General features: G+C 62.1%; 51 protein-coding genes and 1 pseudogene (1 of these 52 running past the window's edge). 29 read left to right on the forward strand and 23 right to left on the reverse strand.

The genetic code is table 11. The annotated features are described in order from the left end of the window. Nucleotides 1–47 precede the first annotated feature (47 nt). The 5 genes from AC1RQK_RS29260 to AC1RQK_RS29280 all read left to right on the forward strand — a co-directional run bounded on the left by AC1RQK_RS29260 (nt 48) and on the right by AC1RQK_RS29280 (nt 5415). Entirely contained in the window at nt 48–980 is a 933-nt protein-coding gene (locus tag AC1RQK_RS29260) for a hypothetical protein (RefSeq protein WP_492812734.1), read from the forward strand. 276 nt (nt 981–1256) lie between these two features. Beyond that, entirely contained in the window at nt 1257–1826 is a 570-nt protein-coding gene (locus tag AC1RQK_RS29265) for a hypothetical protein (protein ID WP_492812736.1), read from the forward strand. 358 nt (nt 1827–2184) lie between these two features. Beyond that, entirely contained in the window at nt 2185–2346 is a 162-nt protein-coding gene (locus AC1RQK_RS29270) for a hypothetical protein (protein WP_492812738.1), read from the forward strand. Between the two features lie 188 nt (nt 2347–2534). Then, the gene (gene fusA, locus AC1RQK_RS29275; RefSeq protein ID WP_492812740.1) at nt 2535–4583 is read left to right on the forward strand and encodes an elongation factor G; all 2049 of its coding nucleotides are present in this window, start codon (nt 2535–2537) and stop codon (nt 4581–4583) included. A 28-nt stretch (nt 4584–4611) separates the two neighbouring features. Beyond that, on the forward strand, nt 4612–5415 hold the full coding sequence (locus AC1RQK_RS29280) for an alpha/beta hydrolase (protein ID WP_492812810.1): 804 nt from the start codon (nt 4612–4614) through the stop codon (nt 5413–5415). Here AC1RQK_RS29280 and AC1RQK_RS29285 read toward each other — a convergent pair. The 3 genes from AC1RQK_RS29285 to AC1RQK_RS29295 form a co-directional block, all read right to left on the reverse strand. Next, nucleotides 5412–8330, reverse strand: coding sequence for a bifunctional diguanylate cyclase/phosphodiesterase (locus tag AC1RQK_RS29285; protein ID WP_492373809.1), 2919 nt, complete (start codon nt 8328–8330; stop codon nt 5412–5414). The genes AC1RQK_RS29280 and AC1RQK_RS29285 overlap by 4 nt on opposite strands. Then, complete coding sequence (locus AC1RQK_RS29290) at nt 8327–9562, reverse strand: ABC transporter substrate-binding protein (RefSeq protein WP_492373868.1); 1236 nt, start codon at nt 9560–9562, stop codon at nt 8327–8329. Before AC1RQK_RS29290 ends, AC1RQK_RS29285 begins: the two co-directional genes overlap by 4 nt. A gap of 477 nt (nt 9563–10039) precedes the next feature. Continuing rightward, nucleotides 10040–10960: a LysR family transcriptional regulator gene (locus AC1RQK_RS29295; protein WP_492373810.1), complete on the reverse strand. Its 921-nt coding sequence runs from the start codon at nt 10958–10960 to the stop codon at nt 10040–10042. Between the two features lie 214 nt (nt 10961–11174). Here AC1RQK_RS29295 and AC1RQK_RS29300 point away from each other — a divergent pair, with 214 nt between their 5' ends. Further along, entirely contained in the window at nt 11175–12311 is a 1137-nt protein-coding gene (locus AC1RQK_RS29300) for an MFS transporter (RefSeq protein ID WP_492812813.1), read from the forward strand. A 162-nt stretch (nt 12312–12473) separates the two neighbouring features. Here AC1RQK_RS29300 and AC1RQK_RS29305 read toward each other — a convergent pair whose 3' ends face one another. From AC1RQK_RS29305 to AC1RQK_RS29315, 3 genes are all read right to left on the reverse strand, one after another. Further along, the gene (locus AC1RQK_RS29305; protein WP_492812743.1) at nt 12474–13838 is read right to left on the reverse strand and encodes a gallate dioxygenase; all 1365 of its coding nucleotides are present in this window, start codon (nt 13836–13838) and stop codon (nt 12474–12476) included. Between the two features lie 9 nt (nt 13839–13847). After that, entirely contained in the window at nt 13848–15176 is a 1329-nt protein-coding gene (locus tag AC1RQK_RS29310) for an MFS transporter (RefSeq protein WP_492812745.1), read from the reverse strand. 215 nt (nt 15177–15391) lie between these two features. Continuing rightward, entirely contained in the window at nt 15392–16603 is a 1212-nt protein-coding gene (locus AC1RQK_RS29315) for a LysR family transcriptional regulator (protein ID WP_492812747.1), read from the reverse strand. Between the two features lie 178 nt (nt 16604–16781). On the opposite strand from AC1RQK_RS29315, the gene AC1RQK_RS29320 reads away from it, so the two are divergent. The 5 genes from AC1RQK_RS29320 (at nt 16782) to AC1RQK_RS29340 (ending at nt 21463) form a co-directional block, all read left to right on the forward strand. Further along, nucleotides 16782–17921, forward strand: coding sequence for a 4-oxalomesaconate tautomerase (locus tag AC1RQK_RS29320; RefSeq protein WP_492812749.1), 1140 nt, complete (start codon nt 16782–16784; stop codon nt 17919–17921). A gap of 47 nt (nt 17922–17968) precedes the next feature. Continuing rightward, nucleotides 17969–18997: an amidohydrolase family protein gene (locus AC1RQK_RS29325; RefSeq protein WP_492812751.1), complete on the forward strand. Its 1029-nt coding sequence runs from the start codon at nt 17969–17971 to the stop codon at nt 18995–18997. Between the two features lie 23 nt (nt 18998–19020). Further along, nucleotides 19021–19716 carry a 4-carboxy-4-hydroxy-2-oxoadipate aldolase/oxaloacetate decarboxylase gene (gene ligK / locus AC1RQK_RS29330; RefSeq protein WP_492812753.1) on the forward strand — a complete coding sequence of 232 codons (696 nt, stop codon included), beginning with the start codon at nt 19021–19023 and terminating at the stop codon, nt 19714–19716. Nucleotides 19717–19767: 51 nt separating this feature from the next. Next, nucleotides 19768–20862: a porin gene (locus tag AC1RQK_RS29335; RefSeq protein WP_492812755.1), complete on the forward strand. Its 1095-nt coding sequence runs from the start codon at nt 19768–19770 to the stop codon at nt 20860–20862. Nucleotides 20863–21079: 217 nt separating this feature from the next. After that, the gene (locus AC1RQK_RS29340; protein ID WP_492812757.1) at nt 21080–21463 is read left to right on the forward strand and encodes a hypothetical protein; all 384 of its coding nucleotides are present in this window, start codon (nt 21080–21082) and stop codon (nt 21461–21463) included. 61 nt (nt 21464–21524) lie between these two features. On the opposite strand, the gene gcvA is transcribed toward AC1RQK_RS29340, so the two are convergent. After that, on the reverse strand, nt 21525–22487 hold the full coding sequence (gcvA, locus tag AC1RQK_RS29345) for a transcriptional regulator GcvA (RefSeq protein WP_492812759.1): 963 nt from the start codon (nt 22485–22487) through the stop codon (nt 21525–21527). A 152-nt stretch (nt 22488–22639) separates the two neighbouring features. On the opposite strand from gcvA, the gene AC1RQK_RS29350 reads away from it, so the two are divergent. Both AC1RQK_RS29350 and AC1RQK_RS29355 read left to right on the forward strand, forming a co-directional pair. Beyond that, nucleotides 22640–23461, forward strand: a complete 822-nt coding sequence (locus tag AC1RQK_RS29350; protein ID WP_492812761.1) for an aminotransferase class IV family protein — start codon at nt 22640–22642, stop codon at nt 23459–23461. Nucleotides 23462–23572: 111 nt separating this feature from the next. Then, nucleotides 23573–24265 (forward strand): cytochrome b/b6 domain-containing protein, encoded by a 693-nt coding sequence (locus AC1RQK_RS29355; RefSeq protein ID WP_492812763.1) that lies wholly within the window; start codon nt 23573–23575, stop codon nt 24263–24265. 29 nt (nt 24266–24294) lie between these two features. Here the strand turns inward: AC1RQK_RS29355 and AC1RQK_RS29360 are convergent, their stop codons facing one another. The 4 genes from AC1RQK_RS29360 to AC1RQK_RS29375 form a co-directional block, all read right to left on the reverse strand. Beyond that, complete coding sequence (locus AC1RQK_RS29360; protein WP_492373814.1) at nt 24295–24753, reverse strand: CHRD domain-containing protein; 459 nt, start codon at nt 24751–24753, stop codon at nt 24295–24297. Between the two features lie 288 nt (nt 24754–25041). Then, on the reverse strand, nt 25042–26064 hold the full coding sequence (locus AC1RQK_RS29365; protein WP_492812765.1) for a class I fructose-bisphosphate aldolase: 1023 nt from the start codon (nt 26062–26064) through the stop codon (nt 25042–25044). A 167-nt stretch (nt 26065–26231) separates the two neighbouring features. Beyond that, nucleotides 26232–27929, reverse strand: a complete 1698-nt coding sequence (locus AC1RQK_RS29370) for an adenylate/guanylate cyclase domain-containing protein (RefSeq protein ID WP_492812767.1) — start codon at nt 27927–27929, stop codon at nt 26232–26234. Between the two features lie 320 nt (nt 27930–28249). Next, entirely contained in the window at nt 28250–28468 is a 219-nt protein-coding gene (locus AC1RQK_RS29375; protein WP_492373817.1) for a hypothetical protein, read from the reverse strand. 376 nt (nt 28469–28844) lie between these two features. Between AC1RQK_RS29375 and AC1RQK_RS29380 the strand changes: the two genes are divergently transcribed. From AC1RQK_RS29380 to AC1RQK_RS29405, 6 genes are all read left to right on the forward strand, one after another. Next, nucleotides 28845–29189 (forward strand): DUF4148 domain-containing protein, encoded by a 345-nt coding sequence (locus AC1RQK_RS29380; protein WP_492373818.1) that lies wholly within the window; start codon nt 28845–28847, stop codon nt 29187–29189. A 550-nt stretch (nt 29190–29739) separates the two neighbouring features. Beyond that, nucleotides 29740–30279, forward strand: coding sequence for a sigma-70 family RNA polymerase sigma factor (locus tag AC1RQK_RS29385; protein ID WP_492812770.1), 540 nt, complete (start codon nt 29740–29742; stop codon nt 30277–30279). Next, on the forward strand, nt 30279–31064 hold the full coding sequence (locus AC1RQK_RS29390) for an anti-sigma factor family protein (protein WP_492812772.1): 786 nt from the start codon (nt 30279–30281) through the stop codon (nt 31062–31064). Before AC1RQK_RS29385 ends, AC1RQK_RS29390 begins: the two co-directional genes overlap by 1 nt. Before the next feature lie 126 nt (nt 31065–31190). Continuing rightward, the gene (locus tag AC1RQK_RS29395) at nt 31191–32135 is read left to right on the forward strand and encodes a metallophosphoesterase family protein (RefSeq protein ID WP_492812774.1); all 945 of its coding nucleotides are present in this window, start codon (nt 31191–31193) and stop codon (nt 32133–32135) included. Nucleotides 32136–32171: 36 nt separating this feature from the next. Next, nucleotides 32172–32519: a cupredoxin domain-containing protein gene (locus tag AC1RQK_RS29400; protein WP_492373822.1), complete on the forward strand. Its 348-nt coding sequence runs from the start codon at nt 32172–32174 to the stop codon at nt 32517–32519. A gap of 236 nt (nt 32520–32755) precedes the next feature. Then, nucleotides 32756–34966 (forward strand): penicillin-binding protein 1A, encoded by a 2211-nt coding sequence (locus AC1RQK_RS29405; RefSeq protein WP_492812776.1) that lies wholly within the window; start codon nt 32756–32758, stop codon nt 34964–34966. 129 nt (nt 34967–35095) lie between these two features. Here the strand turns inward: AC1RQK_RS29405 and AC1RQK_RS29410 are convergent, their stop codons facing one another. After that, entirely contained in the window at nt 35096–35560 is a 465-nt protein-coding gene (locus tag AC1RQK_RS29410; RefSeq protein ID WP_492812778.1) for an aminoacyl-tRNA deacylase, read from the reverse strand. 283 nt (nt 35561–35843) lie between these two features. On the opposite strand from AC1RQK_RS29410, the gene katG reads away from it, so the two are divergent. Together katG and AC1RQK_RS29420 are read left to right on the forward strand one after the other, a co-directional pair. After that, a complete protein-coding gene (gene katG / locus AC1RQK_RS29415) occupies nt 35844–38099 on the forward strand; it encodes a catalase/peroxidase HPI (RefSeq protein ID WP_492812779.1) in 2256 nt (751 codons plus the stop codon). 177 nt (nt 38100–38276) lie between these two features. Further along, nucleotides 38277–38879 carry a cysteine hydrolase family protein gene (locus tag AC1RQK_RS29420; RefSeq protein ID WP_492373825.1) on the forward strand — a complete coding sequence of 201 codons (603 nt, stop codon included), beginning with the start codon at nt 38277–38279 and terminating at the stop codon, nt 38877–38879. A gap of 278 nt (nt 38880–39157) precedes the next feature. On the opposite strand, the gene AC1RQK_RS29425 is transcribed toward AC1RQK_RS29420, so the two are convergent. After that, the gene (locus AC1RQK_RS29425) at nt 39158–40132 is read right to left on the reverse strand and encodes an alpha/beta fold hydrolase (protein WP_492373826.1); all 975 of its coding nucleotides are present in this window, start codon (nt 40130–40132) and stop codon (nt 39158–39160) included. An 82-nt stretch (nt 40133–40214) separates the two neighbouring features. Here AC1RQK_RS29425 and AC1RQK_RS29430 point away from each other — a divergent pair, with 82 nt between their 5' ends. Continuing rightward, the gene (locus AC1RQK_RS29430) at nt 40215–40652 is read left to right on the forward strand and encodes an Rrf2 family transcriptional regulator (protein WP_492812815.1); all 438 of its coding nucleotides are present in this window, start codon (nt 40215–40217) and stop codon (nt 40650–40652) included. A gap of 281 nt (nt 40653–40933) precedes the next feature. After that, nucleotides 40934–41332 carry a VOC family protein gene (locus AC1RQK_RS29435; protein ID WP_492373827.1) on the forward strand — a complete coding sequence of 133 codons (399 nt, stop codon included), beginning with the start codon at nt 40934–40936 and terminating at the stop codon, nt 41330–41332. A 275-nt stretch (nt 41333–41607) separates the two neighbouring features. Here AC1RQK_RS29435 and AC1RQK_RS29440 read toward each other — a convergent pair whose 3' ends face one another. From AC1RQK_RS29440 to AC1RQK_RS29450, 3 genes are all read right to left on the reverse strand, one after another. Further along, the gene (locus AC1RQK_RS29440; RefSeq protein WP_492812781.1) at nt 41608–43272 is read right to left on the reverse strand and encodes an ABC-F family ATP-binding cassette domain-containing protein; all 1665 of its coding nucleotides are present in this window, start codon (nt 43270–43272) and stop codon (nt 41608–41610) included. Between the two features lie 272 nt (nt 43273–43544). Beyond that, complete coding sequence (locus AC1RQK_RS29445; protein ID WP_043354195.1) at nt 43545–45125, reverse strand: isocitrate lyase; 1581 nt, start codon at nt 45123–45125, stop codon at nt 43545–43547. 562 nt (nt 45126–45687) lie between these two features. Beyond that, entirely contained in the window at nt 45688–46611 is a 924-nt protein-coding gene (locus AC1RQK_RS29450) for a LysR family transcriptional regulator (protein ID WP_492373830.1), read from the reverse strand. 100 nt (nt 46612–46711) lie between these two features. On the opposite strand from AC1RQK_RS29450, the gene AC1RQK_RS29455 reads away from it, so the two are divergent. Next, nucleotides 46712–48133 carry an aldehyde dehydrogenase family protein gene (locus tag AC1RQK_RS29455; protein WP_492812784.1) on the forward strand — a complete coding sequence of 474 codons (1422 nt, stop codon included), beginning with the start codon at nt 46712–46714 and terminating at the stop codon, nt 48131–48133. 465 nt (nt 48134–48598) lie between these two features. On the opposite strand, the gene AC1RQK_RS29460 is transcribed toward AC1RQK_RS29455, so the two are convergent. Beyond that, nucleotides 48599–48961 (reverse strand): winged helix-turn-helix transcriptional regulator, encoded by a 363-nt coding sequence (locus AC1RQK_RS29460; protein ID WP_492812786.1) that lies wholly within the window; start codon nt 48959–48961, stop codon nt 48599–48601. Nucleotides 48962–49050: 89 nt separating this feature from the next. Here AC1RQK_RS29460 and AC1RQK_RS29465 point away from each other — a divergent pair, with 89 nt between their 5' ends. Together AC1RQK_RS29465 and AC1RQK_RS29470 are read left to right on the forward strand one after the other, a co-directional pair. Next, nucleotides 49051–49377 carry a nuclear transport factor 2 family protein gene (locus AC1RQK_RS29465; RefSeq protein ID WP_492373833.1) on the forward strand — a complete coding sequence of 109 codons (327 nt, stop codon included), beginning with the start codon at nt 49051–49053 and terminating at the stop codon, nt 49375–49377. Further along, complete coding sequence (locus tag AC1RQK_RS29470; RefSeq protein WP_492373834.1) at nt 49377–50156, forward strand: SDR family oxidoreductase; 780 nt, start codon at nt 49377–49379, stop codon at nt 50154–50156. Before AC1RQK_RS29465 ends, AC1RQK_RS29470 begins: the two co-directional genes overlap by 1 nt. A gap of 379 nt (nt 50157–50535) precedes the next feature. Here AC1RQK_RS29470 and AC1RQK_RS29475 read toward each other — a convergent pair whose 3' ends face one another. Next, on the reverse strand, nt 50536–51300 hold the full coding sequence (locus tag AC1RQK_RS29475) for a hypothetical protein (protein ID WP_492812788.1): 765 nt from the start codon (nt 51298–51300) through the stop codon (nt 50536–50538). A 502-nt stretch (nt 51301–51802) separates the two neighbouring features. Between AC1RQK_RS29475 and AC1RQK_RS29480 the strand changes: the two genes are divergently transcribed. Further along, nucleotides 51803–52372, forward strand: coding sequence for a YdeI/OmpD-associated family protein (locus AC1RQK_RS29480; RefSeq protein ID WP_492812790.1), 570 nt, complete (start codon nt 51803–51805; stop codon nt 52370–52372). Nucleotides 52373–52648: 276 nt separating this feature from the next. Here the strand turns inward: AC1RQK_RS29480 and AC1RQK_RS29485 are convergent, their stop codons facing one another. Next, nucleotides 52649–53014: a tautomerase family protein gene (locus AC1RQK_RS29485; RefSeq protein ID WP_492812817.1), complete on the reverse strand. Its 366-nt coding sequence runs from the start codon at nt 53012–53014 to the stop codon at nt 52649–52651. Between AC1RQK_RS29485 and AC1RQK_RS29490 the strand changes: the two are divergent. Then, nucleotides 52990–53613: pseudogene (locus AC1RQK_RS29490) on the forward strand (LysR substrate-binding domain-containing protein); the annotation flags it as partial. The gene AC1RQK_RS29485 and the pseudogene AC1RQK_RS29490 overlap by 25 nt on opposite strands. A 44-nt stretch (nt 53614–53657) precedes the next feature. On the opposite strand, the gene yfcF reads toward AC1RQK_RS29490, so the two are convergent. Then, the gene (gene yfcF / locus AC1RQK_RS29495; protein ID WP_492373837.1) at nt 53658–54290 is read right to left on the reverse strand and encodes a glutathione transferase; all 633 of its coding nucleotides are present in this window, start codon (nt 54288–54290) and stop codon (nt 53658–53660) included. A 162-nt stretch (nt 54291–54452) separates the two neighbouring features. After that, nucleotides 54453–55337 (reverse strand): LysR family transcriptional regulator, encoded by an 885-nt coding sequence (locus AC1RQK_RS29500; RefSeq protein WP_492373838.1) that lies wholly within the window; start codon nt 55335–55337, stop codon nt 54453–54455. A 129-nt stretch (nt 55338–55466) separates the two neighbouring features. Between AC1RQK_RS29500 and argC the strand changes: the two genes are divergently transcribed. After that, on the forward strand, nt 55467–56396 hold the full coding sequence (gene argC, locus AC1RQK_RS29505; protein WP_492812793.1) for an N-acetyl-gamma-glutamyl-phosphate reductase: 930 nt from the start codon (nt 55467–55469) through the stop codon (nt 56394–56396). A gap of 87 nt (nt 56397–56483) precedes the next feature. Here argC and AC1RQK_RS29510 read toward each other — a convergent pair whose 3' ends face one another. Then, nucleotides 56484–57233 carry a carbon-nitrogen hydrolase family protein gene (locus AC1RQK_RS29510; RefSeq protein WP_492812795.1) on the reverse strand — a complete coding sequence of 250 codons (750 nt, stop codon included), beginning with the start codon at nt 57231–57233 and terminating at the stop codon, nt 56484–56486. Nucleotides 57234–57454: 221 nt separating this feature from the next. Next, nucleotides 57455–57671 carry the final stretch of an enoyl-CoA hydratase-related protein gene (locus AC1RQK_RS29515; protein ID WP_492812797.1) on the reverse strand. 650 nt of this gene lie beyond the right edge of the window, so the window shows 217 of its 867 coding nt (coding positions 651–867); its start codon lies off the right edge, out of view; the stop codon is at nt 57455–57457.

Genomic DNA, 57671 nt, shown 5'->3' on the forward strand with positions numbered 1-57671 from the left:
GGATGACTGCGCATCAATTGCATCAAGTATATTAAAACAGGAATACGATGAGTTCATCCGAAATTTCACGGATCAAAGAGCGCTCGAAGAGCAGAAAGAAAATAAACGAAATCTATGATGATTCGATCAATGCCTATCTGGTCCACTATTCATGCGAGTCGTTTTATTCTGCTCCTGGGCAGCCGGCTATAGGTGGGTCCACTCGGGTGACCTCAATCGCAGTTCGTAATCTTAAGTCTGCTCAGACAAAAACGTGGTCGATACATAAATCCGCGGAGTTAAAAGGCCAATTAGCAAATCTGGCGGCGATTCTCCCTTCGGTGGTCCCGGCGACGGGGCAAATCGCCGCGCCGACGGCCAGCCCTGCAACGGTGGTTCTTTCAGCAACTCTGGACCCACTGGAGCGAGATATGCTTGATGGATATTTCGCCTTCCTCTCGACGCACACTGATAGTGTATTTATTCACTGGAATATGCGAGACGACAATTACGGATTCTCGGCGCTTGAACATCGACACCGAGTCCTTGGGGGACAACCGATCGTTCTACAAGATCACCGCAAGTTTGATTTGGCGCGCGAACTTGTTACTTTGTACGGGCTGAAATATGCACCCCACAAATCGGCGAGAGGTAGAAAAGGCCGGTTAATGAGCATTGTTGAAATGAATCATATATCGGATATAGATGCATTGCAGGGCGCAGAGGAAGCAGCAGCCTTTGTAAATGGCGAGTACATGAAACTACATCAATCCACATTAAGAAAAGTGGACGTTCTTTCCAACATATTCGACCGAACTCACGACAAAAGCATTAAAACAAATTCCAGCTTCACAGACAAATACGGAATTCACCCCATTGCTATAATTGAGTTAACCAAGAACAACCCGATCGTTTCTTCTCTTATATTCATTTCCACTGCCGGAGTCTCAGTATTGAATTACGAAAAAATTATTTCCGGACTCAAAAATTGGTTTTTATAATTCTGATTTCTAATCAAAAAATAGGCCTAGCGAGCGGGCCACCATGCCTTGGAGAGCGAACGCTTGCTAACGGTTATTCCCCGCCCGGTCGAAGATCACTACTTTGGCGAATGGGAGGACCTTTTCGACTAACGCGCCACATCGAGCCTCTCGGATTTCAACCCATCCAAACCTGAGATCGGTTGCTTAAGCGTATCGCGGGCTAATTGCAATTAATGTGCCTTATATTAAACGGACCCTACGATTTTTAACGATACGCTTCCCGGGAAATTGAAAATGAATATCGCTCACGCAATTGGAGTACTTCGCCAAGTGGCTACGCTGCCAGTTTTCGCGCAGATGAACCGGTCCACCGTTAAGGGATTTCTTGGTGAGCTACTTGTCAAGGAGTGGCTAGAGCGAGAGGGAGTGGAGGCAAAGCATCTCGGCAACCAATCAGGATACGATTTAGAATTTACCCATAAAGGTCGCACGATCAAGGCTGACGTCAAGATGTCCATGCCAAAAGATGAATTCCGATGGGGATTCGATTATTGGGGCTGGGCTCTAATGCATGCAAACAAGAAGAATGGAATTTCTGCCACCCACCTTATATGTATCGGATGCGACCACGGAGCAAACATTGTGGAGGCCTTTATTGTGCCAGCCCGGCAGGTGACCAATTTTCCGGCCGGTTTTGGGCAATTCAGCAAGGTTCTACATGGCTTTGTGGTTCCCTCTGAACAACTACCAAGTGGACTTGTTCCGCCGGACCTCGCGTTGTATGTCAAGAGTCAAAGGCTGCTAAACGAATCCTCAATCGTGCGAATTGGGGTTAGTGAGCGCCTATCCGATGCGTTCGCGTAATTAGCGTACATGCATGCCCAACCGCTGTCGGCAATTTATCGCTCTACGCGATCCTCCCGACGCCGTTTCTATGCCAGCCTAGCGTTGTAGATAGGTCCGCTATTCATCGATAAAATCAGAATAATTTCCGATATAGCGCTCAACACGGTCAAATGGCTGAGGCACCGTCAATACAACACGGGGTTGTACCTTGGGCATGTGGATCTCGTGACTGAAATCGCCCCGCCAGCCACCCTTCGGCAAGAATGAGTTCGCCACCACCTCCGAAGGCGTGAAGAACGGCCAGATCGACGGCACCTATGACATTCAGTAAGTCCCGGTCCTTGGTAACTGGGCGTATCTGAGCAACCATATCCGCATGACCGTCACGCCGCCTGACGGCAGCCCTGCCATCCACCGCTCCGGCTACACGCTCACCATCCTGAGCAAAGACCCCGACGGACGCTGGCGGCTCACCCGCGACGCAAACCTGCTGGCACGGAAACCGCAGCGCCCCCGTGACAACGGCATCGCGAAGTGAATCTCAGGAACGAATCAGCCATTGCGCAGCGCACCATAAAAAGAAACTCCTGCTCACAGACCCCTTCCACCCATTCCCACCAAGTACATCGCCGCCGCCCCGCCCCAAGATCAGCATTCACCCCACATGGCGTTCCCACCCCATATCGCCAATAATGATCTCACTGCCATTGCCGGACGAGGGCGACCATGCTTTATAGTCCCGATGCAATTCGTACCGTCGCCCTGCTGGGGCACGCGGGGTGCGGCAAGACCTCCCTGGTGGAGGCGCTGCTGCACAAGGGAGGTGCGCTGCACATGCCCGGCAGCGTGGAGCGCGGCACCACGGTCTGCGATTTTGATCCGCTGGAGCGCAAGTACCACCACTCGCTCACCACCGCGGTGGCCCACCTCCACTATCGCGACACCCGCATCTACCTGCTGGACACGCCCGGCTACCCGGATTTCTCCGGGCTGTCGATGAGCGCCCTGGCGGCGGTGGAGACGGCCGCCATCGTCATCAACGCGCAGACGGGCATCGAGATGACGACCCGGCGCATGATGGCCTGGGCGCAGGCGCGCAAGTTGTGCCGGATGATCGTGGTCAACGGCATCGACAAGGAGAAGGTGGATCTGCCCAAGCTGCTGGCCGATATCCAGGAGGCGTTTGGCAAGGAGTGCTTGCCGATCAACCTGCCGGCGGGGCGCGGCGGCGAGGTGGTGGATTGTTTCTTTAACCCGGCTGGCGAGGCGGATTTCCTGTCGGTGGCGTCGGCGCACGAGGCGCTGGTGGATCAGGTGGTGGAGATCGATCCGAAGCTGATGGAGTTGTATCTGGAGCAGGGCGAGCAGATTGCGCCTGAGCAGTTGCATGCGCCGTTCGAGCGGGCGCTGCGCGAGGGTCACCTGGTGCCGATCTGCTTTACCTCGGCGGCCAGCGGGGCTGGTGTCACGGAGTTGCTGGATGTGTTTGTGCGGCTGCTGCCGAACCCGGCCGAGGGCAATCCGCCGTTGTTTTACCGTGATGCGGGCGAGCGCCGGGTGGCGATTCGCGCGGAGCCGGTGCCGGACAAGCATGTGCTGGCGCATGTCTTCAAGATCACGATGGACCCGTATCTGGGCAAGATGGCTGTGTTCCGCATCCACCAGGGCACGGTCACGCGCGACAGCCTGCTGTTTATCGGCGATGCGCGCCAGCCGTTCAAGGTGGCGCATCTGCTGATGCTGCAGGGCAAGGAGCGCGTTGAGGTGCCGCAGGCCGGGCCGGGCGATATCTGCGCCGTGGCCAAGATCGACGAGATCGCCTTTGATGCCGTGCTGCATGATGCCAGCGAGGACGGCAACATCCATCTGGCCCCGCTTGACTTCCCCACCCCGATCTATGGCCTGGCGATCGAGCCGGCGCGCCGCGGCAATGAGCAGCGTTTGTCGGAGGTCCTGCAGAAGCTTGGCGCGGAAGACCCCTGCCTGCGCATCGAGCATCCGGCGGGCACCAATGAGACGGTGATGCTTGGCCTGGGCGAGCTGCAACTGCGCTGCGCGCTGGAGCGCCTGACCGGCCAGTACAAGCTGGAGGTGGTGACGCGGCCGCCGAAGATCGCTTATCGCGAAACCATCGGCGGCAAAGCCGAGGGGCATCATCGCCACAAGAAGCAGACGGGCGGTGCCGGCCAGTTTGGCGAGGTGCAGCTGCGCGTGGAGCCGCTGCCACGCGGCGCGGGCTTCGAGTTTGTGGATGCGGTCAAGGGGGGTGCGATTCCGGGCCAGTTCATCCCCGCTGTGGAAAAGGGGATCCGCCAGGTGCTTGAGTGCGGGCCGCTGGCGGGCTTTCCGATGCAGGACGTGCGCGTTACCGTGTTCGATGGCAAGAGCCATTCGGTGGATTCGAAGGAGGTGGCGTTTGCGGCGGCGGGGCGCAAGGCCTTTATCGATGCTGTGCTCAAGGCGCGGCCGAGCGTGCTGGAGCCGATCGTGGATATCGAGGTGACGATGCCCGAGGCGGCAATGGGCGACATCATCAGCGACCTCTCCGCCAAGCGCGGCCAGGTGCGTGGCACGCGCACCGCGGCAGGCAACAGCGTTCTGGTGGCGGGACAGGTGCCATTGTCGGAGTTGAACGACTATCAGTCGCGCCTGAACAGCATCACAGGCGGCCACGGCAACTACACGATCCAGCTTAGTCACTACGAAGCCGTGCCACCCGCCCAGCAGCAGGTGATGGCCTCGCAGCACAAGGCGCATGGCAACGGCGTGGACTGAGGGGCGGCCGCAATGCCGCGATGCCGGGATGGGCATCGCGGTGAAGACTGCCGGGCTTGCGCTATGGCTCGGCTGTCTTCTGCCGTGCCCTGCCCTTGCGGCGCTGCAAGACCAGTTCCTGTATTTTCCGGCCAAGGCGGCGTTGCCGGAGTTGCTTGCTGGCGGGCTGAAGGCGTGGCCGTCTTCGCAAGACTTCAAGGGCTTGGTGGCCGAGCCCACCGGGCCGGTGCGCGCCACCGCGATTGTGTTCCATGGCAATGCCGGACATGCCGGCCACCGTCGAGCCTACGCCGCAGCGCTGGCGCCCCAGGGCGTGCGCGTGATTCTTGCCGAGTACCCGGGCTACGGACCGCGCCCGGGGCCGTTGGGCGAAGCCAGCCTGGTGGCCGATGCCGAGCAGATCATTGCGCAGGCCTATCGCCAATACGGCGCCCCGCTGCTGGTGATCGGCGAATCGCTGGGGGCTGGCGTTGCCGCCGCGGCCGCGGCGCGCCAGCGGGACAAGACAGCAGGCCTGATGCTGATCACGCCGTGGGATACGCTGCAACATGTTGCCGGCTACCACTATCCCTGGCTGCCGGTGTCGTGGCTGCTGCGAGACCGCTATGACAGCGCGGCCAACCTGGCGCGGTTCGACCGGCCGGTTGTGGTGGTGGTTGCGGAGCGCGACAGCATCGTCCCGGCGCGCTTTGGCGTGGCATTGCACAAGGGGCTGATAGCGCCTCGGCTATTGTGCGTACTGCCTGATGCCGAGCACAACGATTGGTTTGGGCGGGTGGACGGTGGCTGGTGGCGCGATGCCGTTCGATTTTTGCTCGGGGGTTCAGATTAAATCGTTTCCTCGACATTCGGCCATACCCGCATCTCAAACCGATCGGGCGGAACCGGCTCCGAATACAAATAGCCTTGGGCAAAATCACAACCCACGGCGACGAGGAAATCGCGCTGCTCTGTCGTCTCCACGCCCTCGGCAATGACCTTCAATCCCAGCTTGTGAGCCAGCATGACCATGGCCTCGCAAAGCGCCTGATTGTCGCCGTCGGAGCCGAGGTTCTGCACGAATGAGCGGTCGATCTTGAGGTAATCGATGTCGAAGCGCTTGAGATAGGCCAGGGACGAGTAACCGGTGCCGAAGTCGTCGATCGAGACGCCGATTCCCGCATCGCGGAAGGTCAGCAGCTTCTTGTTCAGTTCAGCGTCCAGCAGCAGGCCCTCCGTGATTTCAACCACCATGCTCTGCCCCGGCATCCCTTCCCGCATGAGATAGTCGGACCATTGCGCACAAACCTGGCTGTCTTGCCGAATCTGCATCGGCGACATGTTGACGCTGATCTGGAAAGACGGATGGAATCGGTTGCGCCATTGACGGGCCTGATGCACGGCCTGCTTGAACACCCAATCCCCGATCGGCACGATGAGCCCCGTGTCTTCGGCCAGCGCAATGAAATCCAGCGGACTGATCGTGCCGCGCTCAGGGTGCAACCAGCGGATCAGGGCCTCGGCTTTGCGGATTTCCCCTGTCGCCAGGTCAACGATGGGCTGGTAGTAGACCTGGAACTGCCCGCCAGGCAGGGCGGCGCGCAGATCGCTGGTGAGACGCAGGCGCTTTTCTGCCGCTACGCGCAAGTCGGGCGTGAAGTAGTTGAAACGATTGCGCCCGGCGTTCTTGGCCGCGTACATGGCCTGGTCGGCATTCTTGAACAGGACGTCCAGCTCGCTGGTGTCGTCGGGGTAAAGCGTGACGCCGACGCTGGCGGAAATGAAAGCCTCATCCGCGCCGAGCGCGAAGGGCTCGGCCAGCTTGTGGATGATGGCCTTTGCGATGCGTTCAATGCTTTCGGTATCGCCCGTGTTGGGCAGAATGACGGTGAACTCGTCACCGCCAAGGCGAGCGACGATGTCCGATTCGCGCACGCACGAAATGATGCGCCTGGCCGCCTCGATCAGCAGGATGTCTCCTGTGTCGTGTCCCAGGGAGTCATTGACCTCCTTGAAGCGATCCAGGTCAATCAGCATCAGGGCCATGCGCTGCTCGGAGCGATGCGCCAGGCTGGCTTCGTGCTCGAGCCGGCTGTGAAACATCTGGCGATTCGGAAGATGGGTCAGCGCATCGAAATTGGCCTGTTTCCAGATCGTCGCCTCGAATGCCATCCGGTCCGACAGATCACGCCCCACGGCCAGCACAGAGTTCACCTTGCCCGAGCGGTCGATCTCTGGCGTCAGGCGGATATGGGTGCAATGTTCCTGTCCATCCCTGCTGACCCATCTCAGCTCCATTTGCCCACTTTTTCCGCTTGCAATGGTTTCGGCTATCTTCTGCTCGTAGATCAGCGCATTGGCGCCGCCGGGGACTTCCGATGGCCGCTTGCCGAGCGACTCGGCTAGGCTGCACCCTGCCGATTTACAGAAGGCGGGATTGGCGTAAGTGCGGCGGAGATCTCGGTCGTAGCGGGTAATGGTGTCCGGCGAGTTCTCGATCAACGTTCGCGACTCCTGCTCCTTGGTGACGAGCTCCGCGGTTCGCTGGTCGACGGTCTGCTCCAGGGAGGCGTTGATCTCGTTGATCTTCTGGATCTTCTGCTTGATGGCCCCACTCATTCTTTCAAAACGCTGCGCGAGCCGGCCTAGTTCATCCCTGCCGCCAGCATCGGTGCGCGCTGGCGCCGGCGCCTCGGCGCCCGTATCGTTGCCGGTGTCGTGCATCTTTCGCACCAGCTCTCTGAGCGGTGCCGAAATGCTGTGGGAAATAAAGTAGGCCAGGAAGATGGAAAGCAGGAAACCCGAGATGCCAACCAGCACGATCTGATTGCGCACGGACTGTGCCTCCGCCGTCAGTTTCTTTTCCGGGATTGTGCTGACCACGATCCATGTCGTGCCGGGAATGCCTGTGTACGCGGCAAGGTAGCGCCCCTCGCGCTTGTCCTCGAAGTCGACGAAGCCACTGGACTCCCCGTTTAGCCCGTTGCTCGCGATCTTCCTGATCAGGTCGGGCTCGGCCGTCCCGTCGGTGTTCGTGGAGATGCCGTCGGTGCGGACAACCAGCTTGTTGCTGCGGGCATCGAGCACGTAGATCTCCGTTCCGCTCCCCAAGGCGACGTCATTGAAGATGGTCGAGAACTGTTCGGGGCGAATGACCAGGACCAGCGTGCCGATCCGCCGATTGTTGCTCTTGCCGATGATGGCACGCACCATCCCGAGGTTTTGTTGCCCAACACCGTTGTCGTAGCTGCCCCAGTAAGGCCGGCCATTCCGATCGGGCGCCTGCTTGACCAGACGCATCACGCCCCGCGTCAGTTGCGCGAACGCCTGGGTGTCCAGGATCCGGTTGTTCTTGTCGAGCAGGTACTTCTGGTTGATGAAGTCAACCGACCCGTAGTGCTGCAGGAGCAGCCGGGTCATATCCTGGCGTGCCTCGTTCTGCTCCTCTGCGCTGCCATTGACCACGTTTGTCAGCGCATTTTGAACGCGATCGGACAGGACAAGAAGGCTGCTCTCCGTCTCGACCTGCTCCATGCGCAGCGCGATGTTCTTGGAGACCTGCTTGACCATCTCCTTGGAGAATACCTCGGCCTTCTGCTTGATCGCGGCGGTCGACTCTACATACGATATGTAGCCCGAGATCAGTATCGGTATCAGCGACAGCAGGATGAATGCGGTCATCAGCCGGTAGCGAATCTCGACACGGCGCAGCAGGTCCAGCGAGAGATAGGCGAAGGCGCTTCGCAGCGAACCTAGGATTGAGCTCATTTGTAATGCATCTTTGCTTCATTCTTGACGGACGCGTCGAGAAGTTTGGCGGCCTGTCTGGGCGTGATCTTTCTGGTCAGCACTTCCTGCATCAAGTGATGAAGCTGCTCGATCGAGTTGGAGGGTAGAACCGAATAGTATGGGCTGGCGGTCACCGGATAGCGGCTGACCATGTTTGTGTAGTCGACCATCTTCTGATCGCTCACGAGCGTGCCCGCGGCTTGCTTGAATGGGGGGATGTTCTGGCGTTTTCTTTGGAGAATGGAGAAGCCTTTCCCGGCAATGAATTCGAGAAAACGCATGGCTGCGGCCTTGTTGGGCGTGTCACACACCGCAAACCCGGTTTCGCTGCCGATCACAGGCACCACACGCTTGCCGGGCGCGTTCCAGGGTGGAATAAACACGCCAACCTCGAAAGGGTTGCCGTGCAGCAAATGGCCAGCCGCCCAACTGCCGTGAAAAGCCATCGCGACCTTGCCCTCCTTGAACAACCGTATGCCCTCATCGTAATCCGTCGCCATGAAGGCGTCTTGCACGTAGCCGCGTTGCGGCATCAGCGCAATACTGGCAAAGATATCGGCTACCTGAGGCGTGTTCAGGTCCAGCGTGCCATCGCCGATTTTCTGCTTCCAGGCTGGCTCGCGCGCCACCACGTTGTTGGCAAAGCCAAAGCTGAAGGGGCCGTTGCCGAGCATGTTCGGGAAGCCGCCGCTCCACATGATGGGTGTGAAGCCCGCAAGCTTGAGCTGCTCGCAAACCATCAGGAACTCGTGGAAATTGGTTGGCAGTTCCTTGATCCCAGCTTTCGCGAACAGTGCCTTGTTGTAGTAGATCAGCGTTGTCGCCACGCCGCCGGATATGCCAAAGCGCTTGGATTGGCGACTGGTCCAGTCCCCCTTGAGCGGGCTGAGCATGTTGTTCCATGCCGATGTGGTGCTCACATCTGTCAGGATGCCTTGATCGGCCAATTCAGCCGCATAGGCGTTCGGGTTGACACTCACCAGATCCGGCAAGTTGCCAGAGGCGATCCGGGGCTTGATATTCTCCTCGACCGAATTGCCAATCATGAACTGCACATCCACGCGGACGTCTGGATTGAGCTTGCTGAATTCAGCCGCAATCTGGAGCATCTCCTCCGGCCAGTCTGGCGCCCATATCAACGCGGTAATGGCGGTCCTGGCGGGCACGGCCGCGCCTGGCGAAGCGTTGTCTTGCTGTTGGCAACCGGGCAAGAACAATAAAAGAAGGCTGACCAGGCCCGTTAGCAGGGCGGCAAACCCAATGCGTCGCGCTTGGTGATTCACTTTGCGGATTCGGGATGGATTAGCCGTGCTTCAGCAGGCACTTTTGACGCAGTGGAAAGCGAACCGCTGGAACTTGCATCGCGAAGGAACCGATGGCGAGGCATGGTGGCGTCCGGGCTGCGATGGCTTGCAACGACATCGACAAGCGTGAATGCGCAGCCAACCCACATCGGGAAACGCTTACGACGGCTGGGATGCGTATGTTTGACCATGACAGCAGATCGGGCGAATTGAGGGGGGCGGTGCCTACACTGCATATCGACAACGAGCGCGAATACTGTACCGGGACAAACCCGAATTTCCTCGCCATGACGCGTAGTTGCCGGTATCGCCAGAGCCAGCATCATAGCCGAATGAGCGCGCCTGACTGGGGATTCAACCGGCGGATTGCTGATTGCTGATTGCTCAATGCCTTGTCCCACTTGTCGCACCAGGGCCAACGATGCGCAGCGTTTGGACCACCAGCGAAAACGCCGGCGAGGGCTGGCGCCTGCTGGGGTAGTACAGGTGGTAGCCCTCGAATTTCGGGCACCAGTCCTCCAGCACGCGCACTAGCTGGCCTGCCTCGATATGCTGCATCAACTCATCTTCGGGCAGCAGGGTGATACCCAGCCCGGCCAGCGCCGCGTCCACCTGGGGCTGTGCGGTGTTGAAGATCAGCTGACCATCGACGCGTACGTTCACCCGGCGGCCTCGGCGCTCGAAATCCCAAACGTACAACCCGCCGGATGTGGCCATACGCTGATTGATGCAGCGGTGCGCCGTCAGGTCATTTGGCGTCCTGGGGATGGGGTGAGCAGCAAGATATTCCGGCGAAGCCACCACCGCCAGACGCAACGGTGGGCCGATAGGCACGGCAATCATGTCTTTGTCGATGGTGTTACCCAGGCGTACGCCGGCATCGAACCGGTCAGCCACGATGTCACGGAAGCCGTAATTCACGTCGAACTCCAGCTTGATGTCCGGATACTCGCGCAGCAGCGGCGTGAGCTTGGGCAGCAAAATGCTGTGTAGCACGTTGTCACCGCAGGTGATGCGCACGGTGCCGGCGGGCTTCTCGCGCAATTCGGTCAAGGCATCGAGCTCCGCCTCGATCTCGTCGAAGCGATGGCCGATGGCCTGCATCAGCCGTTCGCCCGCTACGGTTGGTGAAACGCTGCGCGTGGTGCGCGTGAGCAGCCGGATCTGCAATCGCTCCTCCAATCCGCGAATGGTCTGGCTCAGGGCCGATTGCGTCACACCCAGCGCAGCAGCGGCACGGGTGAAGCTGCCTTCGCGCGCCACGGTGACGAAGGCCAAGAGATCGTTGAGGTTGCGTCTGGCCACGGCGCAGTCTCCCAAGGCATATTCAGTAGCCTAGCTTATATCCCATTTAAGTATTCATTAGCTAGTCACGGTGGCTTGCGTTCGCGAAGATACAGGGCATGAGAAAGTCAATTTCAATGTCATGACAACGAACGTTTGTACCGCCCCTGCGGGCGAAACCTCCACCCAACGAGAGGCTGGGGAGCAGCCGGCGTTCTGGAGCGGCGTCTTTGCGATGACGCTGTGCGTCTTTGCGCTGATCGCCTCGGAATTCATGCCCGTCAGCCTGCTGACGCCCATGGCTGCGGATCTCCATGTCACCGAGGGGATGATGGGGCAAGGTATCGCGATCTCCGGCGCATTCGCTGTGGTGACGAGCCTGTTCATTTCCACGCTTGCCGGCAGCATGAATCGCAAGACACTGCTGCTGGGGCTGACGGGCGTCATGGCCCTGTCAGGCGCGGTCGTCGCGATGGCTCCGGACTATTTCACCTACATGGCAGGCCGTGCGCTCATTGGCGTGGTCGTGGGCGGGTTCTGGTCCATGTCGGCGGCGACAGCCATGCGGCTCGTTCCAGCCAGTCAAGTGCCGCGCGCCTTGGCCATCTTCAATGGCGGCAACGCACTGGCCACGGTGGTGGCCGCGCCGCTAGGCAGCTACCTGGGTGCGGTCATTGGATGGCGTGGCGCCTTCTTTTGCCTGGTGCCGGTAGCGTTGATCGCGCTGGCGTGGCAATGGATCAGCCTGCCGTCCATGCGCGTGGAGCCGCGTAGCGCCGGCTCCAGCTCCGGCAATGTCTTCGCGCTATTGCGGAATCCGGTGGTGACCTTGGGGATGCTCGGTGCTGGCCTCTTCTTCATGGGGCAGTTCACGTTGTTCACCTACCTGCGGCCGTTCCTGGAAACGGTGACGCAGGTTGGCGTATCCGCGCTCTCGCTCATTCTGCTGCTGATCGGTGTGGCAGGCTTCATCGGCACCACGCTCATCGGCACGGTACTCCAGCGGCGCTTCTACCAGACGCTGATTGCCATACCGATCTTGATGGCCGCCATCGCCGTGGCATTGATCGCTTTTGGAGGCTGGATGACTGCCGTCGTTGCACTCCTGGGTTTTTGGGGGCTGGTTGCCACCGCAGCGCCCGTAGGATGGTGGGGCTGGGTGGCCAGGACATTTCCGCAGAACGCCGAGGTCGGCGGCGGGCTGATGGTGGCCGTTGTCCAGCTTGCCATTGCCATAGGCTCTACCGTGGGGGGCTTGCTGTTCGACAGCAGCGGCTACCAAAGCACCTTCGAAGCGAGCGTAGCCCTGTTGCTGATCGCAGCCTACCTGACTTTTCTGACATCACGCGCGGAAGCGGCGCAGACCGGTTGATCGATGCACGGTATCAGCGTTGTCGCTGTGGCAACCCGTTCCGTAGCCACCAGCTGCGTCGGCGCCGTGCCATTCACCACCCACGAATGCCATGCCGTCAGCCAGTCCGTCTTGCTCTGGAACTGCTGGCTGACCTGGACGATGCCGGCTCGGCCGCTAGCTTTAGTCTGGCTTGGCGGCGGGCGCCGCTGCGTCTGGTTGCTCGGCTGGGCTTTGCCAGGCGTCGCCCAGACCGGCTTTAGCGGATCTGGCGGCTTTGGCAGCTGCCCCGCTCACCGAGTAAAGCGCACCCGGCGCGTTGCGGGTCTTCTGGAAATCCGCCAGCGTTTCGCCACGCATGGCGGCGTAGATATGGAGGTTAGAGACGCCGCTGACGGCGCCTAGCTTCTCCAGCAGGAAGAAGATCACGCCGTAATGGATCATCCCGCGCCAGTCGCGCTGGGTGATCATGTCGCGCTCCTGCGCGGTGAGCCCGGCTTCGTCGTACGTGGCGGCCGGCTCAGCCAGGAAGCGCACGCGGAAGTCCGGCTGCACCAGTTGATGCAGGTAGCGGTTGATGCGATAGGCTCGCACGCTGGTTTCCAGCGTGAAGGGATAGGTGCCTTCCAGCGCTTCGATGCCGCGCAACTGGTGGCCGATATGCTCGCGCTGGCGTTCGGCGCGCGCTGCGAGGCGCTCGGGATCGGTGCAGGCTTCGTTCTCGTAGACGGCTACCGCGATGCCGGTCATGGATGGCAGGTAGTAGTCGCGATGAATGCGGTGCATGCGGTTGGACATGGCGCCGCGCATGACCATCCACATCACCACCTCGGCGCTCTCGAAGCCACCCAGCCTGGCGTAGTCGGCGTGCGTCATCTCCAGCAGCGCCTCGGGGTCGGATTCGAACAGGTCCAGGAAGCGATGATCCCACGGCGTGTTGTTGAATCCGGCGCGCTCGCCGTGCACCTGATGCGAGAGCCCGCCGGTGGCCACGATGGCCACGCGCAGGTCTTCCGGGTAGCTCTCGATGGCACGGCGCAGCCCCTGCCCCAGCTTGTAGCAGCGGCGCGCGGACGGCGCCGGGAACTGCAGCACGCCGACTTGCAGCGGGACGATCTTGACCGGCCAGCCGTCGCCATGCGGCAGCAGGACAGACAGGGGCGAGAAGCAGCCGTGGTCGAGTGCCTTGTCCTGGAAGAAGGACATGTCGAACTCATCGGCCATCAGCGATGCGCCGATGTGCCGGGACAGCCCGGCATGGCCCCCGATGGCGGGCAGCGCGCGCGGGCCACCGCCTTCATCGGCGGCGGCGTAGGACTCGCCGATGCCCAGCGCGAAAGCGGAGTAGTGATCGAAGAAGAAGGATGTCACATGGTCGTTGTAGACCATGACCAGGACATCCGGCTTGGCCGCGGCCAGCCATTCACTGACCGGCGCGTACGCGGCAAAGATCGGAGCCCAGGCGGGATCCTGCTGCTTGCCCGCATCCAGCGCGAAGCCGATGGTGGGCGTGTGGGATGACGCGATGGCGCCGATGATAGTGGCCATGTTAAAGACTCAGGCGAGTGCGGCGCGTTGCTGCACCTTGGTGGAAATGATCGATACTGCGGCCAGGGTGGCCGGGATGGCAAGGATGGCGATGACCGCGCTGAAGCCCCAGCCCAGGCTGAGCAGCACGCCGCCAGCCATGGACCCGGTAATGCTGCCAAAGCGGCCAATGCCCAGCATCCAGCTCACGCCCGTGGCGCGCACCGGGGTGGGATAGCACCCGGGGGCGAAGGCGTTCAGGCCGGTCTGCGCGCCGCTCATGCACAAGCCCGCCATCAGCACGTAGAAGGCAAACAGCGTGGAGCTCACATTGCCCGAGGCCAGCAGCAGAATCCATGCGGCGCCGCAGACGTAGGCCAGCGCGATGACCTTGTTGGCGGCGCGGCGATCCATGTAGAACCCGACCACGAGTGCGCCAACCGTGCCGCCCAGCTGGAAGAGCGCGGTGAGGTTGGCGGCGCGCTCAATTGGCAGCCCGGCGTCCTTGATCAGGGTCGGCAGCCAGCCGCTGAGCAGGTAGATCACCAGCAAGCCCATGAAGTAGGTGAGCCAAAGGGACAGTGTGATGCCGCGATAGCCTGACGACAGGAGCGTGCGCACGGGTTGCGAAGTGGGCACCGGTGGCTCGCTGATGGTGAACTCGGTGTTGTCCGCGAAGCTGCCGCCGCACACGCGGCGCAGCGTGCGGGCGATTTTCTCCGGGGCCGCTTTGCGCACGACCATGAAGCGCACGGATTCCGGAATCAGCAGCATGTAGATCGGCAGGCAGGCCAGCGGCAGCGCGCCGCCCACCATCAGCACCGTGCGCCAGCCGTAATGCGGCAGCAGCGCGGCGGCGCCGAAGCCGACCAGCGCGGAGCCTAGGTTGAAGCCAGTGAACATGGCGGCCAGCAGCGTGCTGCGGGAGCGTTCCGGCACGTATTCGGAGAGCAGCGTGGTGGTGCTGGGCATGGCCGCGCCCAGGCCGAGGCCGGTGAGAAAGCGCAGCAGCGACAGCGTCACGATGCCGTCGGAAAACGCGCTCAGCAGGTTGAATGCGCCGAACAGCGCGATGGAGCCGATCAGCAGCTTCTTGCGGCCGAAGCGGTCGGACAGCGGGCCCACCAGCAGCGCGCCGATGGCCAGGCCGAGCGGCGCGGCACTCATCACGATGCCGAAGCTGGCCCGGGAGATGCCCCACTCGCGCGTGATGTCCGGGGCGAGGAAGCCCATGATGGCGACATCCATGCCGTCTGTGGCGACGATCAGGAAGCATAGGCCGAGCAACAGCCACTGGTAGCTCGACATTGTTCGATCATTGATGTGGGCTCGGATATCGAGCCGGGGCCGTGCAGTCATGCCGTCTCCTGGTGAACCCGAACGCGGGCTCTTATCGTTCATCTGACTAATGGCCAGAATCGCCATGCTGGGCATGCACGCCAGCGCAACGTTCATGGCAAGGCTAGTCTACGATCCGGGCGGTCTGTCTGTATTGCTTTCGGCTGGCGGGGCGTTGCCTTCTGCTTATCGACACCCGGATGGATGAGGGCTCGGCATGGGCTGCGGCGTGGACGCTAGCGCCAGGCCGCGCTGCAGGCGCGCAGCTCGGCAAGCAGCGCAGCCGCGCCGGGCGAGAGCCGGGCGCCCGCACGGGTCGTGATGCCGATAGGGCGGCTCACGCCGGGGATGGGGAGATCGAGCACGCACAGCGATCCTTGCTCAATCTCATTGTGAAGCTGGTGGGCGGACAAGGCGGTGATCATCTCGCCACGCAACAGCAGGCCGCGCAGCAGGGCCAGGTCGCCGGTTTCCACGAAGGGTTGCGGCAAGGGCCGTCCCTGCTGCACAAAGTAGCCGTCCAGCGCTTCACGCAGCGGTGAGCGGGCACGGGAGAGCACCCACGGATAGGCCTCGACATCGCGCAGGGTGAGCCGCCGTTTAGAGGCCAGCGGATGGGCGGCGCTGGCAATCAGCGCCATGCGGTCCTCGAACAGCGGCTCAATGGTCAAGCCCTGGGCGGAACCCGGCCGCAAGGCGCCAAGGATCAGGTCGATGCGCCCGCTGAGCAGCCCTGCGGTCAGCTCCTCATAAGGGCTTTCCAGCGAGCGAAAGCGCAGGCGCGGGTGGCGCGCGTGGAGTCCGGCGATGGCGGCTGGCAGCAGTTGCGTGCGCCCGAGTGGCAACGCGCCTACCGTCACCACGCCCTCCAGCACCCCGCTCAGCGCGGCAACGTCAGCCTTGATATGGCGCAGCTCCGCCAGCACGCGCTCGAACCGCACCATCCAGCGATCGCCCACGTCCGTGGGAATCATGCCGCGCGCGGTGCGCAGGAACAGCGGCTGCCCGAGTATCTCCTCCAGCCGCGCCACCGCCTGGCTGACCGCGGATTGCGAAATGCCAAGCACCGCGCCCACGCTGGGCATGTGGTGCGCCTCGGCCAGCATGGTGGCCACCTCCAGCCGGCGCTCGTTGTACAGGGATTCGAGGCTGGCGACGGCGCCGCCATGCCGGCTGCGCAGCCGCATGGCTTCGTCGCGGACCTCTCTGAGGATGGTGTCGATCTGCTGCACGCGCAGCAGCACTTCTTCTCCGGCGCGCGTGAGCAGCATGCCGCGCCCCTTGCGCTCGAACAGCGCCACCTCCAGGCTGGTCTCCAGCGCGGCAACCGAGCGCGCGATGGCCGAGGAAGCGCGGTGCAGCGTCTCGGTTGCGCGCCGCACGCCGCCTGCGGCGGCCACGCCGGCAAACACATAGAGGTGATGCAAGCTGATCGGGGAGAGATCCATCGGGTGCCTGAGTGTCGCTGGCGTTGTGGGTTCGTTGTGCCGTCGTTGGTGCCTTCGTGGTGCCTTCGTTTCGCCAAGCCGATAAGAAGATTGGAACACTGGCCGGGTCAGAAGGCAACCCACCGCAAGGCCTAAGCGCCAATACTCGCCCATCATCGACGTACGCGGATCGTGTTCCATGAATGACCTCATCGCTTCGGATCTCGTGCCGGTACCGTGCATCCTGATGCGCGGCGGCACGTCTCGCGGCCCCTTCTTTCTGGCCAGGGACCTGCCGGTGCAGAGCGCTGCGCGGGACCGCGTGCTGCTTGCGGCCATGGGCTCCCCGGACCCGCGGCAGATCGACGGCCTCGGCGGCGCGCATCCGCTGACCAGCAAGGTGGGCATCGTAGGGCGCGGCCTGCCGGGCGAGTCGGACCTGGAGTTCCTGTTTGCGCAGCTGCAGCCCAGGACGGATACGGTGGACACCACGCCTAACTGCGGCAACATGCTGGCTGCCGTGCTGCCGTTCGCGGTGGAGTGCGGCTTGCTCAAGCCATCCGGCGATGTCACCCGCGCCAGGGTGCTCACCCGCAATACCGGGATGGTGTGCGACATCACCATGCGCACGCCCGGCGGCAAGCCACACTACGCAGGCGATGCACGCATCGATGGCGTACCCGGTACGGCCGCGCCCATCGTGATCGATTTCCTGGATACAGCGGGGTCCGTCTGCCCTGCCCTGCTTCCCAGCGGCAACGCGCTGGACCGGTTGACGGTGGGCGTCGATGCCACCGGCCAGGCGATTGCGGTGGATGCCACGCTGATCGACAACGGCATGCCGATGGTGCTGCTGCGCGCCTGCGATCTCGGGCGCACCGGTTATGAAAGCGTGCAAGCCCTGAATGAAGACGAGCCTCTCAAGGCCGCGCTGGAAGCCTTGCGCCTTGAAGCAGGACATCGCATGGGCCTGGGCGACGTCACCGCAAAGAGCTATCCCAAGATGTGCTTGATCGCCCCGCCGCGTGCCGGCGGCAGCCTCACCACGCGCTGCTTTATTCCCCACGTGTGCCATGAGGCCATCGGCGTGCTGGCGGCCGTGACGGTGGGCGCCGCTTGCGTCCTGCCCCATACGGTGGCGCAAGGCATGGCCGAGATCCCCGGCAGTGGCCCGGTCCATGCCATCAGCGTCGAACACCCCACCGGCGAGTTCACCGTCGAGCTGGAGACCGATCCCACGCGGCCAAACACCATCGCGCGCAGCGCGCTGGTGCGTACCGCCCGACCCATCATGCGTGGCGAGGTCATGATCCCCGCCGCCGCATGGCCTGCCAACTGAACGTGCACGCCTGGCACACACCTCGCAAGCACCTAGCACACGCATCCATGATCATCGATTGCCACGGACATTTCACCACCGCGCCGAAGGCGCTGGAAGACTGGCGCAAGCAGCAGATCGCCAACCTCGGCTCGCCCAGCCTTGGCCCCTGCGCGTCGGACCTGCATATCAGCGACGCTGAACTGGTCGACGCCATCGCCTCCAATCAGCTGCGGCTGATGCAGGAGCGCGGCTCCGACCTGACCATCTTCTCGCCGCGCGCTTCGTTCATGGCGCACCACGTTGGCAACTTCGAAACCAGCGCCATATGGTCGTGCCTGTGCAACGAACTCTGCTACCGGGTCGCGGAACTGTTCCCGGATCACTTCGTGGGTGCGGCCATGCTGCCGCAGTCACCGGGCGTGGATACGCGAACGTGCCTGGCCGAGCTTGAGCGTTGCATTGTCGAATATGGGTTCGTAGGCGTGAACCTGAACCCCGATCCCTCGGGCGGCCACTGGACCTCGCCGCCGCTGTCTGACCCGTACTGGTATCCCATCTACGAGATGCTGGCCGCGTATGACGTGCCGGCGATGATCCACGTCAGCACCAGTTGCAATGCCTGCTTTCACACCACCGGCGCGCACTACCTGAATGCCGACACCACCGCGTTCATGCAATGCCTGACCAGCGATCTGTTCAAGCGGTTTCCCACGCTGAAGTTCGTGATTCCGCACGGGGGCGGCGCGGTGCCTTATCACTGGGGGCGCTTCCGTGGCCTTGCGCAGGAGCTGAAACTCCCGGAGCTTGAGACGCATCTGCTCGGCAACATTTTCTTCGACACATGCGTGTATCACCAGCCGGGCATCGACCTGCTCACGCGCGTGATTCCCGTCGACAACATCCTGTTTGCCTCCGAGATGATCGGCGCGGTACGCGGCATCGATCCGCGCACCGGCCACCACTATGACGATACGCGCCGCTATGTCGACCAGGCGAGTCAGCTCACGCCCGAGGAACGGCACAAGATCTTCGAGGGGAATGCCCGCCGGGTGTACCCCCGCCTGGACGCCCGGCTCAAGGCCCGCGGACTTTGACATTGAGAACATAAGGAGACTGTATGCATCCCGCTCAAACCCAGCTTGGCGTGGTCCGGCGCCAGATCGAACGGGCGCATCCCGATGCGGTGGCCCGCCTGTCCCGCTTCGGCGTGGCGACCGTGCACGAAGCCATGGGCCGTCTTGGCCTGATGAAGCCGACCATGCGCCCGGTGTACGCAGGCGCAGCCACTTGCGGCCCGGCCGTCACGGTGCTGCTGCAGCCCGGTGACAACTGGATGCTGCACGTGGCGGTGGAGTGGATCCAGCCCGGCGACGTGGTGGTCGCGGCCTGCACGGCAGACAGCACGGATGGCTTCTTCGGCGATCTGCTGGCCACGTCCTACCGGGCACGTGGCGCCAAGGGCCTGGTGATCGATGGCGGCGTGCGCGACGTCAAGGACCTGACCGCGATGGGCTTCCCCGTGTTCAGCCGCGCGGTGCACGCCAAAGGCTGCGCGCGCGCCACGCTCGGCTCAGTCAACGTGCCGGTGGTGTGCGCGGGCGCCTTCGTCAATCCCGGCGACGTGGTGATCGCGGACGACGACGGCGTGGTGGTAGTGCCCGCGGCCTTGGCCACGACAGTGGCAGAGGCTGCCGAAGCGCGCACGGCCAACGAAGCCGCAAAACGGGAGCGCTTCGCCGCCGGCGAGCTGGGCCTCGATATGTACAACCTGCGCGACGCCCTGGCCCGCGCCGGACTGCAGTACCTGGATTGAGCCAACCGCCCGCAACCCGCGGGCTCTGATAAGAAGAAAGGAGGAGTCAACATGAGAAAGCTGCGCCCCTTAGCGCTTGCCTTGTTTTGCGCGCTGCCGGCTTTGGCCTCGGCCCAGTCCGTCACGCTGTACGGCGTGGTCGATACCGGTGTCGAGTACGTGAACCACATCGGCGCCGCCAGCAACAGCGTCACGCGCATGCCGAACCTGAGCGGCACGGTGCCGTCGCGCTGGGGCCTGCGTGGCACCGAAGACCTTGGCGGCGGCTTGAAAGCGAACTTTGCACTGGAGTCCGGCTTCGGGGTGGACAGCGGCGCGACCAACCAGGGAGGGCGGTTGTTCGGGCGCCAGGCATGGGTGGGGCTGAGCAACAACTGGGGCCAGATCAGCTTTGGCCGGCAGTACACCATGCTGTTCTGGGCGATGCTGGACTCCGACATCCTGGGGCCGAACGCCTATGGCTCCAGTTCGCTGGACAACTATTTCCCCAACGCGCGCGCCGACAACGCCGTGGCCTACAAGGGCAAGTTTGGCGGGCTGACGGTGGGCGCCACGTATAGCTTTGGCCGCGACACGGTCAATGCCGGGCCGAGCCCGTCGGGCACCAACTGCGCCGGCGAGAATGCCGCGGACAGCAAGGCTTGCCGTGAGTGGTCTGCCCTGCTGCAGTACGAGACCAACTGGTGGTCCGTCTCCGCCGCGTACGACTCGCTGCGCGGCGGCCCCGGCGCGTTCGCCGGGCTGACCAACAGCAACCTGAAGGATGATCGCCTGGCCCTGGGTGGCTATGTGCTGGCCGGCAACGCCAAGGCGGGCCTGGGCTGGGTCGCCCGCCGCAACGAGGCGCTGACGGCGTCGCGCAGCAATTTGTTCTACGGCGGCGTGTCCTATGACGTCACGCCCACCGTGAATGTCGCGGGCGAGCTGTATTACCTGAAGTACCGCAACAGCGCGGACAAGGCGTGGCTGGGTGCCCTGCGCGCCAGCTATGCGTTCTCCAAGCGGACCTCGGTGTATGCCACGGCTGGCTATATCGCCAACGGCGGGCAATCGGCGCTGTCGGTAAGCAGTGCGGGCACGGGCACGGCGCCCGCGCCGGGCGGCAAGCAGTTGGGCTCGATGGTTGGCATCAAGCACATCTTCTGATGCGGCGAATGCCCCCGCGCCATGCGGGGGCAACCCCGATCACCGGCGTCAGCCCGGATGACCGCCCTCAACTGGGTAAGCAGTCTCATCGCGCATCCGCCGGCAAAGTCCTATCCTTTGTCAATGACGTGCCGGACGCATCGCGCGGCCAGGCTGGCATCATGGCCATCAGCACGTTCTGTTCTCAGTCACGGCCCAACAGTACGGCGGCGTCGGCATGAAGCGTGTGTATGCACTGATTGCGACTTGCATCATGTTGGTTGCCTGTGTATCGACGGGCGTCGACGTGAAGCCGGAGCAATTGTCGAACTTCATTCCCGATTTCTCTACCGTTGACGACGTTACCGCGCAGCTTGGGACGCCCACCTCCATGACGACGCTGCGAGACGGATCCACGATACTGATCTATTCCTTTGCGACCTCCAAGCCTCACCCGGAGAGCTTTATTCCATTCATTGGCCCGCTGTTTTCCGGCGGGGAGATCCGATCGTCGACGGTCCTGTTCGAGTTCGACGAGAACGGTGTCCTCAGGAGTCAACGCAGGACGACATCGAGTGGTGCTTCGGGGTGGAGCGTATTGCCTGCCGGTGCGCTGCCTTGAAGCACTTCGACAACCCGGTGGGCTGCGCATCCGCCTGCTGTTGCAATGTCTCCACCACCGATCACAGGCGGACAGGAGACAACGACATGTGAGCCGTGTGAGCCGTATGCGCCGTATGCGCCGTCTCATCGCGCATCCATTGGCTGAACGCAAGGATGCGAGGATCCTGGCTGCTGCGCGCCGGATAGACGAGATGATAGGCATACGCCGGCGCGATGCTCACGCTAATCTCGAATAGGCGCACCAGGCGGCCTTGGGCCAGGTCATTGGCGACCATGGGCAGTTCCACGAGGCCAATGGCAGCGCCGTCGATCACGGCCTGCACGACATGGCTCGAATCGGAAAAGGCAACGCAGCGGCTGTCGTCGAAATCGTCGACGCCGGCCGCGGCCATCCACATGCGCCAGTCGGGCCAGGCCATGCCGTCGACCGGACAGTCGACATGGCACAGCGTGTGGCCAAGCAAGTCCCGCGGTGTTTGCAGCCGGGCACCGGCTTCGCGCAGTTTCGGGCTGCAGATCGGGACGACAACCGTGTCGAACAGCCGGTCTGAGCACGTGTCTTCGTAATGCCCGGCGCCAAAGCGGATCGCGATATCCACGTCGTCCGCGTCGAAGTCCCGTACCTGATCGGAAATATCGAATGTGAGTTCAAGCGCCGGGTTGGCGGCCCTGAACCGCGCAAGCCGGGGCAGCAGCCAGTTGGTGGCGAACATCGCGCCTAGCGAGATGCGCAGATGCGCCGGTCCCCGCGCCATTCTCCGGGCCCGGCTGGTGGCCCGCTGCAAGGTGTCGAGCGCGTCGGCGGCCGCCTCGAACAGGACGGCGCCGGCGGGCGTCAGCTGGATGCTGCGGCTGGTGCGCGCGAACAGCGTGATGCCTAGCTGGTCCTCGATCTCCTTGATCTGGTAGCTGACGGCCGCCGGCGTCAACCCCACCTCCTGCGCCGCGCGCGTGAAGTTCAAGTGCCGCCCGGCTGCCTCGAAGGTCCTCAGTGCTCGTGTGCCCGGCAGCATTCGCTTCATCGATCTTCAAGCCATTTTTAATGATCCGGCAAGAAATACTCGTTTCTCAAAGCGCGGTCAATAGCAGATAGTTGCGGCCAACCCTGCGCATGCAGGCGGCGCGCGACGTTCGCCAAGCCCATTGCACGCCACTACCGGAGTCACAGCAACCCATGCCAGCTAGTCAGTCTTCCTTTATCGTTCAACGCAACGGCCTGCCGGCAACGCTCGCCGAGTTGGCACCCCTCGCCTTTGCGGGCTACGCGCATTTCACCGCGATGCAGGTGCGCGGCGGCCGGGTCCGTGGGCTGGATCTCCATCTCGAGCGGCTCAGGGTTGCCTCGATGGCGTTGTTCGGCCGCGCCTTGCCCGACGATCAGGTGCGTGCCTATCTGCGCGCGGCGCTGGCATGCGCGCCGGCGGACGTCTCGCTGGTGGCCACCGTGTACCTACCGGCGGGTGAGTTCACCGTGGCCGGCGCGGATGTCGAGCCTGAAGTGCTGGTGCGTACCGGGCCGCCCGCGTCCGGCCCACAGGGCCCGTTGGGGTTGGCCGCTGTCCCTCACGAGCGGGTGCTCCCCGCCCTGAAGCACGTTGGCGAAGTGGCCAAGACGTATTTCCTGCGCCAGTCCGTGGGCAAAGGCTTCGACGATGCCGCTTTCGTTGACGCTCAGGGGCGGCTCAGCGAGGGGACCATCTGGAACCTGGTCTTTTGGGACAGAGAAGCTGAAACGGTGGTGTGGCCCGAGGCCGAGATGCTGGCAGGCACGACCATGGGTATTGTCCGCCGGCAACTGGATCGCCTCGGTGTGCGTCAGCGCGTCCAGCCCGTGACGCTTGCCGATCTGCCTGGCCTGGCTGGCGCGGCGGTGATGAACTCCTGGACACCGGGGGTGGCGGTGAGCCGGATCGGTTCCGCGCCCATGCCTGAGGCGCCGAGCTTCCTTGCGCTGCTTCACCGGGCTTATCAGATGGAGGAACCTGTCTTGCCGTGAGCCCGTGCCAACGATTGCCCATTGTCGCGGATTGCGGTTGAATGGCTCCAGCTTGAATGGCGCCATTGTGGCCAGAGACCACCGTGGCAACATATGCGGGAGGGCTCAACGATGAAACCTGACGGCCAGGTCAAATCTCCGGGGCAAAGTGATTGTCGCCCTGTGCTGGTCTGGGACGCGCCGACGCGGCTGTTCCACTGGCTGGCAGTGGTGCTGGTAGCGGGAGCCTATGCGACCTGGCGGCTGAACTGGATGGACTGGCATGTCCGGATTGGCGAAGCACTGCTCGCGCTGGTGCTTTTCCGGCTGCTTTGGGGCTGCTTCGGTAGCGAAACCGCACGCTTTCGCAGCTTTGTGGCCTCGCCCGCCGCTGCGTTCCGCCATCTGCGGCATATGTTGCGCCGCGAGGCCGACGTGCAAGTCGGCCACAACCCGGCGGGCGGGTGGATGGTGCTGCTGCTGCTTGCGTTGATGCTGGGCGAAACGCTCAGCGGGCTCTACATCAACAACGACATCGCGGACAAAGGACCGCTCACCGAATGGGTGCCCGCATCGGTCGCCAATGCGATCACGGCGCTGCACACAATCCTGTGGGACGCGCTGCTGGCGGCGGTGGCGTTGCACGTGCTGGCCATCGCACTGTATGCGCTGGCCAAGGGCCACAACCTCCTGCTTCCCATGCTGACCGGCCGCAAGCCATTGCCGGCGCGCATCGCCACGCCACGACTGGCATCCGCGCTGCTGGCGCTGCTTGTGCTGGGCGTTGGCGCCGCCGCGGCGGCGCTTCTCACGGCGTATCTCTGAGCTGCCCAGACCTGAGCGCAAGCGCCGCGTTAGTTGCTCTTAGGCGGCAGCACCTGGCCACGGATTTCGCCGGCGGGATGATCCTTTGTGTGCACGTTGATGTACATCTCGCCGGCAAGAAACTCTTGCGCGTCAGCCGGGGAGAGGGTGGCCTGGCCCTTGAGGGGACTGGTGACCGCAGCGCCCTTCCCGGACAGCCAGATTTTCACGCTCGCGTTCTTGCCGCTTGTGGCAGGCCCGTGGAAATGCGCCATGGTGGCCTCGCTGGGTAGGCCGCTCAGCGTGACTGCCCAGGTGACAACCCGTGTGCCGGGGTCGTAGGTGAGGTCGGCGGAACCGCTGCCCTTGGTCTCGACAGGAGGCACCTCCTGCGCGCCGCTGAGCGGCACGGTAAACGAGATTGGCGCCGCCTGCACCCAGGTCATTGACCCCGCCAAGGCGAGGCCGGAGAGCCACATGAGGGCCCGCCGCGATATTGAAACACGCATTTGATTGTCTCCTGTCCGGTATGGCACCGGTTGAACAGCGGCCGCCTGCTTTCACTGCGTGGCGGCGAGCGTACCCGATGCCGGCGCTTCCGGCGCCGGGTCAATCTGTCAGCCGACCGGTCGCTGGCATGAGTCCGAGAAAAGGATAGACCCGGCTGTCTGCCAAATCCAGAACCGTGGTTGGCAGCCAGGCCCGCATGGCGCCGCGCGTCCGAGCGCTACTCGACTTCCCGCTGGAGCGCTTTTTCAGAGTTTGAGCGCCCGATCCTGGCCGCGCCTGCCGAATGCTCAGCCCGCAGCGGTCTCCAGCGCCGCGTCATATTGTCCCAGGCTGGCCATGCCATTCAGCCGTGAGCGCTGCAGCAGCGCCCGTTGCGCTTGCGCCGCGTTAGCGGCCTCGCCGCGCCAGGCCAGCAGGGGCGGCTCCTGCAAGGCGCGCCCGTAGGAGAAGGACAGCCGCCAGGGCAACGGGGCGAGCCGGTTCATGGCATCGAGATTGGCGGTGGCCTCGGTGGGCGTTTGGCCGCCGGACAGGAAGAAGATGCCCGGCACCGCCGCGGGCACCGTGCGCTTGAGCACCTGCACGGTCTGCATGGCAACCTCGGCCGGCGCCGCGTGCCCGGCCTCCTTGCCGGGGAGCACCATGCTGGGCTTCAGCAGCATGTGTTCGAGCACTACCGCATGCCGGTGCAAGGCGTGAAAGACTTCATGCAGCACGGCCTCGGTGACCTCGGCGCAACGCGCCATGGCGTGCGCGCCATCCATCAGCACCTCGGGCTCGACGATAGGCACTACGCCCGTTTCCTGGCAGATCGCGGCATAACGCGCCAGCGCCTGCGCATTGGCCTGGATGGCAAGCCGGCCAGGCAGTTTGTCGGACACGTTGTACACCGCGCGCCACTTGGCAAAGCGCGCGCCTTGCTGGCGATAGGCGGCAAGCCGCTTGGCCAGCCCGTCGAGGCCCTCGGTGATCTCGTCGCCGGGAGCGTGGGCGAGCGCGAGCTTGCCCTTGTCCACCTTGATGCCGGGCACGATGCCATGGCGCGCAGCCAGTTCTGGCAGCGGCGTGCCATCGTCGGCGCACTGGCCTAGCGTTTCCTCGTACAGGATCACGCCGCTGATGCATTCACCAAGACCTGGTGTCGACAGGAGCAGGCTGCGCCACGCCCGGCGGCTTTCCTCGCTCGATGCCACGCCGATGCGCTCGAACCGCTTGGCGATCGTCGCCCCGCTCTCGTCGGCGGCCAGCAGGCCTTTGCCCGCTTGAACCAGGGCATCCACGGTGGCTTGCAGTTCGCTTCGTGTGTCCATGATGCGGCTCCGTGAAGGTGGCATGGGAACAAGCATTGACGCATAAGCGCGCTCGCGCAAGCGAGCCGGGGGGCGTGGCCAGTGCTGATGGTGGCCAACCGAACACTTCGCGCAGCTTGCCCTTGCCCTTGCCCTTGCCCTGCTCGGGCGTGGTGCGCAGGGCGTAGTCAGGCCCGAGGCATCTGCGCCGCCTTGGACAGCACACAGACGGGCACCGGGTCATCGCGGCCTCGCAGGCGTGCGGCAAGCTGCGGCAGGCCCGCGGCCGAAACGCCGGCTTGCTGGAAGACCTGTTCCGAGACGATCGCCTCGCAAGCCATCTCCTTTGTCAACTGCTCGAGTCTCGAGGCCACATTCAACGGGTCACCAATTGCCGTGAACGTAACGTGGTCGCGGAAACCAATCTCGCCCATGATGGCCCGGCCGCAATGCAAGCCGATGCCAAAGCGGATTGGCGTCTGCAACTGCTGCTTGAGCGCAGCGTTGAGTTCCTCAATATTGGCTGCAACCAGCGGCACTGCGCTGAGCGCCTGGCGACAGGCCTCGGCTGGCTCGCAGCGCAAGCCAAAGATCGCGAGCACCGCGTCTCCCAGGAACTGGTTTGGCAGACCGCCTGCCTGAACCACCGCGGCACAGACCGCACTGAGGAAGCGGCTGACCATGAACAGGCTGTCGAACGGCAATTGTGCCGCCGCAAGCTTTGTGGAATCCCGCATATCCACGAACATGAACGCCGCGAACCGCTCTTGCGGCATGACGTCCCGCTGGCGCCGCTGCAGGAAGGCCGCCGATGCGGCCGGCGGCACCAGCGGCCACACGGACAGATCATGGGTCGGCCGCAACTGGCAGGCGAGGCGCACTGTCCGCGAATCCGCTCCCAGCCGCTCCAGAACGCGCCGCTCGGCCTCCGCCGGCGCGGGCAGCGGCACAGCACTGAGCACACGCACCCGGCACAATGTGCATCGGGCACGGCCACCGCAGGTGCTGGCATGGGGCACGCCGGCCATGCGGCTAGCCTCCAGCACCGAGAATCCGAGCGGCGCGAATACCTTTCGCCCGTCCGGATACAGAACACAGAGCCGCCCGGCCCGGCGCTCTCGCGCCGTGCGCACCAGGCGCGCTGCAAGCACCAGCAGCAGCGCGCCACCATCGAAGAGCAAAAAGTCGTTGCGCAGCTCGGCGAGCCAGAGGTTTTGCAACCCCGTTCCGATGATCGTGGTCCGGGTCGCCGCGGCGCGCCAGACGGGATCCTGCGCGAGCGCGATCACTTCCCGTCCGCCCTGCAAGAAACCTAGCAGCGCGAGCACCGGGATCAGCACGGCGACGCTCAGCAGCACGCTGCGCCACGCCCCGAACCATGGTTTCAAGCGCAACCAGAACCAGATGCCGTAACACCCATGCAGCCAGGCGACCACCAATAGCATCAGCTGCACGCGGCCGAAGAACGGTGAATCGATCCAGAACGAGTACAGCAACTGCGCGTAGCCCTTGTTCAGGCCGAACTCGGCGAAGGCGACCCGCGTATTCACAACATGGTTGGCTAGCAGCGGCGGTATGCACAAGCCGAGGACGAGTTGCGCTACCTCACCCGGGGTCCAATGCAACGAGCGCCGTTCGTACAGAGCCCACAGACCCAGGACGAAATGCGTCACCAGCGCGCTGTACAGCACGGCCGTTCCAAGCCATCCCTGCCAGATGAACTTCTGCACGAGCAGACCACGCTCCAGCCAGGCGAGCGAGATATTCCCCAGCGAGTGGTTCAGCAGGTGCGTACCAACATAGGTAAACAGCACCAGTCCTGTGGTCAGACGGACCGATCGCACACCCGCCGGCCACCACCTTTGAAGATAGGGAACGTGTGACATGCTCTACTCTACCCTCCACGCCTGTCGATGCGCCAGCGCTTGCCACCAAGCGCCAGCACTGCCGAGCAGCACGCTAGGTTAGCATCACTTCCAATGGGTAGTGCAGGCGCCTGAGGCGCCTTGGATTCAGGTTCATCCGACGTTCGTGTGGGTCGATGCATCGCCGGGCTAAATCCAGCGCTGCCGTAGCTCCCCTCTCCCATTTCATGGGAGAGGGGAGCAAAACAGCGTTTTTCTTCCCGCCACTTGCACCCGCGTGCAGTACGCATACGACAGTCCGAAGAACCTCCATTTAAGCCGCCTGTGGATCTGGCAGCGTCTTAGCTGTGCGCGCCGTCGGTGAACGGATCGCGCCGATCCGTGATTTTTGCGCCGTCGGAATAAACGTCGAACTTGCCTGCTTTCGCGCCATCCGTGTAGGGATCGCGCGGCCCGACAGTATGGGTGCTGCTGTCAGAAGTTGGGGGGGTGCTGGACGACTGGGCCATGGCAGCGAAGGAAGTCAATGCCGCGACAGCGGCCAAGATCAGGATTTTCATGACGAGCTCCAAATACAGTAGGGATAGCTTCCAAAGCGCATCTCCGTGAAGGCTACGCTTGGGCACGTAACTCGCTTCCGGTTTCCGGGGGTATCGATCAATCCCGAGAACTCGTTCGCCGTGCATTTGTAGAACCGCGCAGCCACCCGTTTTATTCCGGCACAAGCTATGGATGCGGCCAGCGGCCAAGGGAAATTCCTGTGCCTCGGTTCATGTTCCTTTGTCCTCTTATCCCTGATGCCGCGGATGCGTTTTTTCCGCGAAGGAAATTGGGGAATAAGCAGACCGGCTCCGCGGTTTACCCATGCAGAGCGTCCTGCTGCGCAGTCGGGTCGACCGCGGGCATCGCTCGCTCGGACAACCAAGGAGTACTGACATGAAATCGAACTCGCTGAATCGGCTTTTTGCGCTGCCCATGCGCGGCTCGCTCATCGTGAGCACTGCGTTGATGGCAACTTCCGTTTGTGTCTATGCGCAAACGCCGCCGGCACCCGCCACGCATCAAATCACTCGCGCGCAAGTGCGACATGAACTCGAGGAACTGGAGTCGGTCGGCTACAACCCATCCCAAGGCGACAATGGTGACTATCCCGCCGACATTCAAGCAGCGGAGCAAAGGCTGGAAGCCAAACATCAAGCGCAAAGGAATGCGCTGATGGGTGGAAACCAGGCAGCACAGGCCGGTGACAACCAGACCGCACAGACGAAGCCCGCGCCTTGATTGCGGGCGCAGGCCGCACACGGCATCTCGAAAAAGGATACGGCTGGCAGAGCAGTTGAACGACCTTTTTGTGGCGTACCAATCCAGATCGGATGGGATCATGAATCGCGACCAGTTCAAGTTTTGGAACGCCGTTGGGATCATTACCATCGGCCTTCTCTTTTACTACCTCTTGGTCAACTAGTGCCCGCTGAAGCTGGTTTGAGGATCGTTCCGGGCGCGCTATGCCTGAGCCGCAGCGCCAGCGTGAGACCGCGCCCGGCAAGATCCAGCGACCAGATTCCGAGCGCATGATTGGCCAGGTGGAGAAAGAGGTAGATCAGCAGTCATCCGCTTGCGACGCATGGGCGGCTCGCCGGTGGTGCTGGTCTGGCAGCCCGAGACGTCGACGGCTGCAGGCGGCATACCGATCACATGATCGGCGCTTGCCATGCGGAATCAACACGGGATCCATTTCAGGTCGCGGTTCCGGGAATAAAAATGGCATGCCGGCGGTCTTGCTGTTAACTCACTGCCGGTCACGGATTGCGGTTACAGCAGACACTTCAAAATGGCCGATCCAGACACCGCGCAGCGCTTCGAGACGCTTTTATTGCCGCATATGAACTCGGCCTTCAATGTTGCGCGATGGTTGACGCATAACGACCAGGATGCCCAGGACGTGGTGCAGGAGGCGTACCTGCGCGCATTCCGGTTCTTTGGCGGATTCCGCGGCGAGGATGCCCGTGCATGGCTATTGAGCATTGTGCGCAACACCTTCTACACCTGGCATCAGCAGAACCGGGGGCATGCAGCGCAGACCATGATGTTCGAAGAAGAAATGCATAGCCTTGAGACGAGTGTCGCCGACCATGACGACAGTCCTGAAGCCATGCTCATACGCAGCCAGAGCCAGAAGCGGGTGCACAAGGCGTTGCTGGGCTTGCGGCTGGAATACCGGGAGGTTGTCGTGCTGCGGGAGCTGGAAGACTTGTCGTACAAGGAAATCGCCGCCATCGTGGGCATCCCGATCGGCACGGTGATGTCTCGCCTGGGCCGAGGCCGCCAGCAACTCGCGGCGCTGCTCGCCCCGACGGATCAGGAGGCGTGATGGATCACAAACAGGCGTTTGAATTACTGCCGGGCTATCTCGACCAGGAGTTGAGCCTGTCCGAAGCGCTCGAATTCGAGCGTCATCTTGCTGACTGCGAGCAGTGCCAACAGGTCTATGCACAACACCGCCAGGTGAGTGCGCAGCTGCGGCAGGCGGAATTGCGCGTAGCGGCGCCGCAGGAACTGGTGAAACGCATCAAGGCTGCGCTGCCGGTGCGCCGCACGCTCTGGCAGCGGCTGGGTGAGCGATTCGGTCAGTGGAGCGGCGGTGGGTCGCTGGCCTGGGCGCCGGCTGGCGCGATGTTGATGAGTGTGGTCGCGTTGACCTGGAGCGTGGGGCTGTACCTCTCGGTGCCGTCGAGCGAGACGCGCCTGACCCAGGAACTCGTGGATAACCATATTCGCTCGCTGCAGGTCAGTCACCTCTCCGATGTGATTTCAACCGACCGGCATACGGTCAAGCCGTGGTTTGACGGCAAGCTGGACTTTGCGCCGCCTGTGGTCGATCTTGTGCAGCAGGGGTATCCGCTGGTCGGCGGGCGGCTGGATTACCTGAAGGGACGGGCGGTAGCCGTGATGGTCTATCGCTACAAGCTGCACCCGATCAATCTTTATGTGTGGCCGGGCAACGACGCGGGCGCCACGCCTCGCATCTACGCGCAGCAGGGCTATCACCTCGCCCACTGGAGTGCCGCGGGGATGAATTACTGGGCGATTACCGATGCCGGCGAAGCTGAGCTGAATGGCTTCATCACGGACCTGCGTGCGCATCCTGCTTCCTAGCCGCCGCAGCGCGGTACACATCGCGGAATAAAACGGATGGCACGGCGGTTTACCTGGAGAACCCAATCGGGAGGTCCGTCGGATGGTCCGGTGAGCCACCTCTCGAACTTTCCTTGCGAGGGCAATATGTCGTCAGATCTTCCGTCCAACCCGTCGCGCCGCGGCGCGTTGAAGTGTCTCGCTTTCGGTGGCGCGGGCACCGTCTTTGTCTTGGCAGGCGGCGTTCTCGCGCCCGTGGAACTGGGCCTTGCCGCCTCCGGGAAAGGCCCGTCATCTGCCGCGGGCATTCCTCTTTTCCTGCAGATCAGCGACACGCATATTGGCTTCAATAAGGAAGCCAATCCCGACGTCGCGGGCACGCTCAGGCAGACCATTGACTTCGTCAATGCCATGCCGGTCAAGCCGGCGCTGACGATCCACACGGGCGACATTACGCATCTTTCAAAGGCAGAAGAGTTCGACCACGCGGCCCAATTGATGTCGGGGCTGAATATCACCGAGTTGCATACCGTGCCCGGCGAGCATGACGTGACCGATGGGCCTGGAACGGAATACTTCAAGCGTTTCGGTCAAGCCTCCGGCAACAAGGGCTACTACAGCTTCGACCACAGCGGCGTCCACTTTATCGGCCTGGTCAACGTGATGCATTTCAAGCCAAACGGTTTGGGGGGCTTGGGCGACGACCAACTCGCCTGGCTGAAAGCGGATCTGCGGGGCCGCTCGTCCAGCACGCCGATCGTCGTCTTTGCACACATGCCAATGTGGACGATCTACCAACCATGGGGTTGGGGCACCGGCGACGCCGGCGAGGCCATGAGCTATCTGACGCGCTTCGGTTCGGTCACGGTCTTGAACGGCCATATCCACCAGATCGTGTCGAAGGTGGAAGGCAATATCACCTTCCATACGGCGCGCTCGACGGCCTATCCGCAACCGACGGCAGGCAATGGGCCCGGTCCCATGCCGCTGACGGTACCGGGCGATCAGCTTCCCAGGATGCTTGGCGTGACCAGCATCAAGATCATGCGCCACCCGCTCGCAGCGACACTCGCCGACACCACGCTCGCCTGACTTTCCAGGCACCGCTCACCAACCAGGACCCAGATCATGCTAACAACCATCCTTCGCCGCGCCTTCGTCGTCCCCCTCGGGGTCGGGATACTCATGGCGGCATTGACTTGCGAGTTCTCCTTCGCGCAAGCGCAGGAGAACCATGTCGTCGTTGTGAAGAATTTCATGTTCTCGCCGATGTCGCTCACGATCAAAGCTGGCTCGACCGTGACCTGGAAGAACCTCGATGGCGAACCGCACACGGTTGTCAACGACGCCGGCCTGTTCCGCTCCAGCGCGCTCGATCAGAACGACACCTACAAGTTCAAGTTCGACAAGCCGGGGGTCTACAAGATCTTCTGCGGCATCCACCCGAACATGATGGCGACAATCACCGTCCAGTAGGGGCCGACGAGCCCGCCGTCCAGCCTCCGCTCGCCGAATGGCCCGTGAGCGGAGGCGGCCATCCAGCTCGTTGAGCTCGCGGTTGGCGATCGTCGCTTCCGTGGCCATCGCGAACGTTGTCCACACGAAACAAATGTAAGCTTCTGTAAATGCCATGCGCCGCGGCCCTGTTTTGATAACAGAAGCGCCCTTGCGCTTTGGTACGATCGCGCTCTTTCCGCCAGCGCCCCGCCACCGTGATTCGCCGATATGCATCGTTGTTTTGTGAGCATTGCGCACGGTGGCTCGCCCGTGTCCAACCGCTGGCCGCCGCCGGCAGCACGATCACCAGACTCGCGCTCAACGGCGCGCTGCGCCGCCTGCGCCACCCGACGCGACGCGGCGTCGCGCTGACGCTCGCTGCATTGCCGGCGCTCTTCCTGCTATACGTGCTTGCGCTCGTGCCGTTGACGCCGGGCATCGGCGACATCCGCAAAGCCCGCGTTGACCGGCCAGCGCTGATCGTGTCGGCCGACGGCAAACTGCTCGATGCGTTCAAACCGGTCAATCGCGAGTGGGTGTCGCTCAGGCAAGTCTCGCCGCACATGGTGGATGCATTGATCGCGACCGAAGACCGCCGCTTCTACGAGCATCATGGCATCGACTGGAAACGTACCGCGTCGGCCGCGCTGCATACGTTCTCCGGCGACCGGCAAGGTGGCTCGACGATCACGCAGCAGCTCGCGCGCAACCTGTATCCCGACGAGATCGGCCGCGCGCCGACCCTCACGCGCAAGCTCAGGGAAGCGATCACGGCATTCAAGATCGAAGCCGTGTACAGCAAGGATCAGATCCTGGAGACGTACCTGAACACGGTGCCATTCTTGTACAACGCCTACGGCGTGGAAATGGCCGCACGCACCTACTTCGGCAAATCGGCCAATCAGCTCGACATTCTTGAAAGCGCGACGCTCGTCGGCATGCTGAAGGCCAACAGCACCTACAACCCTGTGCTCAACCCCGAGCGCGCGCTGCAGCGGCGAAACACGGTGCTCGGGCAGATGAACAAATACGGGAAGCTCAAGCCCGATGCCTACACTGCATTGAAGCGGCAACCGCTCAACATCGATTTCGAGTTGCAGACCGCGCAACCGGGCGCCGCGCCGCATTTTTCGGCGCAATTGCGCAAGTGGCTGATCGCATGGGCCGATCGCAACGGCTACAACATCTATGCCGACGGGCTGGTCGTGCGCACGACCATCGATTCACGCCTGCAGGCCATGGCGACGCAGGCGTTGGACTGGCAGACGAACCAGTTGCAATGGATCGCGAACGGCGCATGGAACGAACACACAGGCTGCTGGCCGGGCAACGACCTGTTCCGGACGTTCATCCGGCAGTCGCCCGACTACCGCGCCGCACGCGATGCGGGTCAATCGGATGAGGCCGCGCTCAGGAAGCTCGCCACGAACCCCACGTTCGTGCGCGCGCTCTGCCGGAGCAAGACGCAGATCCAGGCGGGTTTTGTCGCGATCGACCCGCGCAACGGAGATATCAAGGCATGGGTTGGCAGCCGCGACTTCCGTGACGAGCCGTTCGATCACGTGCAGCAGGCCCGGCGTCAGCCGGGTTCGACGTTCAAGCCGTTCGTCTACGGCGCGGCCTTCGCGGACGGTGCGCGGCCGAGCGATACGATCGTGGACCGTAACGTCGCCATTGCGCTGACCGGGAATGCGATCTGGCGGCCTACCGACGCGGAGCCGCCCACCGGCCGGCCGATGACGCTGCGCGACGCGCTAGTGTATTCGCGCAACCGCGTCACCGCACAGCTCATGCAAAAGGAAGGCCCCGAGAAGGTCGCACGGCTCGCGCACGCAATGGGTGTGCGCGCGAGTCCGCTCGAAGCGGTGCCGTCGCTCGCGCTCGGCACAAGCCCGGTCACGCTCAGGGAAATGGTCTCGGCGTACAGCACGATCGCGAACCGTGGCGCCTATATCGAACCGCGCATGGTCACGCGCATCGAGGATCACGACGGCAAGGTGCTCGCCGAATTCGCGAGCGCATTGCCAGAGCAGGCACTGCCCGCCGGCGCGGCGCAAACGCTCGTCGACGTGATGCGCGACGTCGTTAGCCGGGGCACCGGCGCGGCGATCCGGGCGCGCTTCGGGATTCGCGCCGACGTGGCCGGCAAGACAGGCACGACACAGGACAACACGGATAGCTGGTTCATCCTGATGCATCCGCAACTGGTCGCGGGCGCGTGGGTGGGTTTCGACGATGGACGTGTGACGCTCGGCAACTACTGGGGCGAAGGCGCGCACAGCGCCCTACCGATGGTGGGCGCGTTCTACGACATGGCGCTGCGCGCGCGAGTGATCGATCCGGATGTGCGGCTCGGCCCCGAAACCCGGCCTCCGCGCACGGTCCATGAGCGGCGGCATCGACACTTCCTCTTCTGGACGTTCTGACGTCGTCGCTGGCGCACGCGTCATTCGCCGCCTCCGCCGACTACCCGCTCGGCAACCCGATCGCGGTGAGGGGCTTCACGAGCGGGAAGCGGTGCATGCGCACTAGCCGCGCCAACCTTGCGCGGCGCCCTACATCATCCGGTGCGCGAAATGCCCGCGCCGAGCTTCGGTCATGAGGGCGGCGAACTGCTCGGTGCTCATATGCACCAGTTCCTCATGGTCGCCCGCCTCGAAGTAGACGTCGGGATGCGTCAGCAGGCTGTCGTCGAGCCAGGTCAGCGTGCCGTACGCCATGCCGACCGGCGGGAGCGCGCCGATTTCGCAGTCCCTGAACACTTCGCGCACGCCATCCCCATGCGCCAGCGACAGCTTGCGGCCGGTTTGTTCGCAGATATCCAACAGTTTCAGCTGGTGGGTGGAAGGGATCACCGCTGCGAGATAGCCTCGGTTGTCCTCCAGCAGGACAGTTCGGGCGAGCCGGTCTCCGGGGACATACGCAGTCTGCGCCGTTGCCAGGCCACTTGGGCGAGGAACGGTTTCAAACCGGCTCTGCTTCTTGCTCAGGCATCTTGCCAGCGTGGTAGCCATGGTCATGATTGCAACCTCCGAGCGCTGATCGCTGCAGTTGCTTACGTATCGGAACTATAGGTCAAGCACCGGGCGACAATCGGTGGGGCTAACCCCAGCACGGTTGCGGGTGACCAATAGCGATGCGCTATTGAGGCAATTGCAAACCTCTCATTTGGTTGCCGAGCGCTTTCAACTATATTTTGTGTGCGGCAGGCCTGCCGACGCAGGTCCCGAGTGGAAGCATTGACGCGGAAATACTAGAACTCACACTAGAACTCACGTTTGGTACGCCTCCGAAGGAGAGAGCATGTCTAACGAAAAGTGCCCCTTCAACCACGCCGCCGGTGACGGCACCACCAACCGGGACTGGTGGCCGAAACAGTTGCGGCTCGAGTTGCTCAGCCAGCACTCCGACAAGTCCAATCCATTGGACAAGAGCTTTAACTATGCCGAGGCGTTCAAGAGCCTCGACCTCGCCGCAGTCAAGAAAGACCTCGCGGCGCTGATGACTGACTCGCAGGACTGGTGGCCGGCGGACTTCGGCCATTACGGTGGTTTGTTTATCCGTATGGCCTGGCACAGCGCCGGCACATACCGCATCGGTGACGGCCGTGGCGGTGGTGGCCGGGGCCAGCAGCGTTTCGCACCGCTCAACAGCTGGCCGGACAATGTCAGCCTGGACAAGGCTCGCCGGCTGCTCTGGCCCATCAAGCAGAAATATGGCCAGAAGATTTCCTGGGGCGACCTGATGATCCTCGCCGGTAACGTTGCCCTTGAAACCATGGGCTTCAAGACATTCGGCTTTGCTGGCGGCCGTGAAGACACCTGGGAACCGGACCAGGACGTGTATTGGGGGAATGAGAAGACCTGGCTGGGCGGCGACGTACGCTACGGCAAGGGCGCCGCCGGCAAGGACGGCAACGAAGGTGTGATTGTGGCCGACGAGGAATTGCACGGTGGTGAAGTCAGCCGTACCGACCCCGGCCGCAACCTCGAGAATCCCCTGGGTGCCGTGCAGATGGGCCTGATCTACGTGAATCCGGAAGGCCCCGATGGCAATCCGGACCCGCTCGCCGCGGCGTACGACATCCGGGATACGTTCGGCCGCATGGCCATGGACGATGAGGAGACCGTCGCGCTGATTGCCGGCGGCCACACCTTCGGCAAGACGCACGGTGCCGGTCCCGCTGATCACGTAGGCCCCGCGCCCGAAGCCGCCGACCTTGAAAACCAGGGTCTGGGATGGAAGAGCAGCTTCGGCACAGGCAAGGGTGCGGATTCGATCACCAGCGGCCTGGAAGTCACCTGGACGACCGCGCCGACGAAGTGGGACAGTGGCTTCTTCGAAAACCTGTTCGGCTATGAATACGAGCTGACCAAGAGCCCTGCCGGAGCCAACCAGTGGGTGGCCAAGAATGCCGGCGAAACGGTTCCGCACGCTCACGATCCGTCGAAGAAGCTCAAGCCGACCATGCTGACCACGGACCTGTCGCTGCGCTTTGACCCCATCTACGAGAAAATCTCGCGGCGCTTCATGGCGAACCCTGAGGAATTTGCTGATGCCTTCGCCCGTGCCTGGTTCAAACTAACCCACCGGGACATGGGACCGCGCGCCCGCTACCTCGGCCCGGAAGTCCCGGCCGAAGAGTTGCTCTGGCAAGATCCCATTCCGGCGCCGGACCATCCGCTGGTCAATGACCAGGACGTGGCGGCGCTCAAGCAGAGGATCCTGGCATCGGGGCTGTCGGTCTCGGAACTGGTGAAGACTGCCTGGGCATCGGCATCGACGTTTCGCGGTTCGGACAAGCGCGGCGGCGCCAACGGCGCGCGCATTCGCCTGGCTCCGCAGAAGGACTGGGCGGCCAATGAGCCGGATCAGCTGGGCAAGCTACTGAAGACCCTCGAAGGTATCCAGAGCGAGTTCAACGGTGCCCAGTCCGGTGGCAAGAAGATCTCGATGGCCGATCTGATCGTGCTGGCGGGCGGCGCCGGTATCGAGAAGGCAGCGGAGAAGGCTGGGCAGAGGCTGACCGTACCATTCTCGCCGGGCCGCATGGACGCTTCGCAGGAAAAGACCGACGTGCAATCGGTTGGCGCCCTCGAACCCACGGCCGATGCCTTCCGCAACTACCTCAACCCGAGCGTTCGTGTTCCGGCAGAAGCGATGATGCTGGACAAGGCGCAGTTGCTGACTCTGACCGCGCCCGAAATGACGGTGTTGATCGGCGGCCTGCGTGTGCTGAATGTCCATACAGGGAACGATGCGCACGGCGTCTTCACCGACCGCCCGGAAACGCTGACCAACGACTTCTTTCGCAACCTGCTCGACATGGGCGTGGAATGGAAGGCGCTCACCCGGGATGTGTTCGAGGGACGTGACCGTAAGACGGGGCAGGTCAAGTGGACCGGATCGCGAGTGGATCTGGTGTTCGGCTCACACTCTCAACTCCGGGCCCTGAGCGAAGTCTACGCAAGCGAGGACGGGGCGGATAAGTTCGTCAAGGACTTCGTCGCTGCCTGGGTCAAGGTGATGAACCTCGACCGCTTCGATCTGCGTACATAGCGTTAAGTCAGGGGCAAATAAGGGGCAAACAAGGGGCAAACAAGGGCGCCGGACCACGTTCGGCGCCCGTCCGGGCCGATTGATCGTGGTAGAGTCGATCATCACTCTCTATCGCGTAGCCTTATGTCGCCACCCGTTGAACGTGGATCCGCCGATTCGTCAGACCATCAACAGGGCATGGAAAGCGCCGCTGATGCGCACAGTGTGACCATGCGGATTCCGGCAATTGTTCCAGCGCAAACCGCGCTGGTGGTCATGCATTATCAGACCGACATCCTGGCGTTGTTTCCATCGGTCGCGCCCACCTTGCTCTCCAATACGCGCAAGCTGTGTGACGCCGCGCGAGCCAAGGGCGTCAGCATCTATTTCGCCAAGATCCACTTTGGTCCAGGCTATCCGGAAGTCAGTCCGTTGAACAGGAACGGACAGGGAATCAAGCAACTTGGTCTATTCGTCGACGACCAGATCTCACCGGAACTCGGCCAACAGGCCACGGAACCGCTCATCATCGCGCATCGTGCCAGCGTGTTCTTTGGTACCGACCTGCAGGTGCGGCTTTCCGCCCAGGGCATCGACACCCTGCTCATGGTGGGCATTGCGTCGACCGGTGTGGTGCTGTCGTCGGTCGCGTACGCGAGCGATGCGGACTTCCGTTTATTCACGGTCAAGGATTGCTGCTACGACCCGGATCAGGTCGTGCACGATCATCTTTTTTCAACGGCGTTCGATTCGCGCACAACGGTGCTCTCGCTCGCTGATGCCTTGCTGCTGCTTGCCTAGCTTTTGCCGGGATTTCTGTCGCTTCGACTTGAATACCGCGTAGTGGGCGCGACAAGCGCTGCGTTTGCGGGCTATCCCGCCAGGACAATTCTCGCCAATACAAGTCGTCTTATGACGTCCTTGCGTCGGTCGTAGTGGAAACGCCGCAACCCAAAACCGTGCTCGATCGACCCGACTCAGCTCCGAACTTCCGTGGTCGAACCCGTCTCCGACATTCCTCATTGAGCGCGGAATGTCCGCTATCCGCAGTTGAACCGTCGGATCACGCCGGGGAAAACTCAAAGATCGCGAAAAAACTCAATCAATGCGGAGTTGACCAAATCCGGTGCCTCTTGTTGTAGCCAGTGCCCTGCTCGCGGAATCACTTGGGAGAGGCGTAGGTTTGGCACGAGCTGGGGCATGGCGCCGATGACCTCGTGCATGCCTGGAATTGCCAGACCTGTGTCGCGCTCGCCGACAAGGTAAAGCGCCGGGACCTCGACGCGCAGGCCCTCGAAAGCGGCTTGCACTTCCCAGTTGCGGTCGAGGTTGCGATAGTAGTTCAATCCGCCGCGAAAGCCAGAAACGCTGAATGCCTGAACAAATTTGTCCAGGTCGGCGGGGGCGAGCCACGCGGGCAACGAGGACGGATCATTCAGAGAGTCAAGGAGCCCGCCACTCCGTAACAGAAGTCCAAAGGGATTAGGTGTATTCGCGTCGCGGACACCTACATCGCCCGATGCAGAGAAATAGATCTTGCGCAATGTGGCCGCAACGTCATGCTCAAGTTCTGTTTCGGCCAACCCTGGTTGGGAAAAGTAATGTGTGTAGAACCACGCCTGGTCGGTCTGTGGAAAAAGCCGACTCGGCGCCATCGGCGCGCGGCCCATCATTGGCACCCCGAGCGCAGCGACCGCGCGAAATCGGTCGGGCCGAAGCATCGCGGCATACCAGGCAATGGTTGCGCCCCAATCATTTCCCACGATAACTGCGTCGCGTTCTCCAAGCACATCAACGAGCGCAACCAGGTCAGCGACAACGTCCAAGGTTGTGTACTGTCCGATCATCGCTGGACATTCGCTTGATCCGTAGCCACGCAAATCTGGGGCAACTGCGTGGAAGCCGGCGCGCGCAAGTGCCCCCAACTGGTGGCGCCAGGCATGCGAGGTCTCGGGAAAGCCGTGACAAAGCAACACTAACGGACCATCGCCCTGCTCAGCGACGTGCAGGCGGATGCCGTTGGTTTCAATATAGGTTTGACGGTATGCACTCATGCTTGCTCGAAGAGACAGTTTTACACAAGAAGCTCGGTATATCGTAACATCTAAAGTTACTCATTTCCACATTTTCAAAGTTATGCAACGTGATACCCGGCTGGCTCGACTTCTGCACGTACTCATCCACATGCATCTTCGCGGCGGCGCGACCACTTCGGAGACGATCGCGCAGATGCTGCATACGAACCCCGTTGTTGTTCGCCGCACAATGGCTGCGCTACGCGAAGCTGGATATGCAAGGTCTACAGGCGGTCCAGGCGGAGGTTGGGCACTCGCATGTGACCTCAACGCTCTTACGGTGAGAGACGTTTACGTGGCCATCGCGCACACCGCATTGTTCGCGGTCGGCCCGGCTGACGACAATCGCGATTGCCCGGTAGAGGCGGCGGTAAATCGGCACATCAATGAGGCCTTGCGTTCAGCAGAAAATGCGTTGCTTCAACTGTTTGGCGAAAAGCGACTCTCACAGATCGCGCACGACGTGACCTCGTCAAAGTCGGGCAAGACGGTCACCTAATTCGGGGACCATGGAATGGGTATTAATGGAGGCAAGTCGCGCGGGCTTGCTTGACAACGACTTCTCGGACGAACGAGTGTCAGCTTCCATACTGCAAGCAGCCGTTGATTTGAGCGCTGTCAATGCCCCTTCCTGGCCGGGAAGGGACCTCGGTCTCTTCCCGACCCGATTCGCCCCCCGGCTTGCCGAAAGCGGCCGTTCGAATCCGAAGCGGCGGATTGGGTTATCAGAGCTTGTGGCGGTGATAATGTTGGTCGGCACCGTCTCCTGAGAGACTCAATGTGATCTCGCACACTTTTCTCGGCATTAACGACTTCGATCGCGCGTTCGAGTTTTATTCGGCTTTGATGCAGGAACTGGGACATCGCCTCAAATTCTGCGAACGCGACAGGCCATGGGCAGGATGGATGGCAACGGACGCACCGCGGCCGCTGTTCCTTATTGGCAAGCCATATGACGGCAATGCCGCGCGAGGTGGAAATGGCCAGATGGTGGCGCTGCTTGCGCGTGACCGGCAGACGGTTGATCGGGCATACGCCTGCGCGCTCGCAAACGGAGCGCATTGCGAAGGGCCTCCTGGCCTGAGAGTCCAGTATCACCCTCACTACTACGGCGCATACTTCCGGGATGCCGACGCAAACAAGCTCTGCGTATGCTGTCACGACCCGGTATCGGATTAGCGTTGTCGATTTAGCACTGCGGCCTGCCTCCGGGCCATGGGGGACGTCTCTTGATGGCCGGCTCCAGTCCACGGAGGGGGCGGAACGGCGGTCGTTTCCTACCTACCCATCTCTGCCGTTCGATCCAGCGAAACAAAGCGGCTAAAAAGGTGAGTCCGGGAACGATCTCGACGCCGAAGTTCGTATCAGTCTCGAGGCGCTCGATGGCAACCTTCACGCTGAATCCTGCGAAGCTCACCCCTGCCCTTTGTCTCACCATTGCAGGCGATGACCTTCTACTGCGCGGCAGGCTGCTCCCGCATACGACGGGCTTCGTCGCGCAGGAACTGCTGGTAATCGTCCAGATCCCCGTCGAAGGGCTCGACGCCGCCCTTGGTAACCAGCCAGAACTCGTCGCATACGGCGCGCAGCAAGGCCCGGTCGTGACTGACCAGCATCACCGTGCCTTCGAATTCGTTGAGCGCGATGGCTAGCGCTTCGCGTGTGGCCAGGTCGAGGTGGTTGGTAGGCTCGTCGAGCAGCAGCAGGTTGGGACGCTGCCACACGATCATGCACAACACGAGCCGCGCCTTTTCGCCGCCGCTCATCGTGCCAACCGCCTGATGGACCATGTCGCCGCTGAAGCTGAATGTGCCGAGGAAGGTGCGAAGCGATTGTTCGGTGCCACTCTGGCCGGGGGCGCGCATGTGCGCCGGCGTGTCCTTGGCAAGGCGGATCATGTGTTCCAGCGGCGTGTCGAGCGGGCGCAGCACGTCGAGTTCCTGCTGTGCGAAGTAGCCGATGTTCAGGCCTTTGCCTTCGCTGATTTCGCCGGAAATCGGCGCCAGCGCGTGCGCCACCGTCTTCACCAGCGTGGACTTGCCTTGGCCGTTGGCACCGAGAATGCCGATGCGCTGCCCGGCCAGCACGGAACGGTTGATGCCCCGCACGATGACCGTGGGCGGCGTGCCCGGCAGTGCGCCGGCCGGCGCGGGGTAGCCGAAGCTCGCGTCCAGCATGGACAACAGCGGGTTCGGGACGTTGAGGGGCTCCTTGAACTCGAAGTTGAACTCAGCATCGGCAAGCACCGGTGCGATCTTCTCCATGCGTTCAAGCGCCTTGACCCGGCTCTGCGCCTGCTTCGCCTTCGAGGCCTTGGCCTTGAAACGGTCGATGAACTTCTGCAGGTGGGCGATCTTTTCCACCTGCTTGGCCATCGCGGCCTGCTGCAACACGAGCTGCTCAGCGCGCATGTCTTCGAACTTGCTGTAGTTGCCGCCATAGCGCACGAGCTTGGCGTTGTCGACGTGCACCGTCACCTGCGTCACCGCGTCGAGGAATTCGCGGTCGTGGCTGATCATTACCAGGGTTCCTTGATAGCGCTTGAGCCAGGCTTCCAGCCAGACCAGCGCGTCGAGGTCGAGGTGATTGGTCGGCTCGTCGAGCAGCAGTAGATCGGACGGGCACATGAGCGCGCGCGCCAGCTGCAGTCGCATGCGCCAGCCGCCGGAGAAGCTGTTGACCGGCTGGCTAAGCTGCTCAGCACTGAAGCCAAGGCCCAGGATCAGCGCTTGGGCACGTGCGGGGGCATCGTGTGCACCGGCGTCGTGCAGGGCCATATAGGCGTGCGCCATGCGCATGCCGTCGTCGCTGGCCTCGGCGGCGGCTACTTCGGCCTGCGCGGCCAGCAGCCCGGTGTCACCCTCGACGACAAAGTCCGTCGCGCTCTGCTCGGTCTCCGGCATCTCCTGCGCGACCTGGCCCATCTTCCATGCAGCGGGAATCGAGAACTCGCCGCTGTCTTCGTGCAGCGTGCCGTTGAGAAGGCCGAAGAAGGATGACTTGCCGGCGCCATTGCGGCCGACAAGACCAATCTTTTCTCCGGGGGTGAAAGTGACGGACGCGCGGTCGAGTACGACATTGACGCCGCGGCGCAGCGTGACATTACGGACGGAAATCATAAGGAGCCACTTCGGAGAGGATCAGCATGATAGCCGACCGGACGCGCAGGGCTGTCGCTTTTCTGGCAGCACGCGTGAACATAGCGGTGAATGACGGCTCCTGGCCACCTGCGAATCCGCCGCTCGTCGTTCTCTACCGAGCCACACATAAAGCCTTTGCAGGTGAGCGCACTAGAAAACGTTCGATGAGCCCCCTCCCCGCGCTATGTCGCCGGATAAAAAAACGCCAACCCGTTTTGGGTTGGCGCTATGTTTTGGGCGTACTACTGGTATCAGAACTGGTTCATGGTGTTGTCTTTACCAGCCGCTTTCAGGGCTGCTTCGCCGCTGAAATACTCCTTGTGGTCGTCGCCGATGTCCGAGCCGGACATGTTCTGGTGCTTGACGCAGGCGATGCCCTGACGGATTTCCTTGCGCTGCACGCCAGCCACATAACCCAGCATGCCCTGGTCGCCGAAGTATTCCTTGGCCAGGTTGTCGGTCGACAGTGCGGCGGTGTGGTAGGTCGGCAGCGTAATCAGATGGTGGAAGATACCTGCTTCGCGCGACGAGTCGGCCTGGAAGGTCCGGATCTTTTCGTCGGCGAGCTTCGCCAGTTCGGTCTGATCGTATTCCACGTTCATCAGCTGGGTGCGCTCGTATGCCGATACATCCTTGCCCGCGGCCTTCATCGCGTCATACACCTGCTGGCGGAAATTCAGGGTCCAGTTGAACGAGGGGCTGTTGTTGTACACCAGCTTGGCGTTGGGGATGACTTTGCGAATCTCGCTGACCATGCCGCCGATCTGGGCGATATGCGGCTTTTCGGTCTCGATCCACAGCAGGTCAGCGCCGTTTTGCAGTGCGGTGACGCAATCCAGGACGCAGCGCGCTTCGCCCGTGCCGGCGCGGAACTGGAACAGGTTGCTAGGCAGGCGCTTAGGGCGCAGCAGCTTGCCGTCGCGCTTGATGATGACGTCACCATTGCCCAGTTCGTCGGCCGACAATTCTTCGCAATCGAGGAAGGAATTGTATTGATCGCCCAGGTCACCCGTCGTGTTGGTCACGGCGATCTGCTTGGTCAGGCCAGCGCCCAGCGAGTCGGTACGGGCCACGATGACGCCATCGTCCACGCCCAGTTCCAGGAAGGCGTAGCGGATGGCGCGGATCTTGGCCAGGAAGTCCTCGTGCGGCACGGTGACCTTGCCATCCTGGTGACCGCACTGCTTCTCGTCGGACACCTGGTTTTCGATCTGAATGCAGCATGCGCCCGCTTCGATGAACTGCTTGGCCAGCAGGTACGTTGCTTCGGCGTTGCCGAAACCCGCGTCGATGTCCGCGATGATGGGCACAACGTGGGTGACGTGGTTGTCGATTTTTTCCTGGATGGCGGCCTTGGCAGGTCCTTGGGCAGCATCCAGTTCGCGGAACAGGCCGCCCAGTTCACGGGCGTCGGCCTGGCGCAGGAAGGTGTACAGCTCGCGGATCAGCGCGCTGACGGAGGTTTTTTCGTGCATCGACTGGTCCGGCAGCGGGCCGAACTCGGAGCGCAGCGCGGCCACCATCCAGCCGGACAGGTAAAGGTAGCGGCGCTCGGTACTGTTGAAGTGCTTCTTGATGGAGATCATTTTCTGCTGGCCGATGAAGCCGTGCCAGCAACCCAACGACTGGGTGTACTTGGACGAGTCGGCATCATAGGCGGCCATGTCGGCGCGCATGATCTTGGCGGTGTACTTGGCAATGTCCAGGCCCGTCTTGAACTTGTTCTGGGCACGCATGCGGGCAGCATACTCGGGGTTGATGGCATTCCATGCGCTGCCGTGGTTCTCTTTCAAACCGGCAACTGCCTTGATGTCGTCTTGATACTGGGCCATGTCAAATTCCTAAGCGTGTTTGAAGAAAGGGGGGCGTGTGCCGCTACGGATCTATGAATGTCGAAGCAGGCAGCGTGGAATCATTGTATGGCGCTTCTGGTGCACTGCGGTGAAGTCTTATATAAGACATAAGAGTTGGTTTATCCTTATTTTTCAATGAGATAGGCCTTGGATTTCGCGATGCGGAACGCGTTTTCGAGGAACGAAAACAAAACACTGCGGAAACTCGGCGTGAATTCCGCAATGTGAAAAGCGCTTTCAGTGGCTAGAAGTGAAGGCAAGCCCAGATGGCTTGAGCAACGATTGTTGGGGTGATTTTGTAGACGCCTGTCGAACAAACAGGGTCATGAGGCGGTGCGCAAACGTGTGGCTATCTTCGTGCCCGCTGCGGTCATTCGATCTCGGACGAGGATCGTCGCAAACTGGCCGAACCTGGAAGTTCGTCGCCAGCCAGCGCTCGATCGACCCGACTGAGCTCCGAACTTCCGTTCTCGACTGCGGACTCAACCGGTCGTCCGTACCTCGTAACGCCGCACTAAGTCCGTGCGCCGGGCTCCTTCCCCTATGCGGACGTGCGCTGATGGCGCGCCCGCCGCGCGTCGGTGTGTTCGCGGATCATGTCGATCAGCGCGCGCAGTCCGGCCGGCACGTGGCGGCGGCCCGGATAGTACAGGCAGAGGCCGTCGAGCGGGGGCGTCCAATCGTCCAGCACGCGAACCAGCGTGCCAGCTTCCAGATCCGCGGCGACGTTCCATTCGGTCAGATACGCAAGACCGAGACCGGCACGCGCCGCCGCCAGCATCAGGCCCGGCTCGTCGAGCGTCAGCGCGCCTTTGCCATCGATACGCAACGTTTCGCCGTGCCGCTCGAACTCCCACTGATATATCGCGCCGCTCGGCATGCGTGAGCGGATGCAGCGGTGTGCGTTCAGATCGGCGGGCGTGCGCGGCGGTTTTTGCTGCGCAAAATAGGCTGGACTGCCGACCACGGCAAAGCGCTGCCTGTCCCCGAACGGCACCGCGATCATTTCCTGCGGCACCGTTTCAGTCAGCCGAATGCCAGCATCGAAGCCTTCGGCAACTATATCGATCAGGCGCCCTTCAGTGACCAGATCGAGCTTCATCTCCGGATAGCGCCGCAGGAATTCGATGAATAGCGGCATCACCTGCCTGGCCGCGCCGGTTGACGCATTGATACGCAGCGTGCCCGACGGCGTGTCACGGAAGCTGCCGGCCTGCTCGATCGCGACGCGGATCGTGGAGAGTGCAGGCGCAACGCTGTCGACGAACTGCACGCCGGCTTCCGACAATGACACGCTGCGCGTCGTGCGGTTGAAGAGCCGTACGCCGATACGCGCTTCGAGCGCCGCCACGGCATGACTGAGCGCAGACGTCGACATGCCCAGATCCGTCGCGGCCGCGCGGAAGCTGCGATGACGCGCGACGGCCAGCACCGCCTCCAGTTCGCCCAAGCCCGATGTCCTCATTATCCGATATTTTTCAATGATACATGCCGTATTGTATGACTAGTCGGGGCAATGCATCGGGTCTATCTTTAGTGATCTGGAACGTCTTCTGGGAGCAGCCATGCAGATCATCGACAAAATCTATATCGACGGCGCCTTCGTCACACCGCACGGCGACGAACTGTTCAACCTCTTCAATCCAGCGACCGAGCAGGTAATTGGCCGCGTGCGTCTCGCCGATGCGCAGGACGCGCGCGATGCGATCGCCGCAGCAAAGCGCGCGTTTCCCGCGTTTTCCCGCACCAGCAAGAGCGAGCGCATCGACATGCTCAAGCGCATGCACCAAGCCGTTGTCGCCAAAGAGGACGAACTGTACGAGGCGATCACGGAGGAATATGGCGCGCCCATATCGCGCGGCCGCTGGATGGCGCAGCATGCCAGCAATGTGCTGCTCGAAGCGGCGAAGGTGCTGCAGGACTATGCGTTCACGCGTCGCGCGGGTATTGCCGAGGTCGTGATGCAGCCACTAGGCGTCGCCGGTCTGATTACGCCATGGAACAGCAACGCGGGATTCATCTGCGGCAAGCTCGCCACCGCGTTGGCTGCGGGTTGCACGGCCGTCATCAAGCCAAGCGAGATGAGCGCGATCCAGACGCGCGTCGTCACCGAGGCGTTGCACGAAGCCGGCTTGCCGCCGGGCTTGTTCAACATCGTAACGGGACGCGGCGAAACGGTCGGTGCGCAGATCAGTTCCCATCCGGATGTCGCAAAGCTGTCGTTCACCGGTTCGACCGCAGTCGGCAAGACGATTCTGCGCGCGGGTGCGGAGACGTTGAAGCGCGTGACGCTCGAACTTGGCGGCAAGTCGCCGGTACTCGTGCTCGAAGACGCAAACTTCGACGAGGTGGTGCCGCTCGCGATTCAGGCCGGCTTCATGAATAGCGGCCAGGCGTGCATCGCGGGCACGCGTATTCTGGTTCCGCAGCAGCGGCTCGCGGAATTCGAAGCGCGGGTGCAGCAAGAAGTTGCGCGCACGCAGGCAGGCGATCCGCGCGATCCGCGGACGACTGTCGGCCCAATGGTCAGCCAGAAGCAGTGGGAACGCGTACAGCGCTATATCCGGATCGGCATCGACTCAGGCGCGCGTCTGATCGCGGGAGGCGAAGGCCGGCCAGATGGGATCGATGCAGGATGGTTCGTACGTCCGACGGTCTTCAGCGATGTAACCAACGACATGGCGATTGCGCGCGAAGAGATCTTCGGTCCTGTGCTGTCGATTATCGCGTACCGCGATACTGAAGATGCGGTCGCAATCGCCAACGACACCAACTTCGGCTTGCAAGCGTACGTGTTTTCGGCGGATGACCAGCGTGCGCGCGAGCTCGCACGGCGAATCGACGCGGGTCGAGTGCTAGTCAACACGCTGGCACACGAACCGGCCGCGCCATTCGGCGGATTCAAGCAATCTGGTATCGGCCGCGAGTACGGAACGTTTGGGCTCGAGGCTTTTCTCGAGCCGAAGGCCGTTCTCACTGTTTCGTGATCGCGCAACCCAAGCGCTCGTTGAAGCGACTCGCTAGGCAGCAAGGAGGACTTCCAACGTTTATGAGTACCGGAGGACGAAAGGCCGTTGCCCGGTGGAGCTGTCGCTCGAATGGCTCTGCGCAACTATGGGCAAACGTCTGAAGATGACCGGGGAGGGACCCCGGCCCGCAGTTTCCCGGTCGTCCCTTCCCGCCCCGATTGAGCCGCTCGGACAAGCTCTACGACCGTCCGTTCCGGGAGCAACATGAGACGGCCGCCGGATAACGCGTCGGCCTTCATCTCGTCGGCCATCACAGAAAGTGGCGGATCGCTGACGCGGGCCGACCATAGCGCGACCCGACGGTGTGATTCTGAAAATTTTGGGAGAGCACCCCAAACCGATGCAAACGCATCCGTTAACTTACAGCAGACACCGCGTCGACCACCCACAGAATTCGTATTCTGGAAAACAGGTCTGTCAGCCTTAGGCACGCACGCTCGACGCAGCCGATGGAAAGTCTTCACGGCGCTCCGCCCATTTCAGGATCGCATCCAGTGCCGGGCAGAGCGCTTGGCCCCAATCGGTCAGGCGGTAGTCCACCTTCGGCGGCACCTGGTGATAGACCGTGCGCGTCACAATGCCGTCCTCTTCGAGGCGGCGTAACTGCTGGGCAAGCATCTTTTGCGTGATGCCGGGGATCAGCCTCTCGAGGTCCGAAAAACGCCGCACCTGGCCACCGAAAAGGTGAAACAGGATCACCAGCTTCCAACGACCTTCCAGTAGCTTGAATGCCGCTTCGACATCGACCGCGGCGGTCGCAGGAGTGTAGGCTTTTCGGTTAGGCACGGCTTACTTACTTTTTAGTGCGTTCTTGCGATGTGGTAACTATAGCGCCATCATTGAGACATGCAAACGTGACATTCAGGAAAAGTCCGATGAACATGACCCTGCCGCCGCCGCTGGATGCCTATCTGAACGCGGAAACCACAAGCGACACTGCCTCTCTTGCGAACTGCTTCGCTGCCGACGCCGTCGTGCGCGACGAGGGCCGCACTATCGAGGGGCTCGAAGCCATCCAGGCCTGGAAGAAAGACACCAAAGCCAGATACCAGTACAACGTCGAGCCGTTGGACCTGTCCCAGGATGGCACCGCCGTCACGATGCGCGCGAGGCTCACGGGCGCCTTCCCCGGTAGCCCGGTCGAGCTGACCTACACGTTTGTCCTGGCTGGCGGCAAGATCGCGTCTCTCGAGATTCACTGATGAGCGCCGCACCCGAACTTCAGGGCCTTCGGGCGCTTGTCACAGGCGGGACCAAAGGAGTCGGTAAAGCCGTTGTCGCGCACCTTTGCAAGGCCGGCGCGAACGTCCTCGCGACAGCACGTTCGCGTCCCGATGACCTTTCCGAAGACAGGTTCATCGGTGCGGACATCACGACGGCTGAGGGCTGTAAAACCATTGTCGACGCCGTGCTCGAACGGCTCGGCGGCGTCGATATTGTCGTGCACGTGGCGGGTGGCTCATCTGCGCCGGCGGGTGGCTTCAGGGTGCTCGACGACGACGAATGGCACAAGGCATTGAACCTGAACCTGTTCCCGGCGGTGCGGATCGATCGCGCGCTGTTGCCCTTGATGGCCGAGCAGCGCTCGGGCGTCATCATCCACGTCACGTCGATCCAGCGGCAGTTACCGTTGCCGGAGGCCACGATTGCCTATGCCGCCGCCAAGGCTGCCCTGTCGAACTACAGCAAAGCCTTGTCCAGGGAAGTCAGTCCGAAAGGCGTTCGCGTCGTGCGTGTCTCCCCCGGCTGGGTCGAGACAGATGCCGCCGCGGGTCTCGTTGCTGAGATCGCCCGGCAGAACGGCATCGACATGGAAGGCGCCCGCAAGATCATCATGGATTCGCTCGGGGGCATTCCTCTCGGCCGGCCATGCTCTCCCCGAGAAGTGGCAGAACTCATTGGCTTCCTCGTCTCCGCGCGGGCCAGCGCCATCACCGGCACTGAGTACGTCATCGACGGCGGAACTGTTCCGACCGCGTAGTCTGAGCCACTTGCTCTGCCGCCCCGGCGTTGCATGTTTCTGCCGGCAGGCGGACAGCCACAGCCAGGCCTCCTCGGCGCTGCCGTATTGCATGTCCTGTTTCGTCGGGATCGAGTGGCAAGGACATTCGCAGCATCAATTGCCGTACTGTGCTTTTGGATCGACGAACGGCCGTAACGATCTTGAGGATTCAACCGGTCGATGCAACACCCTTCACTGCTCACGCAGCCATTAGTGTGTTGCGTTGACCGGTTGAATCCTCATCTTCGAAGCGGCCATTCGCACAAACTCCGCCAACGTCTCAGTGTGGCCGAACGCGGCCGTCGGATCAGGTCTTTCCCCAAAAGAGCGGCGATGAGCTTTTCTGCCTTTATGCCGGTCACATCGACATCTGAAACTCGATGCCCGCCTTGTGGAGGCGCGCAAAGATGTCCCCCACTTCGGGGTACCAAGCCTCAGGCATGTCGACCTGCAACCCTAGCCCACCGGAGCTGATGCTGCGATCCAGATAGTTTCGCTCGTCGTCGGTGATTTTTACGATTGCCAGAAACCGGATGATGTCGCTTGTGGCTTGCTCGGCCGTACCTCCCTGCGTCAATAGGTGCACGCAGTGCTTTCGGATGTAGGCAAGCGGCACCACGTGCTCGTTGTAGGTTCCTCCATTCTTCCCCTGGCCCGTCGGTACGTCGTACACGCCGCGGAGAAAATACTCGAAGCAACGCGTGTCGGAGTCCATGCCTCGAAGGCTTAGGTAGCAAGCCAGTCGGACGAAGGAGCGCTTCCTTATCGCTGCTGGATCGCTGACCAAGGTGAATGGACGTGAGGCGGACGAGCACATGATGCCCAACTCGGAAAGGTCATCGTCGTCGACCGCAGGAGCAAGACCTCGGTCACAGCAGTATTCAACTAACGCCATCGATGCCTCTAGCAACCCCATCCGCCGAGTCTGGAAACACGCATGGAGTACGAGTTTCCGAAGCTGGAGCGGCGCGACCTGCGAGGAGGGGCGCAGAAGCTTCATGATCTTCGTGTGGCCGCTATTTCCTTCCTCCCACATTTCCGAAAAATAGCGGACGGATTCGAAGACGAACCGCACGAACGAAACACGAGCCGTGGTGTCTTCGTTCTCGAACGCCTTCGTCAACCGGCGAAAGCCATCTAGGCGAGGGGTCAACACATCCTGATGTTGCAGGGCATTGAGAACTGCCTCTGTGCCTGAGTAGGGCAATTTCGGGGTGCGTTGCAGAAGGCGGGTCGAAACCCGTTGTTTGGAGAGAAGGATCGCCTTGGCGGCTTCGATTTGGTCGTGCGTGATGTTGGTCGTGGTTTGAGGATGGTGTCACGGCGAATGCCGGCCGCTAACAGCACTGAGTAGCTCCTGACCTTCCCACTGTTACAATTTTCGCCGCCTGGATTCTACATGCGACCGTCAGCGGGTCGTCCGGTGGACGACTCAAGATGGCCGGACTCTGACTTCGGCCCTCCGCCAGGGCCGGCCGTCTCAGACCGACCCAAACCAGCCGACGGGCTAGTGGCTACTGAGAGACCGGTCTTTGGTTCGCACCACGGACGTTGATGCCCGTATAAGCACTGTTAGACTGCGGACGCCTTCCCCGCGCATGTACTCAACCATTCAGGATAGTGACATGACCGAATGCGTTCTAACATTTACAAGTCAGACCGAATGGGAAAGTTGGTTAGGGCAAAACGGCAGCACTTCGACGGGAGCATGGCTGCGTCTAGCGAAAAAAGGCACCGAGCAGCGAACCGTAACCTACGAACAGGCGTTGGAAAGCGCCCTCTGCTATGGCTGGATTGATGGTCAAAAGCAGGCTGAGAGCGAGAAATACTGGTTACAGCGCTTCACCCCACGCTCCGCAAAAAGCATCTGGTCCAAACTTAACAAAGACAGGGCTGAAGCGCTGATCGCCGCAGGCAGAATGCGCCCGCCCGGCATGTGCGAAATCGAGAAAGCTAGGAAGGACGGCCGCTGGAAGGCTGCTTATACGTCGGCCAGTAACTCGATAGTGCCGGACGACCTGCAGCTGGCTTTGGACGCAAATCCGGAAGCCAAGAAGTTTTTTGCAACACTGAACAGCCGTAACCGCTATGCCATCCTGTTTCGGGTACAGAATGCCAAAAAACCAGAAACAAGGGCGCGTAAAATCGAGGAATTCGTCAACATGCTGAACCGTGGCGAAACCTTCTATCCATAGATCTTGCGCTTCTGACGGAGAATTTGCCAAACGGGGGCATGGCATATAAACCCCTAATGGCCGCTTCGCACCCAGCAGTCGTCATTCGTGAGACACGCCCGAAGGGCTGTTACTGGCCCCGTGAAGCGACCTCCGGCAGCCGTGTCGCATTCGGCTCTTGTCAACCCTCAGCGGTCGACCAACTTTCTCGACGACGGACATTCACGCAAATTTTGTGTCGCGCGTCGCGAAGCAGCCGGCAAATGGTGGCCGCGATCAACAGCACCGACCACCGACTCAAGCGTATTGCGCGAGGCCGTTGCCAAGGGACCAATTCTCTTTTGCGACCTCGACAAGGCTCACGAACACGTCCTCCGGCCGGATGCCGGGGCTCTCGCTGAGCAACTCCGCGATCCGCTGGAACAGCACTTTCTTCTGTTCCACGGTGCGGGTGTTGTTCGCGGTGATCTGGATGAACACGAGATCGTCACTCCGGGCGATGCCATGATAGGACGCGCCGTAACGGAAGTTCGCGGCGTCATGCTCCGTGATGGTCAGGAACTGGTCGCCCTCGGGCACGTTGAACGTTTCGTGCAGCGCGCGATACAGGTTGTCGAAGATCGCCTGGCGAGAGGCTTGCGGCTGATCGCGCGCTCGCTGGATTTGCCGGGGTCCGGCAGCGTCTCGTCATTGGTATCAGTGACCATGTTGCGGGACCGGAGCTGCCCGCGCTGATCGCGCGCATGAACGCGCAAAGCCCGCAACTGCTGATCGAGATCCGGATCGGCTCGTCGGGTGACCTGCTTCAAAGTTTCGACCGGCGGGAACTCGACACGGTGATCGTCCGCTTGCATGTCGGTCGAAGCGACGGAGAAATTCTTACCGACGAGAAATTCCGCTGGTTCGCAGCGCCAAGCTGGGAGCATCGCGCCGGCGAGCCCCTGCCGCTTGCCACTCTTGCTGAACCTTGCGGTGTGCGTGCGATGGCCGGCCAGCTTCTCGATGCGGCAGGCTTGCCTTGGACAGAAGTTTTCGTCGGCGGCGGCGTTGCTGCAGTCGCTGCAGCCGTCGTGGCGGGGCTCGGCGTAGCAGCATTGGCTCCTCGCATGCTGCCATTGGGCGCAGTGGACGTAGGCCCCAAGCTCGGGCTGCCTGACTTACCACGCTTGCCGGTTCTGCTTCACTCACGGGTCAACGACGGCCGGCCGCGCGATGCGCTTGCCGTGCTTTCAGCCGCCTTCAGGAGCGCGGTGCGAGGCTAGCAACTAGCCGGTCGCATACTCAAAGCGCGGCGAGTTCGAGGGTTTCACAGCGGGGGGCGATTCAGGGCGATCCAACGCTGAACAGACGGCCTTTGCCACTGATGCGCAGCGTAGTCAGCCAACCTTCCCGGCACCGCATCACCATTGAGGACGAGCCGGTTCAGCATTAGAGCAAGGTCGACGTCTGCGATGCACCACTCGCCAAAGAGGTTCGGTGAGTGGTCGGTAAGCAGCACCTCGCAAGCAGAAAACAGTTTTCCTGCGGCCGTACGTGCTGCAGCAGATAGGGGCGCTGCGGGAGCGCCATAAAATACCACCTCAGTGGAGCGCTCCTGCCGGATGGGCATGAGATCGCTTCGCAGCCACGCCTGGACTTGGCGTGCCCGAGCGCGACTGATCGCATCTTTTGGGTATAACAAGGTGCCCGGAAAAACCTCGTCGAGATATTCAGTTATGGCTGACGACTCGGACAAAGCGAAACTGCCGTGAATCAGCGTAGGTATGCGCTGCGTGAGTGAGCTCTGTGCATAACCAGGTTCGAGGTTCGCATTGTTGGCCAGGTCGATGGTGACAAGCTCAAACGACAATCCCTTTTCGTGAAGGGCCACGAAGGCCGACATCGCATATGGACTTGCGAATTGAGCGTCGGCGTAGAGACGCAGATTCGTTGAAGGCAAAGTGGGCTCCTGTTTGCTTACGCAAGGAAAACGATTGTCAACGATCTAGGCGTCGATGTCGACCGGCCGCGCTTGTTCGGCATGACATGCAATAAAGCTACTGTCCCAGCAAGAACGAACCGAAGCGACGAATGGCGAATGGCGATTGGAAAATGGCAACGCCTACGCCAATCGCAGATCCCACAACACATCGAGTACGTGTTGCGTGGAACGCTCAACGTACCCCGCACGATGTGCAATGCCGAGCCGGCGCCACAACGCCGGGCGCAGCGCACGCATGACGATGCGCCCATCGGGTAATGGCGTAGTGGCCTCATGGGGCAACAGCGCTGCGCCGTAACCTGCCGCTACCAGACTCTTGATCGCGTCGTTGTAGTTGAGCTGGATGCGCGGCGCAGGATGGTGCCCCCCGGTCGCGAACCACTCCGCAGTCAGACGCGAGAGACGCGTGGTCGCGTCATTGAGAATGAGAGGTTGGGCAGCGAGCCATTCCGGCGTGACGCGGGCCGGACACCGCCAATGCGCCGGCAAAAAGGCCATCACGGGGTCGCGGCGCCAAGGCTTTATCACGAGTCCAGCCACCGGGGGCTGAGGCAGCGCGATCAGCCCAACATCCAGCGTTCCATCCGCCAATCGGGACAGCGTTTCATGCGAAGTGAGTACTGCAACCTGAATGTCGATAGCGGGATGGTGCTGGCGCAGCACCTCAAGCGCTTGCGGCAACAGGTGCGCGATCACGCCAGTCGACGCACCGAGCCGCGCGCGCCCTTCGAGCCCCTGCACCTGGCGTTGAATATCGTCTAACGCCTGCTCCGCATCGGCCAGCAGTCGACGCGCGCGCTCCACCAGCACCTCCCCTATCGCCGACGGCCTGACATGTCCGCGCTTGCGCGACAGGAGCGGCGCCCCAATGCGGTCTTCGAGTTCAGCGATGTGGAGGCTGACCGTTGGCGGCGCCAGGTGCAATGCACGCGCCGCTTCGACAAATGAGCCACGGTCGGCAATGGCGACCAGAGTGCGCAAACGGTCCAGGCTGATCTCTCGCATATTGGCGTCCAGATTCAGAAAAACTGAATATTCACGTTATGAAATACAACTTTCTCTATTCTAGCGGTCCATGGAACATAGGGGCTCGTTCTCCTTGTCAAAACCCACAGTCACCGGAGTATTCCACGTATGAGCTCTCCCGTTGTTTTCATCGACGGCGACCAAGGCACCACCGGGTTGCAAATCCACGAACGGCTGCGCAACCGGACCGACCTTAGACTGTTCACGCTTGCCGCTGCGGAACGCAAGGATCCGCGGCGTCGCGCAGAAGCCATCAATGCCTGCGACATCGCCATCCTCTGTTTGCCGGATGCTGCCGCGCGCGAGGCAGTGGACGCCATTGTGAATCCTGCCGTCCGGGTCATCGACGCAAGTTCCGCCCACCGCACACAGACGGACTGGACGTACGGCTTTCCGGAAATGACGCAGGGACAGGCTGAGCGCATTGCCAACGCACGTCGGGTCACCAATCCCGGTTGCTATCCGACCGGAGCCATTGGCTTGCTGCGTCCCCTGTTGCAGGCCGGGCTCATACCAGGCGACTACCCTATCAGCATTCATGCGGTGTCGGGCTACTCCGGACGCGGGCGTGCCGGCGTGGAGGAACATGAGGGACAGGGTGCCGTCAACGCGCCTTCATACCAGGTATATGGTCTGGAACTCGCGCACAAGCACACCCCGGAGATCCAGCAGCACGCCGGGCTCGCGCAGCGTCCAATCTTTGTCCCTGCGTTGGGTGCGTTCCGCCAGGGCATCGTGCTGACGGTGCCCTTGGCGTTGCGGCTGCTGGCACCCGACGTGGATGGCGTCACGTTACAGGCATGCCTCGCACGCCACTATGCCGAGGCGGCCCACGTCCATGTCTTGCCGCTGCACGAATCGTGCGCCTTGAAACACCTGGATCCACAAGTGCTGAACGGTACGAACGACATGCGCTTAAGCGTATTTCCCAACATGGAACACGGGCACGTCCTTCTGTCCGCGGTGTTCGATAATCTTGGCAAAGGCGCATCCGGCGCTGCGGTTCAGAACCTGAACCTGATGCTCACGCGGCAATAGTGGCCGAGGTCGGGCTAGCGGTCAACACGCTTCGCTTGCCCGGCCCCCAACACGGCGTGGCGATACAGATGCACCACTCAAATGGGTTCATCGCAACGAGACGACTTCACCGTGCCAGCCGGCGTCGGCCCTGCTCGCGATGACCAGCGCGGCCCCGGGTCCGTCCGCCGCGACGACGCAGCGGCCGTGCTCGTCCCAAAACGCACTCTTGCCTATGGATGACCATCCGCCTGTGTCTGCGCCGTGGTTAGCCATCAGCACGGCGAAGCGGTGCTGTGCCGCATAGCGCCGGAGCAACGCGGTATCCGCAGCGTAACCGTTCGCGGTGAATAGCACGCCCGCCGCGTACAGGATCGCACCCATGGTGGATGCTTGCGCTGCATGCTCTGGATGGCCCGTGTCCGCACAAACGGCGAGCGCGACAGTCTCGCCGTCAACGGAAATCGGCGGCCCGCCCGATCCGGGCGCGAAGGTCGCGTCTTCTCCTGGATGCAGGTATTGCTTCGTGTAGCTGGTGACCTTGCCGTCCGGTGTCAACGTCAGCGCGCCGATCCGCACCCCATCGTCGAAGCGCAAGGGAGCGCCCACGACGGCGGTCAGTCCGCTTCGAGTACATTCGTGACGCAGGGGCGCGAGTCGCGCGTCGTCGTTGTGGATTGCGACTTCGTTCGCAATGGTGCTCTCGTATCCGGTCAGCGAAAGCTCGGGAAAGACGACGAGACGCGCGCGTCTCGCGGCGGCTTCGCATAAAAACGCGAGATGCCGGTCGACGTTCTGCTGTATGTCACCGGCGACGGAAATGGACTGGGCTGCTGCTACGACGAAAGACGCTGACATCGTGGGGATCTCTCAACGGTCAATCAGATAAGACGTCCGGGAATGCGGCTCGGTATCCATCGACCGCCGTCACATTGCCCTGTGCCGCCAAGGCCGCACAAAGTGAGGAACGCAATACCGAATAAGAGCATTGAGATTGTCGACGATCCCGACACCAATGTCGAACAGTCGAACAGTCGAACAAGCGAAACTGGCCGGGATGGGCCGTGCAGGCACGCCGCTCAGCGTCCCAGTCCCGAGAACGAAGGCTGGCGTTTGTCGAGGAACGCCGCTACGCCCTCACGGAAGTCGGTCCCCTGCAATGAAGCCGCGATCTCGCGCTCGGCCTGCGCAACACTTTCACCTAGAGTCTGGCCGAGCGCGCGGTACGACTGTCGCTTGGCCGCTGCCATTGCGCTAGGCGAGCACAGGGCGGCCAATACTGCGGCGCGTTCGAGC

The organism is Cupriavidus sp. GW822-FHT02D05, from assembly GCF_058802485.1.

Bases quoted from the DNA above. Each gene is read 5' to 3' on its own strand.
- AC1RQK_RS29260 (WP_492812734.1), top strand. From the start codon at position 48: ATGAGTTCATCCGAAATTTCACGGATCAAAGAGCGCTCGAAGAGCAGA.
- AC1RQK_RS29265 (WP_492812736.1), top strand. From the start codon at position 1,257: ATGAATATCGCTCACGCAATTGGAGTACTTCGCCAAGTGGCTACGCTG.
- AC1RQK_RS29270 (WP_492812738.1), top strand. From the start codon at position 2,185: ATGACCGTCACGCCGCCTGACGGCAGCCCTGCCATCCACCGCTCCGGC.
- fusA (WP_492812740.1), top strand. From the start codon at position 2,535: ATGCTTTATAGTCCCGATGCAATTCGTACCGTCGCCCTGCTGGGGCAC.
- AC1RQK_RS29280 (WP_492812810.1), top strand. From the start codon at position 4,612: ATGGGCATCGCGGTGAAGACTGCCGGGCTTGCGCTATGGCTCGGCTGT.
- AC1RQK_RS29285 (WP_492373809.1), bottom strand. From the start codon at position 8,330: ATGAGCTCAATCCTAGGTTCGCTGCGAAGCGCCTTCGCCTATCTCTCG.
- AC1RQK_RS29300 (WP_492812813.1), top strand. From the start codon at position 11,175: ATGACGCTGTGCGTCTTTGCGCTGATCGCCTCGGAATTCATGCCCGTC.
- AC1RQK_RS29305 (WP_492812743.1), bottom strand. From the start codon at position 13,838: ATGGCCACTATCATCGGCGCCATCGCGTCATCCCACACGCCCACCATC.
- AC1RQK_RS29310 (WP_492812745.1), bottom strand. From the start codon at position 15,176: ATGACTGCACGGCCCCGGCTCGATATCCGAGCCCACATCAATGATCGA.
- AC1RQK_RS29315 (WP_492812747.1), bottom strand. From the start codon at position 16,603: ATGGATCTCTCCCCGATCAGCTTGCATCACCTCTATGTGTTTGCCGGC.
- AC1RQK_RS29320 (WP_492812749.1), top strand. From the start codon at position 16,782: ATGAATGACCTCATCGCTTCGGATCTCGTGCCGGTACCGTGCATCCTG.
- AC1RQK_RS29325 (WP_492812751.1), top strand. From the start codon at position 17,969: ATGATCATCGATTGCCACGGACATTTCACCACCGCGCCGAAGGCGCTG.
- ligK (WP_492812753.1), top strand. From the start codon at position 19,021: ATGCATCCCGCTCAAACCCAGCTTGGCGTGGTCCGGCGCCAGATCGAA.
- AC1RQK_RS29335 (WP_492812755.1), top strand. From the start codon at position 19,768: ATGAGAAAGCTGCGCCCCTTAGCGCTTGCCTTGTTTTGCGCGCTGCCG.
- AC1RQK_RS29340 (WP_492812757.1), top strand. From the start codon at position 21,080: ATGAAGCGTGTGTATGCACTGATTGCGACTTGCATCATGTTGGTTGCC.
- gcvA (WP_492812759.1), bottom strand. From the start codon at position 22,487: ATGAAGCGAATGCTGCCGGGCACACGAGCACTGAGGACCTTCGAGGCA.
- AC1RQK_RS29350 (WP_492812761.1), top strand. From the start codon at position 22,640: ATGCCAGCTAGTCAGTCTTCCTTTATCGTTCAACGCAACGGCCTGCCG.
- AC1RQK_RS29355 (WP_492812763.1), top strand. From the start codon at position 23,573: ATGAAACCTGACGGCCAGGTCAAATCTCCGGGGCAAAGTGATTGTCGC.
- AC1RQK_RS29360 (WP_492373814.1), bottom strand. From the start codon at position 24,753: ATGCGTGTTTCAATATCGCGGCGGGCCCTCATGTGGCTCTCCGGCCTC.
- AC1RQK_RS29365 (WP_492812765.1), bottom strand. From the start codon at position 26,064: ATGGACACACGAAGCGAACTGCAAGCCACCGTGGATGCCCTGGTTCAA.
- AC1RQK_RS29370 (WP_492812767.1), bottom strand. From the start codon at position 27,929: ATGTCACACGTTCCCTATCTTCAAAGGTGGTGGCCGGCGGGTGTGCGA.
- AC1RQK_RS29375 (WP_492373817.1), bottom strand. From the start codon at position 28,468: ATGAAAATCCTGATCTTGGCCGCTGTCGCGGCATTGACTTCCTTCGCT.
- AC1RQK_RS29380 (WP_492373818.1), top strand. From the start codon at position 28,845: ATGAAATCGAACTCGCTGAATCGGCTTTTTGCGCTGCCCATGCGCGGC.
- AC1RQK_RS29385 (WP_492812770.1), top strand. From the start codon at position 29,740: ATGGCCGATCCAGACACCGCGCAGCGCTTCGAGACGCTTTTATTGCCG.
- AC1RQK_RS29390 (WP_492812772.1), top strand. From the start codon at position 30,279: ATGGATCACAAACAGGCGTTTGAATTACTGCCGGGCTATCTCGACCAG.
- AC1RQK_RS29395 (WP_492812774.1), top strand. From the start codon at position 31,191: ATGTCGTCAGATCTTCCGTCCAACCCGTCGCGCCGCGGCGCGTTGAAG.
- AC1RQK_RS29400 (WP_492373822.1), top strand. From the start codon at position 32,172: ATGCTAACAACCATCCTTCGCCGCGCCTTCGTCGTCCCCCTCGGGGTC.
- AC1RQK_RS29410 (WP_492812778.1), bottom strand. From the start codon at position 35,560: ATGACCATGGCTACCACGCTGGCAAGATGCCTGAGCAAGAAGCAGAGC.
- katG (WP_492812779.1), top strand. From the start codon at position 35,844: ATGTCTAACGAAAAGTGCCCCTTCAACCACGCCGCCGGTGACGGCACC.
- AC1RQK_RS29420 (WP_492373825.1), top strand. From the start codon at position 38,277: ATGGAAAGCGCCGCTGATGCGCACAGTGTGACCATGCGGATTCCGGCA.
- AC1RQK_RS29425 (WP_492373826.1), bottom strand. From the start codon at position 40,132: ATGAGTGCATACCGTCAAACCTATATTGAAACCAACGGCATCCGCCTG.
- AC1RQK_RS29430 (WP_492812815.1), top strand. From the start codon at position 40,215: ATGCAACGTGATACCCGGCTGGCTCGACTTCTGCACGTACTCATCCAC.
- AC1RQK_RS29440 (WP_492812781.1), bottom strand. From the start codon at position 43,272: ATGATTTCCGTCCGTAATGTCACGCTGCGCCGCGGCGTCAATGTCGTA.
- AC1RQK_RS29445 (WP_043354195.1), bottom strand. From the start codon at position 45,125: ATGGCCCAGTATCAAGACGACATCAAGGCAGTTGCCGGTTTGAAAGAG.
- AC1RQK_RS29450 (WP_492373830.1), bottom strand. From the start codon at position 46,611: ATGAGGACATCGGGCTTGGGCGAACTGGAGGCGGTGCTGGCCGTCGCG.
- AC1RQK_RS29455 (WP_492812784.1), top strand. From the start codon at position 46,712: ATGCAGATCATCGACAAAATCTATATCGACGGCGCCTTCGTCACACCG.
- AC1RQK_RS29465 (WP_492373833.1), top strand. From the start codon at position 49,051: ATGAACATGACCCTGCCGCCGCCGCTGGATGCCTATCTGAACGCGGAA.
- AC1RQK_RS29470 (WP_492373834.1), top strand. From the start codon at position 49,377: ATGAGCGCCGCACCCGAACTTCAGGGCCTTCGGGCGCTTGTCACAGGC.
- AC1RQK_RS29480 (WP_492812790.1), top strand. From the start codon at position 51,803: ATGACCGAATGCGTTCTAACATTTACAAGTCAGACCGAATGGGAAAGT.
- AC1RQK_RS29500 (WP_492373838.1), bottom strand. From the start codon at position 55,337: ATGCGAGAGATCAGCCTGGACCGTTTGCGCACTCTGGTCGCCATTGCC.
- argC (WP_492812793.1), top strand. From the start codon at position 55,467: ATGAGCTCTCCCGTTGTTTTCATCGACGGCGACCAAGGCACCACCGGG.
- AC1RQK_RS29510 (WP_492812795.1), bottom strand. From the start codon at position 57,233: ATGTCAGCGTCTTTCGTCGTAGCAGCAGCCCAGTCCATTTCCGTCGCC.